A 55,746-nucleotide genomic window follows, 5' to 3' on the forward strand; every position below is an offset into this window, starting at 1 on the left:
ACCTGCGCGAAAATCCCGAGGGGGCGGAAAACCGCAATCCGCAGCACGATGAACCCGCCGACGGCAACGACAACGGCGAGGATCAGCAAGGCCTGCTGGCTGTTACTCTGCACATCCGCTGCTTGCTGGGTAAAGTCATCGATCCCGCGCGTCAGGGCCAAACCGGCCCAGGGGCGATTATTGCCGCCCATGAGGGTCGTGCGGGCGGTCGCAACATCACTCACCCCTTGGGGCAGACCTTCGCTCTTGAACACGCTCTGGTTTTTACCGTCAAAAATCTCGACCGTACCATCGAGCGACGGGCCGATGCCTTCCAGCAGGTGCAGCGGATCGGTCACCACTTCCATGATGCCAAGAACACGGAAACCGCCGACCGGTACAAAAATACTGTGCAGCGGGCGGCCTTCTGATGATTGCCAGAGAATTTCGAAGGCTTGGCGCTGGGCGCCGCGATCGCGAGCCTTCAATTGATCGAGAAGGGCTTGATCTTCCGTCGCGGTCGCCTTGCCGCCCTTGGTGGTGCGCGAGAGCAGAGCCATCTCCGGCGTGAAGATATTCACCGCAACCAGATTGATCTGCTGCTCGATCACCGGCGTCAGCGTGTAAAAAAGATCGGTCGTGAAGCCCAGCTTGGCCACGTCTTTCGCTTCGGTTGCCGGGGGCAGGTCGGTTGAGCGGCTCCATTCATTCGCGATAGGGGCGATACGTTCGCTATACACCCGCGTCATCTTATCGCGGACGAGATAGGTCAGGATTTTGCCAGTCGATGTGTTCAGCGTATCGGTGGCGAACGCCGTATAGGTCGTCAGCATATTGGCCTGTGTGTACCCGACGGCGGCGGCAACGATCAGGAATAATGTCACCAGCACGCGGCGGAGCGTCAGGCGCGGGGTCCAGACCGAAGGAATGCGATGCTCAGCCATGCCAGACCTTCCTTGCTAATACGACCGTATTCAAAAATGCATGCATGAAATGCGCCATCCGTCCTGAGACCAAGGGCCTGGGAGACGGCGGGAGGCATCTACCTATTCATCTAGAGACGCGCCATCGCATTGGAAGAGGCACCGGCCTGTGACGAACCGGCGCCAGCCTTGGGCGGGCAACTCCCAGGCGATGGCGCGTGCGGAAAGGGCTGGGGAACCCCATTCCTGGACGATGCGGGGGAGGGCGGCATCGCCTGAAATGGTTTTTAAACAAATCAGAAATTTTTGAGAAATATAATGGGATGCTGTGGCTATAACCGGACGTTATTGTGCGTTGCGGTAGGTTTTAGCGCAAGAAACTGTCCGTCCGGTCAGAACCGATCCTCTTATGGTGTTAGCGGACGAGGATTTCCGAAACCTCGCGCACTTGGGTTCGGGCGCGCAAGAGATAAAAGCCCTGCGTTGCCAGATGGTTGGCAACGAAGACCCCATCGGTCGCGCCGTTCATGACGATGAGCGGGTTGAGCAACGAGGCTTCGTGCAGGCTGGCCAGCATCTGGGTCCAGACATTAAAGGCCTCCCGTTCGCGTAGAAGCTGCTGATAATCGGTCCCGAGTTCGCGCAGGATCAGGTAATAGGCGTATAGCCGCCCTTTGACCCCATAGAAGACATTATCCGCCCGCCGGTCGATAAACTGGTCGCGGCCTTCCAGGATCTGTCGGTCGAGCACGGCGGAGGCCGAACCGAGGTCGGACATGATCCGGTCGAGCAGGGCGATGAGATTGTCGCCCCGGCGCTCGAACAGCGCCTGCCCTTGGCCGAGGCGCTGGTTATACGTCCGCAGCGCTTTGGCCGCAGCCCGGTATTTGGCGTCGGAGGAGGTGGTCGGCGCCCAGGAGGTGGAAAAATCGAACAGCCAGATATTCGGCGCCGACTTCAGCAAATCGACGGCTTTTGATAGGTCGGGATCGGCTTGGGAGGAACCCCGATTGCGGCCGATCTGATCCATCATCTCCGTAGAGAACCGCCCAATGGCCTCCATCATACCGGTCTGAAACTCCGGCATATTGTCGAGCCACCAGCCCGGTAGAAAAATCGGATCATTGGCCGTCCAGCGGTGGGTGATGGTTTCGCGTTCGATCAGCGTCGCCGCCATGGCCACCGCATGACTGCCGCCTTGGGGAAGCTCGGTCGGCGCCAGGGTTGTATCATCGTCGATGACATGAACCCACAGCATGCCGACCGGAATATACAGTGCGACGAGCAGCACGAGCGCCAAGGCCATCTTGCCAATGAGCCCCACGCCGATCCTTAGGCGCTTCGGCCAGAAGCGCGAAGCCAGCGACCGTTTTTCGAAGTCGAATTCCGTCACCCGATAAACTCCCTTCCCCCCGGACCCTGAACGGCTCCATTCCGCCACTCTAGGACGGCGCTACGGCATATATAAGGCCGAGAGCGTAAAATTTCAGAATGCCGGAAGGTTTTCCAGGGGGGTATGGCTCCATTAACCTAAAATACCCTGGAGAAGATCACAGGATTTTTCAGGAATCTGTCAGAGAATCGTCACGGAAGCGTCATTTCGGAACGGCATGGTTGCCCTGGCAAAACTGCGGGTGCGTGCCGACGCATTCCCCCGCACCCGTTTAGACCCTTGATCTGCGAGACACCGATGACCGACGCAAGCCTGGCGCCCGCCACGACCCATGACGCCGACGAGGTGACCAACCTTTCCGATAACCCGACCTTCGCTTCGGTGGTCGATGCCAGCCTCAGCCGCCGCTCGGTGCTGATGGGCACGGCGGCAACCGCGCTGTTCGGATCGCTCGGCGGTGTGTCCGCCCTGACCATCGCGGGTGATGCCCAGGCCGCCGATAAGGCGAAGAAGCTGCTGGGCTTCAAGCCGGTGGCAAAGAGCCTAGCCGATGCCGTTATCGTACCGGAAGGCTATGACGCGCAGATCATTTACGCCCTCGGCGATCCGCTGACCGCTAATACCCCGGATTATAAGAACGACGGCACCGATGCCGATTTTGAAAACCGGGCGGGTGATCATCACGATGGGATGGAGTGGTTCGGCCTGAGCGCGGACGGCAAGCCGTCCACCACCGCGACCAATCGTGGCATTCTCGGCGTCAATCACGAAGCCACCACCGACGAAAAACTCTCCTCTTTCTTTATCCATCCGACGGGCGGTACCGCCACGCTGCCCCGCCCGGCAGCCGAAGTAGATAAGGAATTGGCGATCCACGGCGTGTCCTTCGTCGAAGTTCGTAAGAATGCCGCCGGCAAGTGGGAATATGTGAAGGCGTCGGCCTTCAACCGTCGCTTCACCACCCTGACCGAAATGGAAATCAGCGGCCCCGCGCGGGGCAATGCGCTGCTGAAGACCAAATATTCCCCCGACGGCACCAAAACCCGCGGCACGTTGAACAACTGCGGCACCGGGAAAAGCCCCTGGGGTACGCTGATGACCGGTGAAGAGAATTGGAACGGCTACTTCTTCCGTGCCAAGGGCGATGACGAAGCGCGCGGTAACGATAAGTCGGTCACCGCACTGAAGCGCTATGGCCGCGCCGAAGGGGCTGCCTCGCGTCACGGTTGGGAATCGGCGGGTTCCGACGATAAGTACATGCGCTGGAACAATGTTAAGACCGGAACCTCGGCCGACGGCAGCGATGATTATCGCAACGAAATGAACGGTCAGGGCTACGTGGTCGAAATGGACCCGTACGATAAGACCAAGCTGGCGAAGAAGCGTACGGCCCTGGGCCGCTATGCGCATGAAAGCGCCGCTTTCAGCCTTCCGGTTAATGGCCAGCCGCTCGCCGTCTACATGGGCGACGATGCGCGCAACGAGTATATCTATAAATTCGTGTCGGAAGCCACTTGGTCGGCGTCGGATGCGACGGCAGCTGACCGTTTGGCTGTTGGCGATAAGTATCTCGACAAGGGGACGCTCTACGTCGCGAAGTTCAATGCCGATGGGACCGGCGAGTGGATCGAACTGTCGATCAACAATCCGAAGATCAAAGGCTACGACAAATATGCCTTCGCCGATCAGGCGGATGTTGCCGTCAATGCGCGCCTCGCGGGCGATGCGGTTGGCGCAACCAAGATGGATCGCCCGGAATGGTGTTCCGTCAATCCGGCTAATGGTGAAGTCTATTTCACCCTGACCAATAACGCTAACCGCACGTCGGAGCCCAAGGGTGGTTCGGCGCTGGAGCCGGATGCCGCGAATCCGCGGGCTTATTCCGACGTCAAGGGTACCTCGCGCGTGCAGACCGGTAATTCGCACGGTCACATCATCCGCGTGCGCGAAGCGGGTGGGGCCGGGGCGAAGGCCTTCTCGTGGGATATTTACCTCTTCGGGGCCGAAGCGTCCGCCGATCCGGCCAGCATCAATCTGTCGAAGCTGAACGCCAATCAGGATCTCTCCAGCCCGGATGGTCTGGCCTTCAGCAAAGCGACCGGCATCTGCTGGATCCAGACCGATGACGGCGCCTATACGGATGTGACCAACTGCATGATGCTGGCCGCCCTGCCGGGCAAGGTTGGCGATGGTCAGAAGGTCAATATCAACTACACGAAGGCCGATGGGGCGAAGTTGACCGTCACCACCCCGGTTGGTAAGGCCCCGACCGAAGGCGAACTGAAGCGCTTCCTGGTTGGTCCGAAGGGGTCGGAAATCACCGGTATTGCTGAAACGCCGGATGGCAAGGCGCTGTTCATCAACATTCAGCATCCGGGCGAAGCCACGAAGATGGCCGATGTCACCGACCCGGCGAAGTATGAAAGCCAGTGGCCGGCGAATGCCGGGTACGGCGCGGGCAAGCGTCCGCGCTCGGCGACCATTGTCATCACCAAAAAGGATGGTGGCGTGGTCGGCGCATAACGCGAGACCATATGCTGAAAAGAGCCACGCAGTCCTTCGGGGCTGCGTGGTTATTTTTTGGGCAGGTTTTTCGCAGGTTTATTCAGCAGCCCGCAGCATTCCGCTCCGTCTATTCAGGGCTGCTGTCGTTTCGCGTTCCACATCGACGAAGGTCTGGATGAATTGTCGGGCCAGCACCGACTGGGGGCGGTGCCGCGCCCAAATGGCCTGGACGCGATAGGTTAACGGGTCTTTCAGCGCGCGAATGTCGATCAGCTCCGGCTGGCCCGAGGCGGCGGTATAACCATCGACGATAGCGGCCCCAGCCCCTCGGCTGACCAGCGACAGGGCGATGCGGTTGGTTTTGACCTCGATTTCCGGGTTGAGGGCGACATCCGCCATGCTCATGGCATTGTGCAGCAGCCCGCCCAGCGGATCGCCCGCGCGCAGGCCGATAAAGGGCCAGCGCGTCATTTCCGTAAGCTCGATGGCGGCAGGCAGAGGCGCGGCCGCGCCTTTTTGGAAGATCGCCACCATCGCGCCTTCGGCCAAGTCTTCGATGCTTAACCCCGGATGCGGCGTTGCTTCGAAAGCAAAGCCAAGGTCGACGTCCTGGACCAGCAGCGCATCGACCAGATCCTTATAATGGTGGGTTTCCACCTCAAAATTGACGTCCGGGTGATCCTTGCGAAAGCGGCTAATCGCCTGGGGCATCATATCGATGCAAAGGGCGGGGGAGGCGGCAATCCGCAGCCGCCCCGACCGCCCGTCTTTAAGGTTGCGCGCTAGCTTTTTGAGGCTCTCAAGACCGGAATAAATCTTCTGCACTTCGGCGAAAAGGGCTAGACCTTCGGGCGTTGGGTGCAGGCGGCCTCGAATGCGCTCGAACAACGTCAGGCCGATTTGATCTTCGGCATGCTGCAGAATTTTCGTAACGGCGGGCTGCGAGACATTTAGCAGCCGTGCCGCCCCGCTGACCGTTCCGGTCACGATGATGGCGTGAAAAACCTCGATATGGCGCAGCCGCATTCTGCCTCGAACCCCCCGGCAAGGCATAGGATAGCGTTTACACTAGCGCAGTTTACGGCGGACGAAAGAGTTATATCGGGTAAAGTCCAGGTTATAGGCTGGAAAGCCGCTTTAGGGCTTGATCAAATAGCGGCGGCACGGCGGCAATGATCGGAAGATCGGCCAAATCCACGCGGCTCAGCCAACGGGCATCGCGCGCGTCGTCGCCTGCGGCAAGCTGGCCCTCAGGATTGCGCCCCAGCACGGGGATCAAAATATAGTGAAACCCATCGGAAACCGCTTCCAGCGGCGGCAGCAGCTCGAAAAACTCGGCTGTGATCCCGGTTTCCTCGTGCAATTCCCGCGCAGCGGCGGCGGTCAGGCTTTCGGCGAACTCCAGCTTGCCGCCGGGAAACCCCCACAGCCCTTGGTTCGGTGGGCGCCCGCGTTCGACCAGCAGCAGCCGATTGTCGCGGCACACCAGCGCCAGAACGCCGACCCGGGGATGCTGCGTCATGGCCTAGCCTTTGAAAGCAAGGAAAGATTTTAGGGAAAACCTCTCCTGGGGCGAGTGACCGGACTTGAACCGGCGACATCCAGAATCACAATCTGGCGCTCTAACCAACTGAGCTACACCCGCCATCAGGAGAGGCGCTTTCCCTAATGCAAGCGCCCGATCCTGTCAAGCGTCTGTCCGCAAATTTCCGATATGCACATATAATAGGCGATATGACGCAATATAGGGCAATAGCCTGACGGAAATCTGTGCAGCACGCCCGTTTTCCAGGCTATGCCGGAGTGGCATGGGTTATGCTACTCTCCGGGTCCAGGGGGCCAATCTGGCGAATGGGTCGCCAGCGGAGCAGAAGCGCAGAAACGAATGAAAAAAGTCGAAGCGATCATCAAGCCGTTCAAACTCGATGAGGTCAAAGAAGCCCTGCACGAGATCGGCATTCAAGGGCTGACCGTCACCGAAGCGAAAGGCTTTGGCCGTCAGAAGGGCCATACCGAACTTTACCGTGGCGCCGAATATGTCGTCGATTTTCTCCCCAAGGTGAAAATCGAGATCGTCATGGACGATGCGCTGGTCGAACGGGCGGTTGAAGCTATTCAGCAGGCAGCCCATACCGGCCGTATCGGCGACGGCAAAATTTTCGTCTTGCCGGTCGAAGATGCCATCCGCATCCGAACCGGTGAAAAAGGCGGGGACGCGATCTAACGCTTCCCTCTCCCATCTCCAACCCTTAATCTTTCGCCACTTATCCGCAAACGGGAAGAGAACACATGTCCGACGCGAAAACCGTGCTGTCGCTGATCCAGGAAAACGGCGTGAAGTATGTCGACTTCCGCTTTACCGATCCGCGCGGCAAATGGCACCACACGGCTCAGCATATCGTTACGGTGGACGAAGACCTGCTGAACGAAGGCATCATGTTCGACGGTTCGTCGATCGCCGGTTGGAAGGCCATCAACGAATCGGACATGCTGCTGAAGCCGGACCTGTCCACTGCCGTGATGGACCCGTTCTCGGCGCAGCCGCAGCTTATTCTGTTCTGCGACGTGCTGGAGCCGTCGACCGGTCAGGCCTATAGCCGCGATCCGCGCTCGATCGCCAAGCGCGCCGAAGCCTTCGTCAAAGCCTCGGGCATTGGCGATACCGTGTTCATGGGCCCGGAAGCCGAATTCTTCGTCTTCGACGATGTGCGCTTCAAGCAGGACCAGCACGAGGGCTACTACTACCTCGATAGCGAAGAACTGCCGCAGAACAGCGGTAAGGTCTACGAAAACGGCAACTCGGGCTATCGTCCGGGGCCGAAGGGTGGCTATTTCCCGGTGGCCCCGGTGGATAGCGGTTCGGACCTGCGCGCCGAAATGCTTGATGCCATCGCCGGTATGGGCGTTGAAGTCGAAAAGCATCACCATGAAGTCGCCCCGGCCCAGCACGAACTCGGGATTAAGTTCTCGACCCTGCTGAAGTGCGCCGACGGCATGCAGATCTATAAGTACTGCGTGCAGAACGTCGCCCACGCCTACGGCAAGACCGCGACCTTCATGCCGAAGCCGATCTTCAAGGACAATGGCTCGGGCATGCACGTTCACCAGTCGATCTGGAAGGACGGCAAGCCGCTGTTCGCCGGTAACGGCTATGCCGACCTGTCGGAAATGGCCCTCTACTACATCGGCGGGATCATTAAGCACGCGAAGGCGATCAACGCTTTCACCAACCCGACCACCAACAGCTACAAGCGTCTGGTGCCGGGCTATGAAGCCCCCGTGTTGCTGGCCTATTCGTCGCGCAACCGTTCGGCTTCGTGCCGTATTCCGTTCGCATCCAGCCCGAAGGCCAAGCGCGTTGAAGTGCGCTTCCCGGATCCGCTGGCGAACCCGTATTTCGCCTACTCGGCGATGCTGATGGCCGGGATCGACGGGATCATCAACAAGATCCATCCGGGTCAGGCGATGGACAAGAACCTCTACGATCTGCCGCCGGAAGAACTGAAGGAAGTGCCGACCGTTTGCGGGTCGCTGCGTGAAGCGCTGGAAAACCTGGATAAGGACCGCGACTTCCTGAAGCGTGGCGATGTCTTCACCGACGATCAGATCGATGCTTACATCGAGCTGAAGATGGAAGAAGTGATGCGTTTCGAAACCACCCCGCATCCGGTGGAATTCGAAATGTACTACAGCGCGTAATACCCGTTACGCAGGCTTGTGTCGTCCCCCGCTGCCGATCCGGCAGCGGGGGATTATTTTTATGGCACGCCAGGGGGGTATTCCGGTAAAATTCGCTGGCGTTCAACCCGCGTTCGTGATTCAGTCGAGGCGCGCTTTGCGTATGAGGGTGATTAAAACACCCCATCCAGATCAATAGGTTCCAAGGGATGGTTGACCCATGATGCGAGGAATGGCGGCGAAAGGCGGAAATGCCCCCCAGCCCAGCGGCGCTCACCGTGATAAGCGCTATACCATTCCCACGCTCTCGGTCGATCTGTTCGCCACCGTTTATGAAACCCTGCGCTGGTCCTTCTCCCATATGATTATGAAGGAGTATCAAGGGCCGCTGGAGGTTGGGGCGGTTTTCCACGGCGCCTTTACCTTTCCCAATCGCACCACGGTTGGGCTATTCGAAGGCAAGGTGGCGCGCGCCGATGCGGGCAAGCAACTGCTGGGGGTGGAATTTACCTGGATCAGCAAAGAAGGCTTTGCGCTGCTGGAATATATGCATTCGCTGCGGCCCGAGGATAACCCCGACAAGGGCGATCCGATGCGCGTGACCATTACGTATCCGACCATCAATTGGTCGCTCTCCGGCATGCTGCTGGGCGAATATGACCCGCCGGACGACGTGAAGCCGGATATGCAAATTCGCGGCATCATCCGTACTGAAAAATCCCAGGAAAGCGGGATTTTTACCGCGAAGGTGGTGCGGGCCAATGGGGTGCGCCGCACCCTGGCCCTGGCCTTCACCTCGCTGTCGTCGGAACTCTTCGATATGTTGGAAGCGGCGATCAAGAAGCATCCGCCGCTGCCAGATATGTAAGACCCCAGCCCTGGTTAAGGCCAGGGGCCATTACCGGGGGCCGATGGCCCCCGGCAGCGTATGGACCGGCGCGCTAGCGTCGATCTCTTCGGGAATCGCCAAAATCCCCCAGCGGTGGCATAAAGCCCCGAAGCGCGGGCTGGCGGTCAGCACGCACAGCGGAATGCTGAGAAGATAGGCGGTGAGCAGAGGCGCCGCCCACGGGAGCGCGCCCGGCGCGCCGATCCACAGACCGAGACCATACAGCCCGCCGAACAAGGTCGGCAGCCACAGGCCGTGCGCCGCCTGGCCCCAGCGCACCCGATAGCCTTGGCGCTGCTGGGCGTCCCAACCCACTGCCTTACCGAACAGCAACCCCAGCATGAAGCGGGTTTCGATCAGGGCGATCACGGGCGCGAGCAAGGTCATCAAGACCAGTTCGATCAAGGCGCCGCCAACCAGTCGCAGCGTGCCGCCATAGCGCTGGCGCTCCCGACGCTGGATCAGCAAATCGAGCACACCCAGCAGTTTCGGCGAGAGGCTGAGGGTCATGATCACCGCGAAGAGCGTAAGCCCCAGATCGGCGGGGTAAGGGGCGGGACCGGCAGGCAAAAAGGCCTGCGCAAGCCCGAACACCAAAAAGCCCATCCACGCCGGGGCGCCAACATACATCAGGATCGCCAGACCGATTTGAATGCGCGACGGTGCCTTTAACCCCGGTAGCCCCAGAAGCTGGAAATATTGCATGTTGCCTTGGCACCAGCGCAAATCGCGTTTTACGAAGTCGGGCAGGGCGGGCGGGTTTTCTTCCCAGCTTTCGCCTTCTTCCGGCACAACGCGTACCTCGAACCCCGCCCGGCGCAGCAAGGCCGCTTCCACCTGATCGTGCGATAGGATCAATCCGCCCAGCGGCGGCGTGCCCGGCAATACCGGCAGCTCGCAATGATCGCGGAACGGGGCGAGGCGGATCAGGGCGTTATGGCCCCAGAACGGCCCGCAATCGCCCTGCCACCAGGCGCTTCCCATCGTATAGGTCCGCATTCCTTGGCGCATGCCGAACTGAAAGGCGCGGGCAAAGAAACTGCCGGATGGCATGCCGACAACCAAGGTTTGCAACAGCCCGACCTGGGGAAAGGCTTGCAGGCTGCGCACCAACCGTAGGATCGACCGCGCCCCCATCAAACTATCGGCATCCAGCGGCAGGAAGAAATCATAAGGACAGCCGAAGCGCGTTAGGAAGTCCCGCACGTTCCCCGCCTTAAAGCCGGTGTTCTGCTCCCGGCGGCGGTAAATCAGCTCCTCCGGGTGTGCATCGGTCGCTTTCCAGGCGGCAAAGGCGGCTTCTTCGGCGGCTGCCGCCTCGGGACGGGCGCTATCCGACAGAAGATAGAAATGAAAGTGTCGGCCCCAGCCGCTCGCCTCCAGATCGGCGCGCATTAGGCGCAGCCGGGCGATCACCTGCGCCGGATCTTCGTGACGGATCGTCATGGTGATAGCCGTGCGCGTCGTGATCGGGCGGGCGTCGTCCTTCGGCACAAGACGCGGATTAACGGCGGCGACCGGATCAACACCAAGCCGCCCGGCGATATGCACGAGACAGAAGCCGATGCTGGCGTTCCAGAACCCCAATACCGTCCACGGTAGGGTCAGGATAAAGCAGATAAGCGCCCCCACCTCCGCCCAACTCCAGCCGTTCACCTCCAAAATCCTGACCATCAGGCTGGTGACGGCCAAGGCAAGCCCAAGGCAGAGAATCAGCATCAGCCCGCGCCTTAGCGCCAACGAGGGGGCATCGGCCGAGGTTTCCGGGGTAGCGGCAAGGTCGGTCATCAAAAGGCTCGCAAAGGTTGACGCGGGGGACTGGCAAACGCGGCACCGGGGACTATAGTTCGTGACTATGACGACTGATACCGCGCTTGCCCTTTGGTACGTTTCACCCGGCCTACTGGATGCCCGCCCGGCGGTATTGGGGACCGGGAATTTACGCCTTCGCACACTTTATTCGGGCGTCAGTCGCGGCACCGAGCGGTTGGTGCTAACCGGGCAGGTCCCGGCTTCGGAATCCGACCGGATGCGCGGTCCGGCGCAGGAGGGCGATTTCCCGTTTCCGGTCAAATACGGCTATTGCTGCGTGGCCGAGGTAACCGAGGGGCCGGATGATTGGCTGGGGCAGCGGGTGTTTACCCTGCATCCCCATCAGACCGTGTTCCGGGCCGATGCGACCGCCGTAACGCCTCTGCCCCCTGGGCTGCCCCCCGCCCGCGCGGTGTTGGCGGCCAATATGGAAACGGCGTTGAACGCCCTGTGGGACTCCGGCGCTGGACCGGCGGACCGTATTGCCGTGGTCGGCGGCGGCTCGGTAGGGCTGTTGGTCGCAGCCCTGGCCACCGGGCTGCCGGGGGCGCTGGTGAGCCTGATCGATCCCGACCCGGCGCGGCAGGCGCTGGCGGCGCGTTTTGGCGTTTCTCAGGCGGCGATACCGGACGCCGATGTCGTCTTCCACGCCTCTGGCTCCCCCGCCGGGCTGCAAACCGCGCTTGACTGTGCCGGGATGGAAGCCGCGATTATCGAGCTAAGCTGGTACGGCACAAAGCCGGTAACGGTAAGCCTGGGCGGGGCGTTTCATGCGAAGCGCCTGCGCCTGATCGGCTCGCAGGTCGGGCAGGTGGCGCCCAGTCGTCGCCCACGCTGGAGCTATGGGCGGCGGCTGGCGGCGGCGCTCGATTTATTGAAGGACGACCGCTTTGATGCGCTGCTGTCCGATCCAATTCCCTTCGCCGAGGCATCCAACCGCTTGCCTGCGCTGTTATCGGAAGGGGCGTCGGCGCTGATGCCCCTGATCGTCTATCCCACTTAAGGAAACTGCTTGCATGTATGCCCTTGAAGTTCGCGACCATATTATGATTGCCCATAGTTTGCCGCGCCCAGTTTTCGGCCCCGCGCAGGGGCTGCATGGTGCGACCTATATCGTCGATGTTGCCTTTTTCCGCGAGACCCTCGACCCCGATAATCTGGTGGTCGATATCGGCCTCGCGTCCGATGCGCTGAAGAAACTGCTGGCGCCGCTGAACTATCAGAACCTCGATACTGTTCCGGCGCTGGCGGGGCAGATCACCACGACCGAATTTCTCGCCCGGTTCATTTTCGATGGGATGGCCGCCGCAGTCAAAGCGGGGGATTTGGGGCCGCATGCGGCGGGTCTCGCGAAGCTGCGGGTGACGCTGGAAGAATCCCATGTCGCCCGGGCTTCTTTCGAAGGGGCGCTGGCGTGAGGGCTGTTTTCGTCTATCCCGGCGCGCTCGACCAGCCGACCGGCGGCTATCGTTACGATGCGGCGCTGTTGGCGGAATGGGCAGCGGCGGGGATCACGGTACAGGCAATCAGCCTACCGGGGGCCTATCCCCAGCCGACGCCGGACGATCTGGCGGTGGCGGAAGCGCTTTTGGCGCCCGTTCCGCCCAATGTGCCGATTCTTATTGATGGCTTGGCCTTCGCCGTTTTACCGGGCGAGTGGCTCGACCGATTGGGCAAGCGTTGGCAGGCGCTGGTGCATCACCCCCTTAGTCTGGAAACCGGGATCGATCCTGCGCTAGCTGCCACCTTCGAGGCCAGCGAAACCCAGGCCCTCCGCCGGGCCGAGCGGGTTGTGGTAACCAGCCGCGCTACCGGGGAGACGCTCACCGCCCGCTTTGGCGTTCCTGCCGAAAAACTCCTGCTGGCGCCGCCGGGTGTCCGCCGCTACGCGCGCGGCGTAGCGCAGGTGCCGCCGATGATCCTGACCGTTGGGGCGATCAGCCCGCGGAAGAATTTCGATGGGTTGGTGGCCGCCCTGGCGACGATCACCGATCTTGCTTGGATGGCGACCATCGTCGGCTCGGACCAACATTCGCCGGAAACCGGCGCGGCCTTGCGGCAGCAGATCGATGGGTTAGGGCTGGCGGGGCGCATTCGCCTGACGGGGGCCTTGACCGGCGCCGACCTCGATCAAGCCTATGCCGAGGCGAGCTTTTATGCCCATGCCGCCCATTACGAAGGCTTCGGCATGGCGCTAGCGGATGCCCTGGCCTCCGGTCTGCCCACGGTCGCCTCGGTCGGCGGGGCGGTGGGCGATTGGCTGCCGGACGGGGCGGCGATCAAAGTGCCGCCGACCGCCGAAGCCCTCGCGGAAGGGTTGCGTCGCCTGCTGACCGATCCCGAGGCGGCACAGCGTCTCTCGGCGCGCGCTGCCGGTATACCCTTTCCCACCTGGGCGGGCAGCGCCGCTGCGGTGGCGAGTCTCTGGTCATGAGCGGCTTTTCGGCGGAATGGCTTGCCCTGCGCGCCCCGGCCGATACGGCAGCGCGCGATGCGGGCCTGTTGCGGGCGGCGGCGGACCTCGCCCCAGCACGGGTCATGGACCTTGGGTGCGGCACCGGGGCGATGCTGGCCACGCTTCAGCCGCTGTTACCCCGCCCGGCGGCCTGGGTGCTGGTCGATGGTGATGTTGGGTTGCTCGATCAAGCGGCACAGCGCGCCGCCGCCCTTGGGGTAGTCGCCACGCCCCAGGCGTGCGACCTGCTCGCAACCCCGCTTCCGGCAGCGGCGGCGGATTTGGTGACGGCGACGGCACTCTTCGATCTTGTCTCGGCCGACTGGCTGGACCGGTTTCTCGACGCGCTCTCCGCCCGGCGGTTACCGCTCTATGCCGCGCTTTCCTACGATGGGGGAATGGCGTGGAGGCCCCCGCACCCGCTCGACGGGGCGGTAACGGCGGCCTTCAACCGCCATCAACGCGGACCGAAGGGCTTTGGTGGCCCGGCGCTGGGGCCAGAGGCACCGGCGGCGCTGGTTGCCGGGCTAGAGGCGCGCGGCTATCGCGTGACGGTCGCCGATAGCCCCTGGCAGGTCGGGGCCGATCAGCCCGCTTTTACAGCGGCTTTGCTCGACGGAATCGCGGCGGCAGTGGCGGAGCAAGGTTCCATGCCAACGATTGCGGACTGGTTAGCCGCCCGCCGCGCCGCGACCCATCATACCGAGGTTGGGCATCGTGATCTGTTGGCCGTTCCGCTTTAGAGCGGCCACATCCGCCGCATCAGCCCATCCTTTAGAAAAACCTGATGGTAGATCACCCCGGCCACATGGGCGCCGATCAAACCGATCAGGGTGAAACCGAGGAAGACGTGGACGGAGAATATCCCCTCGGCCAGCGGCTTATTCTCTGCCGCCAGGCTTGGCAGCGTTGTCAGCCCGAAGAAGATCACCGGGGCGCCATAGGCCGAACTGCCGACCCAGCCGAGCACGGGCAAGGCGACCAAGGCCGCATAAAACCCAAGATGGACGGCATGGACGACCCGGTGTTGCAGTGGGGTCATCCCGGGGGCTGGGGGCGGTAACGGACCGCGAAACCGCAGCCAGAGCCGCAAGATGATCAGCCCCAGCGCCAGCAGCCCGAACGACCGATGCAGGTCGAACAATTGGTTCATCAGCGATCCGGGCGGAACCCGGCTCATCGCCAGGCCGAGGAGAAGGGTGACGAGGATAAGCGCCGCCATCAGCCAATGGAGCAATCGAAGTGCGCGGGGGTAGCGGTCGGTCATTCCGGGTCTCCCTTCGGGAAGGCGCAATCGACGACGATATCGCCGCCGCAGAGCGGGTAACAGCGGGTCACCGGGCGCAGGGCGCCGTCGAGCCGATCAATCGGCGGTAAGGAGAGGCCCGGCAGGCCCGAACCGATAATCAAGGGCCCCATCAGCAGGTGCAAGCGGTCGAGCGCCCCGGCGGCAAGAAAATGCGAAATTGTCGTCGCCCCACCCTCGACCAACACACGGGTTAGTCCCGCAGCCCTTAGGGTTTCCAGCAGGATCGACGGCGGCAGCGCCTCGCCCGCAGCACCGGGGAGTGGGAGGATTTCCACCCCCGCTGGGCGGGGATGGTTGCCCCGTTGCAGCACGATCCGCCGCCCGGGCGTATGCCAGAGGCGGGCAGAATTGGGCACGCGGCCATTGGGGTCCAGCACAACCCGGGCGGGTTGCGGGCCGGGCACATGGCGAACCGTCAGCAAGGGATCGTCGGCAATCACCGTGCCCGCCCCGACCAGCACGGCATCGACCAGGGCGCGCAGGCAGTGGAGATGGGTCAGCGCCGCCGATCCATTGATGTAATGGGAGTGGCCGGTCCGGGTGGCGATACGCCCATCGAGCGACTGCCCCAACTGCCCGATCACCAGCGGCGCGGTGCCGAGCAGCGGGTCAAAAATCGCCGAGAAGGGGCAACCCGGCTCCGGTGCGAGCGCGCGGGTGCGGGCATGCCGGTCGAGCAGCGCGTGCCAGCGCTCCAGCGGAAACTCGATCTCGGCGGCGGCGGTAAGGGCGACCATGCAATGGACCTAGGGTTCCCGGAATAAAAGACCAGTGCGGCGGACCGGGCAGGGCGGTAAGGTCGCGCCATGCTCGGGCCGATTTCTTCCCCCATTATACTCGCTGCCGCGCTTTTAGATGCAGTGATTGGCGATCCGCCGATCGTTTGGCGCCGGGTGCCGCATCCGGTCGTTTGGGTCGGGCGGATGATCACCCTGACCGAAGCGCGTTTGAACCGGGGTGGCTCCGCCCGGCGGCGGGCGCTCGGGCTTCTAGCGCTGGCGCTATGGCTCTCGGTTGGCGTCGGGTCAAGCCTGGGGTTGTTGGCCATCGTGCCGGAAGGGGCGGCGGTTGCGCTTACTCTTCTCGGTGGGGCTGTGCTCTTGGCGCAAAAGAGCTTGGCGGATCATGTGCTTGCCGTTGCTAGGGGGCTGGAGGTGTCTCTCGCCGACGGTCGGCAGGCGGTTTCAATGATCGTCGGGCGCGATCCCGAGGTTTTGGACGCGGCGGCGGTGGCGCGGGCGGCGATCGAGTCGGCGGCAGAGAATTTTTCTGATGGGTTCGTTGCGCCGCTGTTCTGGTTCGCCCTGTTCGGGCTGCCGGGGATCGTTGGCTATAAGATCATCAATACCGCCGATAGTATGGTGGGGCATCGCACCGCCCGTTACGCTGCCTTTGGCTGGGCCTCCGCCCGGCTGGACGATCTCGTGAACCTGCTTCCAGCGCGGCTTGCGGGGGCGGCGATCGCGGGGGCGGCTTTTTTTCTAAGGCATGACGGGCGGCAGGCGCTGCGGGCGATGGCGCGCGATGCGGGGCATCACCGCTCCCCCAATGCCGGGTGGCCGGAAGCGGCGATGGCGGGCGCGCTTGGCTTGGCGCTGGCCGGGCCGCGCCGTTATGGGGCGGAGATCGTCGAGGATGGGTGGATGAACGATGGGGGGCGGGCAGCGGCAACGGCGGGCGATATTCGCGCTGCCGTGCGCCTGATGCGCGGTGCGGCGGTTTTGGCGGTGCTGCTGGCGGCAGGGCTTCGGGTGCTGGTTTAACCCGCCCGCGCCGCCCAGAGGGCTTGAATGAAGCGCCCGCGCACTTTCATTGACGGCGGCAGGCCGATGCGCAGCCAAGTCGGTTGCGCGGCGAAGGCGCGGACGAGAATGCCCTGCTGGCCCAGCCGGTCGGCGATGCGGTGCGCGTCCGGTGTTTCCACAAGACAGAAGAAATCCGTGCGCCCATGCAGCGGCAGGCCTGCGGTCGTCAGGCTTTCGGCCAGTTTGGCGCTTTCCCGGCGCAGACGGTTGCGGGTGATCGTGTGCCAAGTTTTATCCTGCAGTGCCTCGGTTCCCCAGTGTAGGGCCTGGGGGCCAAGGCTCCATGATCCCAGCATCGCTTCCAACGGATCGGTAAACGTGGGATCGCCCCAAACGAAGCCCAGGCGCAGGCCCGCGAGACCGAAGAATTTGCCGAACGACCGCAGCCCGACGACGCCGGGCCTTTGAACCAGCGGGGCCGGGGCGGTATCGGCATAGGCCTCATCGACGACGATCAGCCGGTAGCGCCCGGCTAGGTCATCAAGGTCAAGACCGGGATAGGTCTCCCCTGTCGGATTATTCGGGCGGCAGAAGACCAGTACATCCGCGGCGGTTGGTTCCGGGGCCTCGGTGACCCGATGGCCCGCCGCTTCCCATCCGGCGCGATGCCCGCCGTAGGTTGGACCGAGCAGGCAGACATGGCCCGGCGGCAGCAAGCGCGGCAACAAGTGAATGGCGGCCTCGCTGCCCGGAACGGCGGCGAGGCCCGCATCGGGCGGCAGGGCATAGGCGCGGCGGGCGGCGGTCAGCAGGTTTTGCCGCTCGGCGGGCGTGGGCAGACGGGCCAACATCTCCTTCGGCAGTTTCGGCACTCGCCAGGGCCAGGGGTTGATCCCTGTCGAAAGATCGAGCCACGGGCCTTTCCAATCGGGCCAGCGGGCGTGGGCGGCGGCAATATCGCCGCCGTGGTACAGAAGCGCGGGCGGTAGCATTAGGAGGCCGCCAAGGCGCGGGCGGCGTCGGCGAGGCTCGGCCCGGCACAAATCCACGCAGCGGTCGGCACACGGCGGCGTTCGGCTGCCAGGGCGGCCAGGGCCGGATGAACGACGAGCGCTTGGGCGCGCGATGTGGCTTGGTTCATGTGCTCGTCGAGCACCAGCACATCGGGTTTGGCGGCGAGAACCGCTTCGACGGAGAGCGTGCCGCTGCGCGAGACGCCCAAGTCGCCCGCGAGATTGCGGAAGCCGACCGCTGCCAGGATTTCGCCGCTGATCGATTGCGGGCCGGACGTATAGCCATTCGGGCGCCAAACCAAGGCTGTGCGACCCATTCCACCGGAAGCCTGAGCGTCGGCGAGTTGGCGGGTAAGATCGGCGATCATCGCGTCGCCCGCCTCCGGCACCTCTAACCGGGCGGCGAGGGCGCGGATCATGGCGTGGGTCGCGGCAAGACTATCGGGGGCGGGCAGGCGATGCACGGCGATCCCCTGGCGCGCGACGATTTCCGCCGCCTTGCGCTCCCGGAAACTGCCCGCCACCACCAGATCGGGGCGATGGCGGATCACGTCTTCGGCACTGGGCATGACCACCGGCAGGCCGCGCGCTGTGCTCGCCGCCGCCGATAGGCTTGGGTCGGCGGCGAGGGGGGAGACGGCGGCAATCCGGTCGCGCGGCAGCAGCCCCAACACCAGTTGATCGGCACAAAGATTGGTCGAAATCACCCGCTGCGGCGGGGCGGCTTGGGCGGTTCCGCTTAGAACCGCCGCCAGCAGCAGACTAAGAACGAACTTTGACATAGGAGCCGGGCGCGGCCTCCAGCACCGGATGTTTTGCCGACCCGAGCGCGCGGGCCGGAACATCCGGGCCGGATTTGTCGCGCAGCCACTCCCGCCACGTCGGCCACCAGGAACCAGGGCGCTGTTCGGCCCCCTCCAGCCAAGCGTCGGGCGTTGGCGGGCAGTCCGGGCGTGTCCAATGCATATATTTGTTCGCGGCGGGCGGATTGACGATCCCGGCAATATGGCCGGAGCCGCCAAGCAGGAATTGCACCGGCCCACCATAGACCTGCGTGCCGATATAGGTGCTTTTCCACGGGGCGATATGATCTTCCCGCGCCGAAACGATGATGGTCGGCACTTTCACTTTGCGCAGATCGATCTTCACGCCATCCAGCTCGATACCGCCCGGTTCTACCAGCAAATTCTGCTGATACATTTTGCGCAGGTAGAAGCTGTGCATGGCGGCGGGCATGCGGGTGGAATCGCCGTTCCAATACAGAAGATCGAAGGGGAAAGGGTCTTTGCCGAGCAAATAGTTATTGATGACGAAGGACCAGATCAAATCATTGGCCCGCAGCATATTAAAGCTGTTGGCCATCTCCTTGCCTTCCAGCACACCGTTTCGTGCCATGCGCGCTTCCAGCGACTGAAGCTGTTCTTCATCAATAAAGACCGATAGTTCGCCTGCCTCGGTAAAATCCACCATTGTGGTAAAATACGTAACGCTATTGACGGGCGCGCGGCGCTTCGCGGCAAGATAGGCGAGGGTGCTGGCGGTCAGGATGCCGCCCAGGCAATAGCCGATCATATTGGCTTTCGGCTCGCCGGTAATCTCCAGCACCGCGTCCAGCGCCGCCAGCGTGCCTTCTTTCATGTAATCGGCAAAAGTTTTACCGGAAAGGCTGGCGTCTGGGTTCACCCAGGAAACGCAAAAAACCGTAATCCCCTGATCGACAGCCCATTTGATGAAGGAATTTTGCGGTTTCAAATCCAGAATATAATATTTGTTAATCCACGGCGGAACAATCAGCAGCGGAATCTTCTGAACCGTCTCCGTACTAGGGGTATACTGAATCAACTCGATCAGATCATTACGAAATACGACCGCACCCGGAGTGGTCGCAACATTACGGCCAATCTCGAAGGCTTCGGTATCGGTCATCGAAATCTTGAGTTCGCCGTTACCCTTTTCCAAATCCTCGACGAGGTTCTGAAGCCCGTCGAGCAGATTTTTGCCGCCGGTTTCTAGTGTCTTGCGCAGCACTTCCGGATTGGTCAGCAGGAAGTTGGAGGGCGCCATCGCATCAACGAACTGGCGCGTATAGAAATCGACCTTACGGGCGGTGGCTGGGTCCAACCCTTCGACCTCGCGCACCTGGTTCTGCATCCAGCGTGCCGCCAGCAGGTAGGATTGCTTGATGTAATCGAACAGAACATTTTCGTTCCAGGCGGCATCTTTAAACCGCTTGTCGTCGCGGTTCGGGGTAACGATGGGGGCCGCTTCTTCCCCCATCCAGCGCCGCGCCGCGCTTTGCCAAAGGTTCAGATATTCGCCCCAAAGCTCTACCTGCGCTTGGATGAGTTTGGCGGGATCGGTCATCAACCGCGCGGTCATTTCCAAAAACGCAGAAGCAATCGAACTGGTTCGGCCAGGATCGGCCAGCAACGGGTTATCCCGATGCCGTTCGATGAAAGCGGCCAGCACAGAATGGCTGCGTTCGGCGATATCGCCCATCACGCGCGACCATTCCACCGGATCGGGCAGGCCGATGGTGGGTGTTTCAGGGGCGGCCTGATTGGGGGTTTGCTGCTTTTGGGTCATGTTTGTCCTCCCTCCCCTTGGTTTTGGCGCGGCCTTTCGCGGATGAACCGCCCCGCCGGGTACTGGTTTTGCTTGCCAGGACGGGGGTTTTTGCGTGTTCTGTCCGCGCGGTTCGCGCTTCCCCTGGATAGCATGGATGAAGCACGGTCGCAGCCGGAAAGCGTTGCATAGGGTTTGCGCAGGGGACGAGCATGGGTGATCGGGGCACAACGAAACACGGCGGGATGCGGATGGGCCGGTTGGTATCGGCATCGCTGCTGGCGGTTTTGCTGAGCGGCTGTAGCGATCTTGGCCTGTTCACCAATACAAAGACCGCCGATGACGGCACCTATCCCAATCTTGGCAGCGTGCCCGCGCGTCCGGCGCCCCGGTCGGATCCGGCCGAACGGCAAACCGCGCGCGACGGGTTGGCGGCGGACCGCGCCAATGCGCGCTATAGCGCTGATCCCATCCGGCGGCCCTATCCCGAAGGGGCGGCGGCGGCAGTACCGCCCGATGGCAATTTCCCCGTGCAATCGAATTTTCGTCCGACCGAAGCGCCGCCCGGATCGGCCCCGGCGCCGCAACCGGTGACAGTTCAGAAAATCGGCGAGGTGCAACCGTCCCGCCTGGGGATGCCCGCCGCGCCGCCGTCTGATCCCCGGCAACCGGCACCGGAAGCCCCGCCGCCCGCGCCGGTCGATCTGGTACCGCAGGCCGCGTCCGTCTCGGTTCCGCCCGCACCAGCGCCAATCAGCGCCGCCGTTCCGGTTCCGCCCCCGCCCCCGGCTGCGCCGCTGCCGCTGAAATCCGGCGCCGATATCGATGCGAAACTTCAGGCGATGGTCGCTGCCTCTGGCGCCGATCCGACCCCGACGACCTATATCGGCGCGCCGGGGCCAAGCGTTCCATCGCTGGCGACGCTCTATTTCCGCGATGGGTCTGCCCAGCTCGATGGGGCGGCGCTATCGGTGCTGAAACAGGTCGCGGCGATCCAAAAATCCCGAGGTCAGCGTCTGGTGCTGGTCGGCCATGCAAGCCGCCGGGCGGAGACGAATGACCTGCTAAAACGCGAAACTTTCAATCAAAAAATCAGCGCAGCGCGTGCGGAAAATACCCGCAAAGCCTTACAACGCTTAGGTGTTAAGGCGCTGATGGTCACCGTGCGCGCCGCGGGCGATCAGGCGGCGGTCTTCGACGAGGCCGCACCCGCCGGGGAAGCCGCCAACCGCAAGGTCGAGATTTATCTTGAAGACTAAGGCCGCCCGCGCCTAAACGAACAATCCGCCCCGGCGCGTGGGGACAGCCGGGACGGCCTTCATTCGTCCCCGTAGGATCGAGACATGGACAGCGACTTTCACAGCATTCGCCGCTTACCGCCTTACGTCTTTGCGGAAGTGAACAAGCTGAAAGCCGCCGCCCGAGCTAATGGCAGGGATGTCATCGACCTCGGCATGGGCAACCCCGATAGTCCGACGCCGAAACATATCGTCGATAAGCTGATCGAAGCCGTGCAGAACCCGCGCGCCCATCGCTACTCGATGAGCAAGGGCGTTCCCGGTCTGCGCAAGGCGATTGCGGGTTATTACGAGCGCCGGTTTAACGTGCCGCTCGACCCGGAAACCGAAGTGGTGGCGACGCTCGGCTCGAAGGAAGGGTTGGCGAACCTCGCCAATGCCATTACCAGCCCCGGCGATACCATTATGGTGCCGAACCCTTCCTATCCCATTCATGCCTTCGGCTTCATGATGGCGGGGGCGTCCATCCGCCATCTGCCGACGACTGAAGGCACCGACTTTATGCATATGCTAGAGCGGGCGGCGAAACATTCGGTTCCGGCCCCGACGGCGCTGATCGTCAATTACCCGTCGAACCCGACGGCGGAAGTGCGCGGGCTGGATTTCTACGCCGATGTCGTGGATTTCTGCCGCAAGCGCAATATCTGGATCCTGTCGGATCTCGCCTATTCGGAAATCTATTTCGATGACAACCCGCCGCCGTCGATCCTGCAGGTGCCGGGGGCGATGGATATTGCGGTGGAATTCGGCAGCCTATCGAAGACCTACTCGATGCCCGGCTGGCGCATGGGGTTTGCGGTCGGCAATAAGAAGCTGATCAACGCCCTGACCCGGATCAAATCTTACCTCGATTACGGCGCGTTTACGCCGATCCAGGTGGCGGCCACGGCGGCGCTGAATGGCCCGCAAGATTGCGTCGATGAAATCCGCGCCATGTATAAGCAGCGTCGCGACGTGATGATCCAATCCTTCGCGCAAGCCGGATGGGATATTCCGTCCCCGCCCGCGACCATGTTTGCCTGGGCGCCGATCCCGGACCGCTTTAAGCATCTCGGCAGCTTAGAATTTTCCAAGCGTCTGCTGCTGGAAGCCGATGTGGCGGTCGCCCCCGGTGTTGGTTTCGGTGAATATGGCGACGGTCACGTCCGTCTCGCGCTGGTGGAAAACCCGCAGCGCGTGCGCCAGGCCGCCCGGTCGATCAAGGCGTTCCTAAGCCGCGACGATGTGGCCGATGCCGCCTACAAACCCGTGCTGCAAGCGGCAGCGCAGTAAGCGTTTCGCCCCGACGACGATTTAAGAGTGAGAGAAGTGGTTATGGAAGATCGTAAACCGTTGCGCGTCGGCATTGCCGGTTTAGGGGTTGTCGGCGCGGGCGTCGTCGGGGTGTTGCAACGGAACGCCAAGGAAATCGCGGCGCGCGCCGGTCGTCCCATCGAAGTGGTGGCGGTGGCCGCGCGTGACCGCACCCGCGACCGTGGGGTCGATCTCTCGCAGGTCTCTTGGGCCGATAGCGCCGCCGATTTGACCGGGCGTAATGATATCGATGTGTTCGTTGAACTCATCGGCGGGTCGGAAGGCGTGGCGCGCGAGGCCGTGGAATCGGCCCTTGCGCGGAGCCTGCCGGTGGTGACGGCCAATAAGGCGCTGCTGGCCCATCACGGCGCCGCGCTGGCGCGGATGGCCGAAGCCAAGGGCGTAACACTGGCGTTTGAAGCGGCGGTGGCGGGCGGTATTCCGGTCATTAAAGTGCTGCGCGAAGGGCTGGCGGCCAACCGCTTCAGCCGCGTCTACGGTATCCTCAACGGCACCTGCAATTACATCCTGACTAAGATGCGCCAGGAAGGCCGCGATTTTACCGACGTGCTGACCGATGCGCAAAAACTCGGCTATGCTGAAGCCGACCCAACCTTCGACGTCGATGGTATCGACGCCGCGCATAAACTATCGATCCTGGCGGCGGTTGCCTTCGGGGCCGATGTGGCGTTCGACAAGGTGCATGTGGAAGGCATCCGCCACGTTTCGGCGGTGGATATCACCTTTGCGGAAGAGCTTGGCTATCGCATCAAACTGCTCGGCATTGCCGCGCGGACGGATGCGGGGCTGGAACAGCGGGTTCACCCCTGCATGGTGCCGGTCGATAGCGCGATTGCCTCGGTCGAGGATGTGTATAACGCCGTGGTGGCCGAAGGCGATGCGGTGGGCACCTCCATGCTCGTTGGCCGGGGCGCCGGGGCCGGGCCGACCGCGTCGGCGGTCGTCTCGGACCTCATCGACCTTGCGCGCGGCGTGACCGTACCGACCTTCGCCGTGCCGGTGGGGGATATGGAGCCGATCCCCAGCGTCTCTATCGATAAGCACCGGGGGGCCTATTACGTCCGCCTCATGGTCCTCGACCAGCCGGGGGTGATTGCCGATATCGCGGGCGCTTTGCGCGACGAAAAGGTTTCGATGGAAGCCATGATCCAGCGCGGTCGCAATCCGGGGGAAATCGTGCCGGTGGTCCTAACTACCCATGAGACGGATGAAGCCGCCATGCGCCGCGCGCTGGCCCGGATCGACGCCATTCCCGCTGTCACGGAACCGCCGCGCGTCATCCGCATCATGGAACAATTGTAAGCGCCCGCCTTTAGCGCTATCACCCTGCCCATTCTTGCCCCCGCGCCCGACGGGGGCTTTTTGGAGACATTTGCCCATGTCGATGGACCGTAACCTCGCCCTCGAGGCGATCCGCGTGACCGAAGCGGCGGCGCTCGCCGCCTCGCGCCTGATGGGGCGCGGTGATGAAAAAGCCGCCGATCAGGCCGCCGTCGATGCGATGCGCCGCGCGCTGAATGATCTCGATATCGATGGCACGGTGGTCATCGGCGAAGGCGAGCGCGACGAAGCCCCGATGCTGTACATCGGCGAAAAGGTCGGTACGGGCCAAGGCCCGCGCATTGATATCGCCCTCGATCCGCTGGAAGGCACGACCATCACCGCCAAGGGTGGCCAAAACGCCCTGGCCGTCATCGCGATGGCCGAAGCCGGTGGCTTCCTGAACGCGCCGGACGTTTATATGGATAAGATCGCCGTTGGCGGCGGTCTGCCGGAGGGCGTGGTCGATATCGATGCGGACCCGGCTGAAAATCTGAAGAATCTCGCGCAGGCCAAAAAGCTCGCCGTTGAAGATCTCGTCGTCTGCATTCTCGACCGGCCGCGCCATGCCGATCTGATCGCCAAAGTCCGCACGGCAGGCGCGCGTATCATGCTGATCTCGGATGGCGATGTGTCGGGCGTGATCGCGACCGCTCAGCCGAATTCGGGCGTCGATCTCTACCTCGGGTCGGGCGGTGCGCCAGAAGGTGTGCTGGCGGCGGCTGCCCTGCGCTGCATCGGCGGCCAGATGCAGGGCCGTCTGCTGTTCCGCAACGATGACGAACGCGGCCGGGCGACCCGTATGGGCATTACGGACTTCAACCGTAAGTACTCGATGCTCGATCTCGCTAAGGGCGACGTGATGTTCGCGGCGACCGGCGTGACCGATGGCGCGATGTTGCAGGGCGTGCGGCGCTTCCCCGGCGGCGCCTCCACCCATTCGCTGATCATGCGGTCGGCCACCGGCACGGTGCGCCATGTGACGGCTCAGCACAATACGGTGCTGAAGCCGATCGACCGCTAAGATGACGACCGGCGCCGCACCCGCCTTGCTGGGGGTAGACCGCTCGCTGGGCGGGCGGCGCTGGATTGATCGTGGGGGTGATGCCCGGTTGGGTCTCGCCCTCGCGCAGCGCCTCGGCCTGCCCGATCTCGTCGGGCGGCTGATGGCGGGGCGGGGGGTGACGCTGGAAACGGCGGACGATTTTCTGAGCCCCACGCTGCGGCGGGCGATGCCCGACCCATCGAGCTTCCTTGATATGGATAAAGCCGCCGAGGCTTTGGCCGACTGCGTTGCGCGCGGCGCAACGATTGGCCTGTTCGGCGATTATGATGTGGATGGCGCGACCTCTACGGCGTTGCTGTACCGCTTCTTTGCCGCGCTCGGCCCGGCGCCGTTGATCCATATTCCCGACCGCATGACCGAAGGCTATGGCCCGAACGCCCCGGCGCTGCTAGCGCTGAAGGAACGCGGGGCGGAGGTGGTCGTCACCGTCGATTGCGGTGCGACGGCGCACGAGCCGTTGCGCGCGGCGGCCGAGGCGGGGGTGAAGGTGATCGTCTGCGATCACCACGTCGGCGAACCGGCTTTGCCGCCCGCGCTGGCCGTGGTCAATCCCAACCGCTTCGATGAAACCACTGAACATCGCACGCTCGCCGCTGTTGGCGTTGCCTTTCTGCTGGCCGTCGCGGTCAACCGAACGCTGCGCCAGCGGGGGTTTTTCAAGGAAACCGGACGGGCGGAACCCGATTTGCTGGGGCTGCTCGATATCGTCGCCCTCGGCACGGTGGCTGATGTCGTGCCGCTCACCGGTCTGAACCGCGCGTTGGTGACCCAAGGCCTTGCTGTGCTGCGCCAGCGCCGGACGCTCGGCCTGCGGGCGCTCGCCGATAGTGCGGGGCTGGACGAGGCGCCGGAAGCCTATCACCTCGGCTTTGTTTTTGGTCCGCGCGTCAACGCTGGTGGACGGGTGGGGGAGGCTGCGTTGGGCGCGCGCCTGCTGACCACCGAAGACCCGTTGGAAGCGCAAACCATCGCCCGGCAGTTGCATCACTACAACGAAGAACGCCGTGCCATCGAAGCCCTGGTGCAGGAAGAGGCCATCGCCAAGATCGAAAGTGCCCCGCCCGCCAAGGACCAGCCGCTGATCTTAGTCGCGGGGGAAGGGTGGCACCCGGGGGTGATCGGTATCGTCGCCTCCCGCCTCAAGGAGCGCTATCACCGTCCGGCCTGCGTTGTGGCGCTGGAAAACGGCGTCGGTAAAGGCTCGGGCCGCTCGGTGCCCGGCGTCGCTTTGGGCGATGCGGTGATTGCGGCGCGGCAGGCGGGCCTATTGGTCGCGGGGGGCGGGCACGCGATGGCGGCAGGCTTCACTGTGCCACAGGATAAGCTGGCCGATCTCGAAGCCTTCCTGGCCCAGCGCATTACCGATGATCTGGCGGGGGCGCCGCTGGTGCCGCATTTGGCCATCGACGCGAGTCTCGACTGTCAGGGGGCAACGCCAGACCTGCTTACCCAGGTCGCGCGTCTCGGCCCCTTCGGCCAGGGCAATTCCGAACCGCGCTTCGTCGTCACCCCGGCGCGCTGCGTGAAGGCCGATCTGGTCGGCGGTGCCCACGTGCGTCTGATCCTAACCGGTCCCCAGGGCGGGCGACTGAAGGCGATTGCCTTTCGGGCGGCCGAAACCCCGCTGGGCGACGCCCTGCTGAACCATCGCGGCGCCTTTTTCCACATCGCCGGGCACCTGCGCCGCGATACTTGGCAGGGACAGGATGGCGTCCAGATGATTGTCGAAGATGCGGCGATTATGATCTAATCATCTGATATTCATAATGTTTTTCGGATGAAGTCATCTTTTTGTCACGAAACGCAGGTCACCGAAAAAACTCCCGCTTGACCCCTCCCCCTTAACCGCGCTATCAACCCCCCACGCCACGACGTCCCCATCGTCTAGAGGCCTAGGACACCAGCCTTTCACGTTGGTAACACGGGTTCGAATCCCGTTGGGGACGCCACCTCATCGAAGGAAGGCGATCGTCAAAAAAAGCTGCAACCAACTGGTTAGCAGCTTTTTTGTTTTTTGGATCGTCGCTCTGTACCGCTGTCGCAATGATGTTATCCGCCCCGGGTTTATTCTAATCTCGGGGATCAACCTGATCGGACCCGGAGGCGAGGATGGAGAAGGGCGGTTTTCCTGTTACCCGTAGCGATGCGGAGTGGCGGGCGCTTTTGACGCCGGAACAATATCGCATCATGCGAGCGCATGGCACCGAAGCGCCGGGAAGCTGTTCCCTGTTGCGGGAAGAGCGGCCCGGGCGTTTTTGCTGTGCGGGCTGCGATCAGCCTTTGTTTCAATCGGGCGAGAAGTTCGAGAGCGGCACCGGCTGGCCCAGCTTTAACGATCCGCTACCGGGGGCCTTAGGAACTCAGGTCGACCGCAAATTCGGGATGGTGCGCACGGAAGTTCATTGTGCCCGCTGCGGCAGCCATCTGGGCCATGTGTTCGAGGACGGCCCGCCGCCAACCTATCTGCGCTATTGCATCAACGGGGTGGCGCTGACGTTCGTTCCGGCGTAAGCCATCGGTAAGGGGCACGCTCGGTGTTGTTCGCCGGGCGGATGGCCATCCTGGCCGCTTTTAGCCAGCCGCAGAATCTTGATTCAAAAAGCCGCTATTCCGCTTCTCGGCGCGGGCGGGCGGGCCTATGCTGCGGCCTTTCGTGAGACTGTAGGAAAATTTCACATGCTGTCCGCCGCCGACCTCGAACTGCGTTATGCTGCTGCCCTGGGCCTGACCCGCGAAGCGGGGGATAAGGCCGCCGACTTCTTTCGCCGCCGTCACGAGTTGGTGATCGAGCATAAGGGCGTGCAGGATGTTGTGAGCATCGCCGACCGGGCCGCTGAGGAACATCTCGTCAGCGCCCTGCGCCGTCTGTTCCCCGAGGATCGCATCTTGGGCGAAGAGGGCGGTTTCCAGGGCGGCCAAGGCGCGGCTTGTTGGATCATCGACCCTATCGATGGCACCGCCAATTTCCTGCGCGGCATTCCCCATTGGTGCGTTTCCGTCGGCCTATTGGTTGGCGACCAGCTTGAAATTGGGCTGATCTACGATCCCATCGTCGGGGAAATGTTCACCGCCCGCCGGGGACACGGCGCTTTCGTCAACGGCCAGCCGATGCGCGTGACTGGCCAACAAGACCCGCAGAAGGCCCGCTTTGGCATCGGTTTTAGCTTCCGCCGTCCCCATAGCGAAACCCTTGGGGCGCTCGACCGTATCCTCGCAGGCAAAAGCGAGTTCGGGCGCATGGGCTCCGGCTCCCTCGGTGTCGCCTATGTTGCCGCCGGACGGTCGGACGGGTTTTGGGAACACCATATCAACGCCTGGGACGTTGCCGCGGGCCTGCTGCTCGTCACCGAAGCGGGCGGGCGCGTGAATGATTTCTTTGCAAACGATGGGCTGCATCAGGGCAATGAAATCATCGCCGCGACGCCGGAACTCTATGATCTGTTAGTGAAACTAACGCGGTAGGATGGGGCAGGGGCTTTGCCCCCTAGCCTCACCGCACCCGAACGATCTGCCCCGCCTCGGCAAAGCGAATCTGGCGGTTGCCGAGAGCGCGGAGTTTTTGGGCGAAGGTAGCGTCGGCGCGGGCTTCGGTATGATAAAGCCAGAGTTGGCCGAGCGATTGGCTGTCGAGCAGCGCCGTGACCGTCTCGAAATCCGCGTGGCCCTCGGTCGGGGTGTTGTCCGAGGGGGCCTGGGTTTCGTGGAAAGCGACGCGCGCGCCGGTCATCAGCGCGCGGCTGGCATTAGTCGGGCGACCGTCGCCGGAGTAAAAGAGGCTGGCGTCGCCCAAATCTAAGCGCAGGGCGTAATTCGTTGCGGCATGGTCGGTCTGGGCGGTGGCGAGGCGCAGCGGGCCGATGCTCTCCTGCCGGGTCGCGGGCAACAGTGGCACCGGGAAGGGCAGGGTGGCACTCGGCCAAGCGGCGAAGGCGAGGGCGCTTGCCACCCGGTCAAGCCCGTCGTCGGGTGCCAGGATCGGCAGCGGTTTCACCCGTCCGCGCGCCGCCATATGATCGACCAGCGCGGGCAAGCCGCCGCAATGATCGACGTGCAGATGGGTAAAATAGACCGCATCGATAAAGCCCGCATCGTCGGACCGCTGCCACACGGCTTGCGGCACGCCCTGGCCGCAGTCGATCAGCAGGCGGAAGCCTTCCGCCGTCACCAGCACGGCGGAATTGGCGCGGTCGGGGTCGAATGCCTCGCCGCAACCCAGAATATCAATCTCGATCATTATGTTCCGATTTTACCGGCCACATCGGCTTTCAAAAAACGCTCGACGATGACCATGAAGAGAAGCGAGGGGGCGAGCAGGAAGATCGAGGTGATCGAAGCGATCTGATAATTCCCCTGCATCGCGGCGGTATACAGCAGGATTGGCAGCGTCTGCACATCGGGCACGCCGACGAAGAAGGTGCCGGTAAATTCGTCGATGGACCCGAGAAAGACGAAAATCGCGCTGGCGATCAGCCCCGGTAGCGCCAGCGGTAACGTGACGGAGGTGAAGACTTTGAACGGCGCGGCCCCAAGGTCGCGCGCGGCGGCTTCCAAATCCCGGTCCACGGCGGCGAAGCTGGCGGAGGTGATCCAGACGGCGAATACCAGCCCTTGCAGCGTATGCACCAGCACGACGCCCGGAATCGTACCATTCAGGCCGATCTGGTAGAAAATCTGGCCGATGCTCTGATGGACCGCGACGGCGGGGATGGCTTGCGGCAGCAGGAACAGCAGCATCACCAGCGCCCGCAGCGGCATGCGGCGCCGGGCCAGGGCATAGCCCGCCGGAACGGCCAGCAACATCGACACGCCGACCGTTAGCAGCGCGATAACCACGCTGTTGATCATCGCGTCCATCGCCCCGGCGCGCGGGCGGAACACCCGTTCCCAGAACTTAAAGCCCCATTCGGTCGGCAGTTTGGCCGGGAAGAACCATTGCTCGGCGAAGGCCCAGATCAGGATATTCGAAATCGGCCCGAGGATGAGAAAGCCGACGAGGGCGAGCAGCAGTGCGCGGGGCAGCAGCTTAACCATAGGTCTGCCCCTTCTCCTTCGCGGCATGGCGCAGGTAGATCCAGGCGACGGAGGAGGCCATGAGCAGCGAAATCACCCCCAGCGCATTGGCAACGCCATAATCGCGGTAGGAATTCACCCGCCAAGCCATATCGACCGTGATCATCGTCGGCGACTCAGTGCCCAGTATTATGGGAACAGAGAGAACCGAGAGCATCATCACGTAAGACAGCACCAGCGTGACCATTACGGTCGTGCGCACCTGTGGCAGAATGATCTGCACCAGAATGCGCGGGCGGGAGGCGCCGAGGTCGCGCGCCGCCTCGATGGTCGATTTATCCAGCGCCGCCATCGCGCCGCCGATCACCAGCGCGGCAAAGGCCGCCTGCTTCCAAACGAAGGCGAAGACGATGCCGCGCCAGTCCAGCATGCCTTGGGCAGTTTCGGGCGTCAGCAGCCCGAGCGTCATCAGCAGATTGTTAAACAGGCCGAATTTCGCCAGAAACGTCCGCATCATCTGGGCGACGACGACGAAGGGAATGAACAAAGGCAGGCGGAACAGCCAGCGCAGCGCCGAAACCGTGCGCGGCCCCGTTGCCAGCACCAGATAACCGCCGACGCTGACCGCGATCAAACCGGTTAGCCCCGTTGCCAGCCCGACGATCAGCAGCGTGAATAGAATATCTTTGCCGTAGAGCGCGATCGCCTTGGCAAAATTCGCGAGCGATACCCCGCCCGTAGGATCGACAAACGCCTGCTGGACTGAAAGTCCCAGAGGCACCAGAAACAGCCCCAGCACGATCAGCAGGGCCGGGGCAATCATCAGCAGCGATGTCCAACGGCTTTCGGTCAAGATAGTCTCCTGGCGGGGGCGGTGCGCTAGGGGCTAATCCCCTAACGCACCGGGCGCCTTACTGCGTCACGTTCGCTTCGTAGCTTTCCTGAATTTCCTTCAGGTGGGCGGCGACCGGGAAGGTCTTGCCCTTGGCGGCGAGGTCCGCCGGCGTCACATCGGTGAACAGCTTGTCCCAGGTCTTCTGGTCCAGCGACTTCTGCACGTATTGGGCATCGATGCCAGGGTACCAGTTGAAGCGCTTGACGATACCTTCAGCCTGGATTTCCGGGCTGGCGGCGAAGTCGATGAACTTCAGGGCGATGTCCTTATGGGCGGCCTTGGCGGGCAGCGTATAGTACATCGGCTGGCCGGGCATCCCTGGACCGAGCAGCACCAGCTTGGTCTTCGGGCTGATCTTGCCGTCGGCCATCCAGCTATAGAACATATCGACCCACACCGGACCCATGGCGATTTCGCCACGACCGAGCATATCGAGCGTTCCGGCATTGCCCGGGGTGATGGTGGCGTTCTTATTGAACTCCTTCAGGCCCGCCAGCGCATCCTTCCAGCCCGCCTTGGCGTTGGCGTCGTAGGCGGTGGTGGTGGCGAGACCATTGGGGGCGAAAGCGTAAATCCAGCCGGTGACGAAGCCGACGCCGGACATGCCGCCTTTGATGCCATTATAGCCGAATTTCTTCGGGTTGGCCTTGGCCCAATCGGCGAGCGCCTGATAGGTCGTCGGCACGTCCTTGACCATATCCGGGTTATAGGCGATGGCGATCTGGCTGTTGAACATCGGCATCACATAGCCCTGCACATTGGCGCCGAGGGCGTTTTTGGCCGAATCGCGGGTAGCGAGCTTCCCGCTCTCGATCTTGCCAGTGTAATTCTCCAGCAGCTCTTCCTTCAGCATCGGCCCGGCGATGACCTGATGGACAACGGCGACATCGACGTCCCACTTATCCTGGCTTTTCTGCGCCTTCAGCTTTTCGAAGACGGCCTGCGAGCCGGCATCGCCCGGACCGGTGCCAATGGCGCGAACCTTCACGCCGGGGTTCTTGGCTTCGAACTTCGGGCCGAGGAAGTCGATGACGTAATCGACCATATTTTGGTCGCCCGCCGTTACGACGTTCAGCGTGACCTGGGCATTGGCCCCGGCGGAAAGGGCGAGCAGGCTAACGGCGGTCAGCGCCGCCACCCGGAAACCACGAAACGTCGTCATAGCGAAACTCCTTGAGAAGACTCAGGAAAGGGGAAAGGCGAGCAGGGCCGACGCCGGAAGGGTGACGCGCACGGCGGCCCCCTCCGGCAGCGGAACGGGGTGATCGACCAGCAGCGCGCCGTCGCCCAAGGCAATGGCGTAGCGATAGGTGCCGCCGGGGTAGGAGCGCTGCCGGATCGTGCCGGGCAGGCTAAGCGCTGCCGCGTCCGGGGCAGCATCGGGCGCGGTCAGGGTGACGGCGGCGGCGCGGAAATGCAGCGCGAGGCGCCCGTGTGGCGCTAGGTTTTCCGGCAGGCGCAAGGCATCGCGCGGCAGGCTCTGCGCGGCGCCGCCTGCCGGGGTCAGATGGATATCGGCGCCGTCCAACCGATACTCCGTCTCGATCTTATTATCGGCCCCGAAGAAATCGGCGACGAAGGCGGTGGCGGGCCGGGCGTAAATATCCTCCGGTGTGCCGATCTGCTCGATCCGCCCGCCGCGCATGACGACGATACGGTCGGCCATGATCATCGCTTCTTCTTGATCGTGGGTGACCAGCACGGCGGTAAGGCCGAGTTTGGCTTGCAGCGCCTTGATCTCGTGCCGCACCTGATGGCGGATGCGGGCGTCGAGGTTCGATAGCGGCTCGTCCAGCAATAAGAGGGCCGGGTTGACGACGATGGCGCGGGCGAGGGCGACGCGCTGGCGTTGCCCGCCGGAAAGCTGCGTCACCATCCGGTCGGCAAAACCATGCAACCCGACGCGGGTTAGGGCTTCCATCACCTTCGCGGCGATCTCGGCCTTCGGGCATTTGCGCAACACAAGCCCATAGCCGACGTTCTGCGCGACCGTCATATGCGGCCACAGGGCATAGGATTGGAAGACCAGGGCCGTATCGCGCTTTTCCGGTGGCAGGTTGGTCATATCCACGCCATTCAGCCGGACGTGCCCGCCCGATGCTGGATGAAAGCCCGATAGCACGCGCAGCAGTGTCGTCTTCCCGCAGCCGGACGCGCCGAGCAGGGCGATCAGCTCGCCTTTAGCGACGGTCAGGGAAATACCGTCGAGCACGGGCGTCGCGCCATAGGCGGCAGCAATCCGGTCGATCTCCAGAAACATCCATCGTCCTTTTTGGGTCGCGCGCAAATTTGAATGCGCATCCAATTTCCTGCGCCAGGGATACACGCGGCCCGTGACCGGGGGATTGCGCTTTGATGACAGAAATATGACGCGCTTGGAGGATGGGGGTTCCGTCGCTATACTGAGAGAAATTAAGGATTTTTCGAATGAATCGACGGGCTACGGCCGAAGATGTGGCCAAAGCGGCAGGGGTCTCCCAAGCCACGGTATCGCGGGTGTTTACCCCGGGTGGAAGCGTATCCAAAAAAGCGCGCGAAAAGGTGGAAAAAGCTGCCCAGGATCTGGGCTACCGCCCCAATGCGTTGGCCCGCGGGTTAACCCAGCGGCGCACCGGTCTGATCGGCGTTGTCACCGGCGATCTGTCGAGCCTATACGATTGTCAACTGCTCTCCCACCTCTGCGGCGCGTTGCGGGGTGAACAATGGCAACCGTTGCTGCTGCGTACCGCCCGGTCAGACGAAACCGGCGGCGCGCTGCTGGAAGCGATGGCCTATCAGGTCGATGCGATTATTCTGGCGGCGGGCAGCGTGCCGCCGTCGATCCTCGATGAAACCCAAACCTTTCACACGCCGATCCTCATGTTGGGCAAAGGCCCGACGCCAGGGGTGGATACGATTTGCTGCGACAATCCCGCCGGTGTGCGCCTTGTCGCCCGGCACCTGCTGGCGGCGGGCCATCGCCGCATCGCCTATATTGCGGGTAACCCGGCTGCCTTCAGCGAGCGGGAGCGGCAGGCGGGCTTTACCGAAGCCCTGGCGGCGGCGGGCGGCAGTCTCGTGGCAGTGGCCCCCGGTGACTATACCTACGAAGGCGGGCAGGCCGCGGCGCTAAGCCTGCTGACCAGCCCGACCCCACCCGATGCGATTTTCTGCGGTAACGATACGATGGCCTTGGGCGCGCTCGATGCTGCCCGGCATATCCTCGGGTTATCGGTGCCGCGCGATGTTGCCATCGTTGGGTTTGACGATATCACAATGGCCGCTTGGCCGGGGTACCGGCTGACCACCGTGCAACAGCCGATGGAGAAAACCGTGGCGGCGGCGGTGAGTTTGCTGCGTCAACGCCTTGATGGGGAAGACTTGCTGCCGCAATCCATCCGCATTCCCGTTAGCCTTGTCTTGCGGGCGTCCACCCGGCCTTTAGATGTTTAAAGGCATGGCGCGGCGTTAGCGTGCTGTTAATTCCCACGTGGTAATCGCAGAAACTGCCGCTACACTCGGCAGCTTCGCAATCCATCGGGAGTTTTATTCAGCATGGCCTTCCGACTAACGCCGCAGGATCAGGCGTTGCTGAACGGCGAGGCCGGGGCCGCCGTGGCCTCGGCGATGAGCGTTCTTAGCGCTTTCAGCGAAGCCCTAGGGGCGGAAGAACTGCTCGACATATCCCGCGCGCATATCGACGGCTGCTTATTTCACGGGCAGGTTAGCCTCGATTTCGTCGAACGGCTGGTGGCGGGGGACGGGCGCGTGCGCGTGCCGACGACGCTGAACGTCGGGTCGCTCGATCTTATTCACCCGGAACGGGTCCATCTGGTGCCCGCTGCCGAAGCCCCGGCGCGGCGGTTGATGGAAGCGCATGTCGCCCTTGGCTGCATTCCCTCCTTCACCTGCGCGCCCTATCAGACCCGCTTCCGGCCGAAGTTTGGCGAACAGATCGCCTGGGGCGAATCCAATGCGATTGTTTTTGCGAATTCGGTCATCGGCGCGCGCACCAACCGCTATGGCGATTTTATCGATCTCTGCTGCGCGTTGACAGGTCGCGCCCCGGCTTGGGGGCTGCATCTTGACGAAAATCGGCGCGGACAAATCCTGTTCCGCCTGACCGGCTTCCCCGCCTCTCAGGAAGCGACTGACGGGCTCTTTATCGCCGTAGGCCTCCTGATCGGCAGCCAGAGCGTCGAGAAGGTGCCCGTGATCGAAGGTTTGCCGGTTCCACGCGATGAGGATCAATTGAAGGCCCTGGGCGCCGCCGCCGCCTCGGCCGGGGCGGTCGGGCTGTTCCATGCCGTCGGTATCACGCCGGAAGCGCCAACCCTGGCCGATGCCCTCGGCGGTCAGGCACCCTTGGCGGTGATCACGATTACGCCCGCCGACGTGGAGGCGGCCCTCGCCCGCCTTTCGAGCGTGCCGGATGGGGCGCCGCTGGGGGCGGTCTGCCTTGGTACGCCGCATTTCTCGCTGACCGAATGGAAACGGCTGATCCCGCTAGTGCGCGAGATTGCGCCGCGCTGTGCGGTTCCGATCTATGTCAATACCGGGCGGGCGACGCTCATGGCGCTGGAAGAAACCGGCGCGCTGACCGGTCTTACCGATTTCGGTGTTATCCCGGTGGCCGATACCTGCACCTATATCACGGCGGTTTTAGAGCAAATCGACGGGGTGGTGATGACCAATTCCGGCAAATGGGCGCATTATGCCCCGGGGAATATCGGTGTGCAGGTGGCGTTCGGGTCGTTGGAAGAGTGTGTCGCCTCCGCCGCCGCCGGGCGCGTTGTGCGGGGGGCCGCATGATCCGCCCAGGTCGGGCCTATGCCGATGGGCAGGCGGAGGGCGCGGCGCTCGTGCTGACAGAAGCGCTGAGTTTCTGGGGCGGTATCGATTCGGCGACCGGCACGATCATCGACCGCTCGCACCCGCAGGTGGGGGAGAGTGTGGCCGGGAAAATCCTGGTGATGCCGGGGGCGCGCGGCTCGTCGTCGTCCTCCTCGGTTTTGGCGGAATGCTTGCGGCTCGGCACCGGCCCGCTCGGCATTCTCTTAGCGCGGCCGGATCCGATCTTGACCGTGGCGGCGCTCGTTGCCCGCTCGCTCTATGGGATTGCCTGTCCGATCCTGGTGGCGGAAATCGCGGGGATCGCGACCGGTGACCGTCTGCGCCTGCAGGCCAATCAGGGCGGCGGGCACGCAGAAATTTTGCCCGCGCATTGATCCGATTGCCGGGGGCGCGGCACCTGTGGAATGATTAAGCTTATGGATACGCGCCTTCCCGTGCAGCCCCTGGCTGCCGCTTCCGCCCCTGCCGTCGCAGCGCCCGATACACCGGCCCCCTCGGGCCGCCGGGGCCGCGCGCGGTCGGAGGCTGAAATTCTGGCCGTGGCAGAAGAAGTCTTTGCCACCTATGGGCTGCACGGCGCGACCACGGCGAAAATCGCTGACCGCGCGGGTATCCCGAAAGCCAATATCCATTATTATTTCAGCACGAAGGAAGCGCTCTACCTGCGGGTGCTGAAGGATATTCTGGAAGAATGGCTGTCGGCGGCGGCCTTTGATGTGGAGGATGCCGCCCGCCCGGCGCTGGAGCGCTATATTCGCGCTAAGCTGAACTATTCCCGCGAGCGCCCCCAGGCGTCCAAAGTCTGGGCGAATGAGATTTTGAACGGCGCGCCGCTGATCCGCGCGCATCTCGAAGACCGGTTGCTGGCCTGGGTCGATGCCAAGGCGGCGGTCATTCAGGGCTGGATCGACCGGGGGGAACTTGCGCCTGTCGATCCGCGCCACCTGCTGTTCAGCATTTGGGCGACGACGCAGCATTATTCTGACTTTGCCACGCAAATCACCATTCTGCTGCGAAAAGAGGCGCTGGAAGCCGATGATTTCGAGCAGGCGGCGCAGCTCTTGACCCAGATGGTGCTGGGCGGTCTCGCGACGGGGCGCTGATCGCGCTGTTTTTGTCCTCCTAAACAGATGCTCTTGACCGTTTGGTCAGAAGCTGGTCTGCTTTTTGCTCAACAGGACGGGCGGGTGAAGCCGGGGCGTTAGACCCCAGCGACCCCCCAAGGGTTTCGAGCGGGAGCGTGAACAACGGGGAATTTCCCCGAACGGGTATTATTGCCCGGTCCATCCTTCCGCAGTCTTGATCGGGTCAGGCAGTTCGGGGAGCAAGGATCGTGGCCAGCAGCAATACCAACGACCGGTCGAATATGGCGGTGAACGAGGCGCGTCTGTGGGACAGCCTGATGGAAATGGCCAAGATCGGCGCGACGGAAAAGGGCGGCGTGTGCCGCATCGCGCTGACCGACCTCGACCGCGAGGGGCGCGATCTATTTGTAAAATGGTGCAAGGACGCGGGCTGTACCATCTCCGTCGATCAAATGGGCAATATCTTCGCTCGCCGCCCCGGTAAGAATAATGATCTGCCGCCGGTGATGACTGGCAGCCACCTCGACAGCCAACCGACGGGCGGCAAATTCGACGGCGTGTATGGCGTGCTGGCGGGGCTTGAGGTGGTGCGGACGCTGAATGATTTCGGCATTGAAACCGACGCCCCGGTGGAAGTGGCCGTTTGGACGAATGAAGAAGGCAGCCGTTTCGCCCCGGCAATGGTCGCGTCCGGTGTGTTTGCCGGGGTTTTCGATCTCGACTACGGCCTGTCACGCGCCGATCTCGACGGCAAGACGATGGGCGAGGAGTTGAAGCGCATCGGCTATGCAGGCGACCTGCCGGTCGGCGGGCGCCCGATTGGCGCTTATTTTGAAGCGCATATCGAACAAGGGCCGATTCTGGAAGCCGAAACCAAGACCATCGGCGTCGTGACTCATGCCCAAGGCCAGCGCTGGTACGAGGTCAACGTCATCGGTCAGGATGCCCATGCCGGGCCGACGCCAATGGAGCGCCGCAAGGATGCCCTGGTCGGGGCGGCGCGCATGGTCGGCGAAGTCAACCGCATCGGTCTGGCCCATAAGCCGTTCGGGCGCGCGACGGTGGGGCTGCTGAACCCCATTCCCAATTCGCGCAACGTCATTCCCGGCAAGGTGTTTTTCACCATCGACTTCCGCAATCCGAATGAGGACGCTTTGACGGCGATGGATGCGGAAATGCGGGCCTCGTTGGCCAAAATCGCCGAAGAACAAGGGCTTGAGATCGAGATTACCCAGATTTGGCACTCGCCGGTCGTGACCTTCCACGAAAAATGCGTTGGCGCGGTGCGTAATGCCACCCAGCGTCTCGGGTTTTCCAATATGGAAATTGTCAGCGGTGCCGGGCACGACGCCTGCTACATCAATCGCGTCGCGCCGACCGGGATGATCTTCATCCCCTGCGAAGACGGCATCAGCCACAATGAAATCGAAAATGCCGCTCCGGCTGATTGTGCGGCGGGCTGTAATGTACTGCTGCACGCCATGGTCGAAGCAGCAACGGCTTAAACAGAAAATCCTGACCAATCGGTCAAGTTTTTACTTGACCGATTGGTCAGATCAAAACATCCTTCAGTCTAACAACAATAAACATCAACAGGGTTCGAAGTCATTCCGCACGCAGCGGACCGCCTGTATCGGGCGTGAGGACGGAGGGTTTCATGAAGGATTTAGTGGATATTACCGCCGGGCGTTTGCCCGGGGCGGTGCTGGCCGAAAATTTCGGCGACGCGCACCCGCCGCTGACGCCAGCACAGGCGCTGGTCGAAGCGGATCGCTGTCTGTTTTGCTACGATGCGCCGTGCCAGACGGCCTGCCCAACCGGGATTGATATTCCGAGTTTTATTCGGAAGATCGGCACCGGCAATCTCAAAGGCTCGGCCCAGGATATTCTGTCGGCGAATATTATGGGCGGCATGTGCGCCCGCGTTTGCCCGACCGAAATTCTGTGCGAACAGGCCTGCGTGCGGAACACTTACGAGGATAAAGCCGTGCAGATCGGCGCCTTGCAGCGGCGGGCAACCGATTGGCTGTTCGAACAGGACATCCAGCTCTTCACCCGCGCCGAACCCACGGGCAAGAAAGTTGCCGTCGTCGGCGGCGGTCCAGCGGGCCTCTCGGCGGCGCATAAGCTCGCGACGCTGGGCCATGACGTGACGGTCTACGAAGGCCGCGCCAAGCTGGGCGGCCTTAATGAATATGGGATCGCCGCCTATAAGACGCCGTTTAATTTCGCGCAGAAGGAAGTCGAATACATTCTGGCGGTTGGCGGCATTACGGTCGTGACCGACTGGAAGCTTGGGCGCGATGGATCGCTGGACGATCTCGTTAAAGGCTTCGATGCGGTTTTCCTGGGGCTTGGGCTCGCGGGCGTTAATGCGCTGAACGCGCCGGGCGAAGACTTGCCAGGGGTTGAAAACGCCGTCGATTTCATCGCGCGCCTGCGGCAATCGAGCGACCTGAGCCAGCTTCCCATCGGGCGGCGGGTGATCGTTATCGGCGGCGGCAATACCGCCATTGATGCGGCAACCCAGGCCAAGCGCCTCGGCGCCGAAGATGTGACCCTGGTGTACCGTCGCGGCGTCGAAACCATGACGGCCACCCCGGTCGAACAGGAATGGGCGCAGATCAACGGCGTGAAGATTAAGCATTGGGCCAAGCCGGTAAAGGTCGAGAACGCTGACGGCGCGGTCAGCGGTGTGACCTTCGAATATACGACGCTGCAGGGCGGGGCGGTGGTCGGCACGGGGGAAACTTTCACCCTGGCCGCCGATCAGGTCTTCAAGGCTATCGGCCAGACCTATGCGGAACCGGAGTTTCCGGGGCTGACGCTCGAAAAAGGCCGCATCAAGGTCGATGCCGACCGCAAAACCAGCTTAGCGAAAGTCTGGGCCGGGGGCGATTGCGTTGCGGGCGGACAAGACCTCACGGTCGCCTCGGTCGAGGACGGCAAGCGCGCCGCCCTCTCCATCCATGCAACCCTGATGGCTTAAGGAGAGGCGGCATCATGGCTGACTTGCGCACCAATTTTGCAGGTATCAAATCGCCGAACCCCTTCTGGCTGGCCTCTGCCCCGCCGACGGATAAGGCCTATAACGTCATCCGCGCGTTCAAGGCGGGCTGGGGCGGCGTTGTCTGGAAGACGCTGGGGGAAGACCCGCCCGTGGTCAACGTCACTTCCCGCTATGGCGCGTGGCACGATGGCGACCGCCGGGTGATGGGGCTGAATAATATCGAGCTGATCACCGATCGGCCGCTAGAAGTGAACCTGCGCGAAATCAAAGAAGTGAAGCGCGACTGGCCCGACCGGGCGCTGGTCGTCTCGCTGATGGTTCCGTGCGAGGAAGACAGCTGGAAGCGTATTCTGCCGCTGGTGGAAGACACCGGCGCAGACGGGATCGAGCTTAACTTCGGCTGCCCGCATGGCATGTCGGAACGCGGCATGGGGGCGGCGGTCGGGCAAGTCCCCGAATATGTCGAAATGGTCACGCGCTGGTGCAAGCAGTATAGCCGCATGCCAGTGATCGTGAAGCTAACGCCGAATATCACCAATATCCTCGGCCCGGCGCGGGCGGCGAAGGCGGGCGGGGCGGATGCGGTCTCGTTGATCAATACGATCAATTCGATCATGAGCGTCAATCTAGACGCGATGGCCCCCGAACCCGTGGTAGACGGCAAGGGCACCCACGGCGGCTATTGCGGCCCGGCGGTAAAGCCGATTGCTCTGAATATGGTGGCCGAAATCGCCCGCACGATGGATACGCGCGGTATTCCCATCTCCGGAATCGGCGGGATCACCACGTGGCGCGACGCGGCGGAGTTTATGGCGCTCGGGGCCGGGGCCGTACAGGTCTGTACCGCCGCGATGGTCTACGGCTTTAAGATCGTCGAAGACATGATCGACGGCTTGAACAATTGGATGGACGACAAGGGCTATAAGACGCTCGACGATTTCGTCGGCATGGCTGTCCCGAATGTCACCGATTGGCAGTATCTGAACCTCAATCACGACCTGAAAGCGCGGATCAATCAGGATCTCTGCATCTCCTGCGGGCGTTGCCATATCGCCTGCGAAGATACGTCCCATCAGGCGATCACCAAGGAAAAAGACGGCAAGCGCTACTTCGATGTGGTCGATTCGGAATGCGTGGGCTGTAACCTCTGCATGATCGCCTGCCCGGTGCCCCAGTGCATCACGATGGAGGCAGTCGATACCGATCGGCCTTATACCAATTGGACGACGCATCCGAATAATCCGATGCGCAAGGTCGCGGCGGAATAGGATGGGGAACGGGCGCAGGCTTTATCAGTCTGTGCCCGCTTTTCTTTTAGGCGCAGCTTGTTAGGGTGGGTGACGGCTGGAATGCGGAAGGTGATGCGGATGGACGAGACGAGCGCGGCGGCAAACGGTTCTGCCCGGGCAGAGGCGGCGCAGCCGGTGATCGAGATTGCCGATCTGTCGCTGGTCTATCAAACGGCGGATCACCCGGTAATGGCGCTGTCGCACGTTAATCTGACCATCAATAAGGGCGATTTTGTTTCCTTCATCGGCCCATCCGGCTGCGGGAAGACGACGCTGATGCGCGTGGTGGCCGATCTCGAACACCCAACCTCCGGCAAGGCACTTGTGAATGGTGGCACGCCGGAGCAAGCGCGGCTCGACCGCGCCTATGGCTATGTGTTTCAGGCGCCGACGCTCTATCCTTGGCGGTCGGTGGAGCGCAATGTCATGCTGCCGCTCGAAATTATGGGGTTGCCGAAGGCGGAACAAAAGGCCCGCGCTAAGGCGGCGCTGGAATTGGTCAGCCTGACCGGCTTCGAGCGCAAATTCCCGTGGCAGCTTTCGGGCGGGATGCAGCAGCGCGTGTCCATCGCCCGCGCCCTGAGCTTCGAGCCGCAACTGCTGCTGATGGACGAGCCGTTCGGCGCCTTGGATGAAATCACCCGCGACCGGCTGAACGACGAGTTGCTCAGCCTATGGAAGAAGACCGAGAAGACGGTGATTTTCGTCACCCATTCGATTTCGGAAGCCGTCTATCTCTCCACCAAGATTGTCATCATGAGCGCCCGGCCCGGCCGGATCATTGATGTGATCGATAGCCCGCTGCCGCGCGACCGTTCGGCAGCGACGCGCGATACGCAGGCTTTCCTAGAAGTTGCCCACCGGGTGCGCGAAGGGCTGCTGGCGGGGCATGGGCAGGATGAATAGGGTTTCGCACGCCCTCTCGCGCAGCCTGCCGCTGGTCTTTGTGCTGGCGGTTTTGGCGCTTGTCTGGCTCGCCGCATCCGTTTGGCTGAACGCGCCGCAGATCACCGACCTTTGGCAGCGCAACGGCAAGACCGCCTGGACGACCGCCGAACTGATCGATGCCGCCTGGAGCCAGGAACGCCCGCTGCTGCCCGCGCCGCAGCAGATTTACGCTGACCTCGCCAAGAGTTTTTCTGCCCGCCTCGATAGCCCGCGCAATTTGCTGTTCCATACCTGGGTGACCGGATCGGCCATGGCCTCCGGCTTTGGGCTGGGTGTGCTGCTCGGCATCATCTTGGCGCTTGGCATCGTTCACGTCCGCACGCTGGAAAAATCGCTGATGCCCTGGGTCATCGCGTCTCAGACCGTGCCGATCCTGGCGATTGCGCCGATGATCGTCGTCGTGCTCGGCAATCTCGGGCTGACGGGGCTGCTGCCGAAGGCGGTGATTGCGATGTATCTCTGCTTTTTCCCCATCACCATCGGGCTGGTGAAGGGGCTGCGCTCCCCCGATCCACTGCAGCTCGATCTGATGCGTACCTATTCGGCCAGTCCCAGCCAAACCTTCTGGAAACTGCGCTGGCCCGCCGCCATGCCGTTTCTATTCACCAGCCTGAAGGTGGCGATTTCGATTGCCTTGGTCGGCGCGATTGTCGGCGAACTGCCGACCGGCGCGCAGGCGGGCCTGGGGGCGCGGCTGCTGGCGGGGTCTTACTATGGTCAGACGATCCAGATTTGGTCGGCGCTGGTGGTATCTGCCATTCTTGGCATGGCGCTGGTCGCGTTGATCGGGCTGATCGAACGCTTCGCCCTCAGCTATCAAGCGGCGCCGAAAGCGGCGGGAGGGGCGAAATGACCCCGCTGATCCTGGCCGGTGCGACGGCAGCAGGGGCGATTGCCAGCCTTGCCGTCTTAAGCGCCAAGGGGGCCGGTCTGCTGCTCTGGCCTTTGGCGGTGGCGACGCTTGGCGCCGCGTGGCTGCTGATGACCCGCCTGTCGAACGATAGACAGGCTGATGCGCGCTTTGGCTGGTCCGTTCCGGCGATTTTTGGGCTGTCCTTGCTGTTCGCCTGGGAAGTCGTCACGCGCGGCTTCGATATTCCCCGCGTGCTGCTGCCCGCGCCCAGCCTGATCGGGGCGGCGCTTCTCGCGCAAGCCGCAATCTTATTTGCCGATTTTCAGCAGACGGTGCTGAAGTCGGTCATTGCGGGCTATCTGCTGGGCAATGGTTCGGCTTTCATTATCGCGCTGTTGGTGGATCGCTCGCCGTTCCTGCAACGCGGGTTGTTGCCGTTGGGGAACCTCGTCAGCGCCATTCCCATCGTCGGCATCGCGCCGATTATGGTGATGTGGTTCGGCTTCGATTGGCCCTCGAAGGCGGCGGTGATCGTCGTCATGACCTTTTTCCCGATGCTGATTTCGACGCTGGCGGGCTTGCAGGCGACCGACCGGATGCAGCGCGATCTGATGACATCCTATGGGGCCAGCTATGGGCAAACGCTGCTCGCCTTGCGTTTACCGGCAGCAGCCCCGATGATCTTTAATGCCTTGAAGCTGAACTCCACCCTGGCGCTGATCGGCGCCATCGTCGCCGAATTCTTCGGTACGCCGATTGTCGGCATGGGGTTCCGCATTTCGACCGAGGTAGCGCGGATGAACGTCGATGTCGTCTGGGCCACCATTGCCGTTGCCAGTGTGATCGGATCGGCCTTCTACGGCACGATCACGCTGATCGAGCGGCGCATGACGTTCTGGCACCCATCGTTCCGCAAGGCGCGGGGGTGAGAGGGATGCCCAAGACCTGGGGCGCATAATCCGGGCGGGGCACAGGGTAGGGGTTCCACGGTAACTGTTTATGGCAACGATTTGGGGGACTGAGATGATGTCGATGAAAAGCCTGCTGGTTTCATCCGCTCTGGTGCTGGCGGCGGGGATCGCTACGGGCGCTTCCGCCCAGGATAAGCTGACGCTGCAACTGAAGTGGGTCACCCAGGCCCAGTTCGCGGGCTATTATGTGGCCAAAGACAAGGGTTTCTATAAGGAAGCCGGTCTCGATGTGACCATTAAGGCCGGCGGGCCGGATATTAACCCCAGTCAGGTGATCGCCGGCGGCGGCGCCGATGTGATCGTCGATTGGATGCCGTCGGCGCTGGCGACGCGCGAAAAGGGCGTCGATCTCGTCAATATCGCCCAGGTCTTTCAGAAGTCGGGCATGATGCTGACCTGCCGCAAGGATAGCGGCGTGACCGCGCCGAAGGACTTCCCCGGCAAGACGCTGGGCGTCTGGTTCGGCGGCAACGAATATCCCTTCCTCGCCTGGATGGATAAGCTCGGCTATGCCACCACGGGCGGCAGCGGCGTGACGGTGCTTAAGCAGGGCTTTAACGTCGATCCGATCCTGCAAAAGCAGGCCGCCTGTATCTCCACTATGACCTACAATGAATATTGGCAGGTCATCGACGGCGGGCTGAAAGATAGCGATCTGCTGGTCTTTAAGTACGAAGACCAGGGCGTCGCGACGCTGGAAGATGGGCTTTATACCCTGGGTAAGCACGTGAAAGACCCGGCAATGGCTGCAAAGCTGGCGAAGTTCGTCAAAGCCTCGATGAAGGGCTGGGATTGGGCCGCCGCCAATAGCGATGCCGCCGCCGGGATCGTGTTGGATAATGACGCGTCCGGCGCCCAGACCGAAAAGCATCAGAAGCGTATGATGGGCGAAATTGCGAAGCTCATCGGGTCTAACCCCAAAGGCACGGGCTATCTCGATCCCGCCGCCTATGACCGCACGGTTGCCGTGTTGATGGGCGGCAAATCCGCCCCCGTCATCACCAAGAAGCCGGAAGGCGCCTGGACGCACGAGATTTTCGATAAGGCGAAGTAAGCCGCTGGGCGGGGCTGGGTCGGCCAGCCCCGCCGTTTCGATCACGAAAAGCGTTACCCAGAGGGGGAAGGATCATGGCTCTGCTCATTCGCGGCGGGACCGTCGTTACCGCCGAAACCACCGTTCGGGCCGATGTTCTGTGTGACGGTGATAAGATTATCGCCGTTGGACCCGATCTCGAAGCCCCGGCGGGCGCCGACATCATCGATGCGGGCGGGCAATATGTTATGCCGGGCGGGATTGATCCGCACACGCATATGGAACTGCCGTTCATGGGAACGGTGGCATCGGAAGATTTCTACACCGGCACCGCGGCAGGCGCGGCGGGCGGGACGACGATGATCATCGATTTCGTCATCCCCAGCCCGCAGCAGTCGCTGATGGAGGCCTATAAAACCTGGCGCGGTTGGGCAGAAAAAGCGGCGACTGATTATTCTTTCCATGTCGCCGTGACCTGGTGGGACGATAGCGTGGCGCGCGATATGGGCACCCTGGTGCAGGACCATGGGGTGAATAGTTTCAAGCACTTCATGGCCTATAAGAACGCCATCATGTGCGAAGACGAAGTGCTGGTGAACAGCTTCACGCGCGCGTGGGAACTGGGCGCACTCTGCACCGTGCATGCCGAAAACGGCGAGCTGGTCTATCACCTGCAAAAGAAGCTGATCGCCCAGGGCATCACCGGGCCGGAAGGCCATCCGCTGTCCCGCCCGCCAGAAGTGGAGGGGGAGGCGGCAAACCGCGCCATCCGCATCGCCCAGGTGCTCGGCGTGCCGCTCTACATTGTCCATGTCTCGTGCAAGGAAGCGCTGGAAGCCATCTCCCGCGCCCGCGCCGAAGGCCAGCGGGTCTATGGCGAAGTGCTGGCGGGGCATCTGGTCGTCGATGAAAGCGTCTATCGTTCCACCGATTTCGAGTTTGCGGCGGCCCATGTGATGAGCCCGCCGTTCCGCTCCAAAGAGCATCAATCGGCCCTGTGGCGCGGTTTGCAGTCGGGGAACCTTCAGACCACGGCGACCGATCATTGCTGCTTCTGCGCGCCGCAAAAGGCGGCGGGCCGCAATGATTTCACTAAGATTCCTAACGGCACCGGCGGCGTTGAAGACCGGATGATGGTGCTGTGGGACCAGGGGGTGAATACGGGCCGCCTGACGCCGAACGAGTTCGTGAAGGTTACCTCCGCCAATACCGCCCAAATCTTCAACCTCTACCCGCGCAAGGGGACGGTGGCGGTTGGGGCGGATGCGGATATCGTCGTGTGGGATCCGAAGGGTACCAAGACGATCAGCGCCAAGACCCATCACCAGAACGTCGATTTCAACATCTTCGAAGGCATGACGGTCACGGGCATTCCCAGCCATACGATTGCCGCTGGGAAGCTGGTCTATGCCAAGGGCGAGCTGCGCACAGTGCGCGGCGCGGGCCGCTATGTGAACCGCCCGGCCTTCCCCAGCTATTTCGAGGCCTTAAAGCTGGTGAAAGACATTAATACCCCGAAGCCCGTGACGCGCGCGGCGGCGGCGGAATAAGCGTTTTTGCAAGCAGGCGTGCAGCGGCGGGGTCGATAGCCCTGCCGTTTGCTTTTGGTCAGGCCCCAACGTCGGCTAGCGGATAAACTTGCGTGTTTTCGCGGTGAATCCGGTCCTTCAGGGCGGCGAATACCCCCTTTAGGGCGGTTTGGAAGGCGGGATATTCGGTCACCAGCTTACCCGAATGGACCCATTGGGCCAGAAAATCCTCATAAGTCTGCCGGATGCCGCCCATTTCGGTCTGATATTTCGCGGCCAGATCGCGGACTTTCGTATCCTCGTGCCGGGCGAGCCGGGGGTAGAGAACATCGTCTTCTAAGGCGAGATGTAGGCGAAGCTTGGCGGAGAGTTCGCTAAAGGCCTGGCGGATTTCCTGCGCGCGGGTATGGCCCGTCGGACTCATCAAGATCGCTTCGATCCGCCCGACGATGGCGCCGATTTCATCATGCTGGGTCCGAAAACGTTGCGTGGGCAGGATGCTCATCAAAAACCTCCAAATTCGATACAATTTTGTTATATCGAATCGATATTTTCAGAGTCCAGAAAAAAGACGCTTTCAAAATGCGTCTTTTTTAAACGCCCGGAAACCCGCCTACCAACCGACCGAATCGACCAGCGTGTAAACTTCGGTATTCTCGCGATGAATCCGGTCCTTCAAGGCCGCAAAAAGCCCCTGGGTTGCCGCGCTGAAACCCGCCGTATCGGTCACCAGCTTGCCGGAATGCACCCAAGTCGACAGATAGGCCTCATAGGCGTCGCGGATGCCGCCCATTTCAGTTTGATAGCGGGTTGCCATATCGCGCACTTTGCCGTCGTTGTGCCGGGCGAGGCGGGGATAGAGGACGTCATCTTCCAGCGCTAAATGGATCCGGAGTTTTGCCGAAAGTTCGCTGAACCCTTGCCGAATTTCCTGCGCGCGCGGGGCCCAGTTGGGCGACGCCAAAATCGCTTCTATCCGTTGCACGATGGTCGCGATTTCGCTGTGCTGGCTACGGAAACGATGCGTGGCAGTCGGCTGCGTCATGGGGAACCCTCGCGGAAGAAACAGAGCCTCCTCAATCTACTATAGACCGAGAATGCTGCAATCTTTCTACCGCAGAGGGCGCAAATTTCATACCGGCCTGTCAGGCAGCCTGATCGACCAACGGGTAAAGCTCGGCATCCTCCCGCCGCAACCTTGCTGTCAGCGGCCCAAAAACCGCCGCCACCGCCTGGGTAAAGCCTGAGCGATCTTGCGCGAAGCGGCCCGAGTGCAGCCAGTCGCGCAGGAAGGTTTCGTAGGTTTCGCGCAGGCCGCTCATCTCGGCTTGGAACTGCTGGGCGCGGTCGCGCAAGCGGGCGTCCGAGTGGCGGACCAGCCGAGGATAGAGCGCATCATCTTCCAACGCCAAATGCAGGCGGAGCTTGGCGGAAAGCTGATGAAAGGCTTCCCGCAGCGGGGCTGCCGGACTATCGGCGGTAAACCCCCGCAGCAGGGTCTGAATAGTTTCGATCAGCCCGTAGAGATCGGCATGTTGGCTGTGAAACCGCACCATCGTTGGCGATACGCTCATTCTCGTCGCTCCTCTGTCAGCCGAAGGTCGAGGGCAGAATGGGAAATAAAATAGGTATTTTAAATTCATATTTAAGCGCGGCAGCCATGCGCGGGCGATGTCACGGCAGGAAGGAAACGCCGCATGGCATTCTTTGGAAGGGTGATGCTACAATTTATTAAAATTGCGATTATATGCCGTCGTATCCGCAATCTGCTTGGGGATGGCAAAAAGGGGGAATAGGGTGCGTCTCGCTCGGATATTGGCCTTGGGTCTGGTGCTCGCCGCCATCGGGAAACCTGTGTGGGCGCAAGCTATCGTTGCCAAAATCCCCGGCATCGCCGACGTGGTAAGCTTCGCCGTCGGGCTACAGCATCCCTGGGGGCTGGCCTTCCTGCCCGATGGCCGCGCGCTGGTTACCGAGCGGCCCGGCCGCCTGCGGCTGATCGGGCGCGACGGGAAACTGTCGGACCCGCTGACGGGCGTTCCCGATGTTGTGGCGCGCGGGCAGGGCGGCTTACTTGATGTCGCCATCGATCCGAATTTTGCCGAGAACCGTTTCGTCTATCTCAGCTTTAGCGAAGGTGGGCCGGGTGGGGCGGGAACGGCGGTTTTTCGGGGGGCGCTCGGGCCGCGTGGGCTGGAAGAGGGCCGGGTAATTTTCCGGCAGGTGCCGAAAGTGAACGGCACCGGCCATTTTGGCTCCCGCTTGGTTTTTGGCCGCGACGGCACCCTCTTCGTCACCCTCGGCGACCGGTACGCCTACCGCGATAGCGCCCAAGATGTGACAACGCACCTAGGGAAGATCGTGCGCATTCGCCGCGACGGCACCCCGCCGAGCGATAACCCCTTCCTCACCCGGTCCGACGCGAAGCCGGAAATCTGGTCCTATGGGCATCGGAACGTCCAGGGCGCGGCTCTCCATCCGCTGACCGGCCAGCTTTGGACCGTCGAACATGGAGCGCAGGGGGGCGACGAGTTGAACCACTCGCAGCCGGGCAAAAACTACGGCTGGCCGGTCATCACCTATGGCGTCGATTATTCCGGCGCCAAGATCGGTATCGGCACAAAGGCGCCCGGCATGGAGCAACCGGTCCATTATTGGGTTCCCTCGATTGCCCCGTCCGGCCTCTTGTTCTACACCGGTTCGGCCTATCCGGGCTGGAAAGACGCCCTGTTCACCGGTTCGCTTAAGTTCGGCGCCTTGGTCCGCTTAACCCTAAACGGCGACGCCGTAACGCAGGAAGAACGGCTGCTGCAAGACCTGGGCGAGCGCATTCGTGACGTACGCCAAGGGCCGGACGGGCTGATTTATCTTCTTACCGATTCGCCCGAGGGCCGGGTGTTGCGGCTGAACCCGGTCAAAAAACCCTAATCAGCCAGGGCGTAATCCAGCACCTGAACCGTGCGCAGGATCGGGGCGATGGCCTCGTGGATCACGCGCTGGTGCTCGGGATGCGGAAGATAGGCATCGCGGGCGGCGGCATCGGCGAAGATCATGGTGAAGCCAAAATCGATCCCGCTTCCCGCCGGTTCCGGGCTCATTTGCGGGCCGCCGGAATAAGAGACTAGGCCGGGGATGCGGCCAACCAGCGCGGCCAAAGCATCGGCGCAGGTCTGTTGCTGCGCGTCGGTTGCCGCCGCCGTCCAGCCCAGCAAAACGATGTGAGCGATCTTCGCCATTTCGGTCTCCTTGTTAACGCCGTTACCATAGGGTGGTTTTCGCCGAATTGTCAGCACGGCAATTTCCTGGATTGCCGAAGCTGGCGGTTCCGGCGCACAGTCGCGGCACCGCTGGTGCTTTTTCGCGGGGGAGGAAGCACGCGCGGCCCTTTGTCGATTGAACAGGACCGATCATGCCGTTTCTTGCTTCCCGCCTCGACCGCATTAAACCCTCGCCGACCATTGCCGTCACCGATAAGGCCCGCGCCCTGAAGGCGGCGGGGCGCGACATCATTTCGATGAGCGTCGGCGAACCGGATTTCGACACGCCCGATCACGTGAAGGCCGCTGCGATCGACGCGATCCAGAAGGGCGATACCAAATATACCGCCGTCGATGGCACGGCGGCGCTGAAGGCGGCGATCTGTGCCAAATTCCTGCGCGAGAATAACCTGACCTATAAGCCGGAAAACATTACGGTCGGCACCGGCGGCAAGCAGATTCTCTATAACGCCCTGATGGCGACGCTCGACGAGGGCGACGAGGTGATCATCCCCGCGCCCTATTGGGTCTCCTACCCCGACATGGTCTTGCTGGCGGGCGGCGAACCGGTGATCGTGCCGTGCGGCGAAAACTCCCGCTTCAAACTGTCGCCGGAGGCGCTGGAAGCTGCCATCACTCCGCGCACCAAATGGGTCATTCTCAATAGCCCGTCGAACCCGACCGGTATGGGCTATACGCGGGACGAAATCCGCGCCCTGGCCGATGTGCTGTTGAAGCACCCGCACGTCTGGGTGATGACCGACGATATGTACGAACATCTCGCCTATGACGATTGGCAGTTCTGCACCTTGGCGGAAGTGGAACCGGCGCTGATCGACCGCACGTTGACGGTCAACGGCGTCTCCAAAGCCTATGCGATGACCGGTTGGCGTATAGGGTATGCGGGCGGGCCGAAGGCGTTGATTCAAGCGATGGCAACGATCCAATCGCAATCGACCTCTAACCCTTCCTCGATCAGCCAAGCGGCGGCGGCGGCGGCGCTGTCGGGCGATCTGTCGTTCCTGGGCGAACGCAACGCCATCTTCATCGAGCGCCGCGATCTATGCGTCGATCTGCTGAACGATGCGCCGGGTCTGACGTGCATCAAGCCGGACGGCGCCTTCTACGTCTATGTCTCCTGCGCTGGCGCCATCGGTAAGAAAACGCCGGGCGGGCAGGTGATCAAGAACGATAGCGACTTCGTAACCGCGTTGCTGGAAGCTGAAGGGGTTGCGGCAGTGCAGGGCGCGGCTTTTGGGCTGGAGCCCTATTTCCGCCTGTCCTACGCCACCTCGACCCAATTGGTTGAGGATGCCTGCCGCCGCATTCAGCGCTTCTGCCAGTCGCTGAGCTAGACAAAGACGCCTCCCCTTGCCTTAACGCGGCTTCCATTGGAAACTACGGGGGCAAGGGGAGGCTTCGATGAAACCATCCATCGCATTAACGTTGCATCGTTCGTCTATTCGCGCGGCGGCGGAGCGTTTCCGGCTGGATAATCCACGCGTCTTCGGGTCGGCGCTGCTCGGGAAAGATACCGAAACAAGTGACCTCGATATCCTGGTCGATCCCCGCCCTGGAACGACCCTCTTTGATATCGGTGGATACCAAGAAGAGTTGGAGCGTCTGCTGGGGGTCCGGGTTGATGTGTTGACGCCCGGCGGTTTACCCCCCAAGTGGCGCGACGTCATCGTGCGGGACGCAAAACCGATATGACGGCAAACCGTTTGCCAGATTATCTCGATCATATGCGCTTGGCCGCTTCGAAAGCTCTCGATTTTTTGGAAGGAAGTTCCTTCAACACGTTTGCCGAAGATCGGCGGACCCAGAAGGCCGTCTTCATGTCACTGATTATCATCGGTGAAGCAGCGGCGCGCATTCTCGAACGGTTCCCCGATTTTACCGCTGCTCATCCAGAGATTGCTTGGGTCGAAATGCGCTGAATGCGCAACCGCCTAACCCATGTCTATTTCGAGGTCGATTTGGCAATCATTTGGAATACGGTTCAGCAGGAATTGCCGAGGCTGCTGCGGTCGCTGGAACCCCTATAAAAGGAAAAAGGGCCATAGCCACGCTGCAGCCCTTCTGCCCACCTCCTCAGAACCGATCAATCACGCTAATTCCAATATCGCGCGACCCATCCATCGCCGTCAGGGCCGGGATAGCCTCGGCGAGCGCAATTTTGCGGCCGATCAGCTTTTGCGGCGCAATCTTACCCGTTTCGATCATCGCCATCATGGCGTCGTAACGCCAAGCCTGCATGCCGTGACTGCCGTAGATTTCCAGTTCGTGGCCGATGACCTGGGCCATCGGGATTTGCGGCGTCGCATGGTCCCCCAGCATCAGGCCGACCTGAACGTGGCGCCCGCGCCGCCGCAGGTTCTTGATCGAATTGAAACAGGTCGTCGGGCTGCCCAGCGCGTCGATGGAAACATGGGCGCCGCCCTTGGTGATCTCGCGCACCGCTTCGACCGTGTCGGCGACCGTGCGGGAATTGATCGTGGCGACGGCCCCGCATTCCCGCGCAAACGCCAGTTTATCGTCGAAAACATCGATGGCGATCACATTGGCGCCCATCGCGCTGGCGATCATGATGGCCGAAAGCCCGACGCCGCCACAGCCATGAACGGCGACCCATTCCCCGGGGGCGGTGCGGGCTTGATCGACAATCGCGCGGAAGGAGGTGGCGAACCGGCACCCTAGGCTGGCGGCGGTCGCATCGTCCACCGCCTCGGGCAGCGTCACCAGATTGGTTTCGGCGAAATCAATGGCGACATACTCGGCGAATGACCCCCAATGGGTAAAGCCGGGCTGGAACTGATCCGGGCAGACCTGTTGATTGCCCGAATGGCATTCCGGGCAATGGCCGCAGCCGGAGACGAAGGGCACCGTTACCCGGTCGCCAGCGTGAAAGCGCGATACACGCTTACCGGTGGCCACCACTTTCCCGGCGAACTCATGCCCCGGCACATGGGGCAGGCGAATATCGGGATCATGCCCCATCCAGCCGTGCCAGTCGCTGCGGCAGAGGCCGGTGACGGCCACGGCGATAACAACGCCATCCTCACTCGGGGTTGGGTCGGGCACCGTGGCGATGGTTGGGGGCGTTCCGAAAGTCTCAAACAGCATCGCCTTCATGGCACTCTCCCGAAGTCGTAAACCCGGGGGAATTGTCGCATTCTTTGGCGGAAAGGGGCTTTCTTTTTTCCGAGATATTGCGGGAATATCGGAAGAACTTACTCAGAAATCCCCATAAACAGAAAGACTCTGCCTCCGTGACCGACTTCGATAAAACAGACTTGCGATTGATGGCCCTGGTGCAGCAGGATGGCCGCCTGTCGAACGCTAAGCTGGCCGCCGCGTTATCGATCAGCGAAACGCCCTGCTGGCGCCGGTTGAAGCGGCTGGAGGAGGAGGGGGTGATCGAGGGGTATCAAGCGCTCCTCAGCCGCCGGAAGCTCGACCTTGGCGTGCTGGCCTTCGTGCATCTCTCCGTCACCCAGCACGGCGAGGCGGTGACGGCAGAGATTGAGCGGACGATCCTGGCAGCGGACAATGTGTTGTCCTGTCACAATGTCTCCGGCGATGCCGATTTCATGCTGACGGTCGTGGCAAAGGATTTAGACGCCTACAGCCGCTTCGTCGAAACCACGCTGCGGAAACTGCCGGGAGTCTCGGCGATCCGCTCAACGTTTTCCTTGCGGGAAATCAAGGCGTCCAACCGGCTACCGGTGGGGCCGTAGAAGCTCGCCCCTGCCGCCGTGCAGCAGGGGCGAGGCCGGGTTATTTCTTGGCCAATTGCGCCTTCAGCCAGTTGGTAAAGGCGGGGCTGGCGAGATCGTTTTGCTGGCGCGTCATCATCTCCGCGATGCGGACCCGGTCAGTATCCTCGGAGCAGGTACCGCTTCGCTGGCTGGATTCGCTCTTGCGTTCTGCTCGATAGGCCGCCTCGAACCAGCCCTGCGCCAAGGTCGGCAGCGGCGGCAGAAGGCCGTCGATATCGCTAATCAGCTTATCGAGATCCTTGGTCGGCAAGGAGCAGGTCACCCCGGCTTCGGCGATTTTGGCCGACGCGACGGCAAGGTCAGGAAGACCATCTAACCCGGCCAGCACCAAACCGTTTACCTGCACGATACCACCGCCACTCGTTGCGCTGGCGACGGTGGTTTTCGGCGTTTCCTGCGTCGTCTGGCAGGCGGCGAGCGCGAGGGCGGCGGGCAGGGCAAGGAAAAGGGGGCGAAAACGGGTCAAGATGCACTCCTGTTTCGACGCATGTTGGCGCCAAGCTATACGCGGGAACCCGGGTCACTGCAAAGGCCCGATGCGTGACGGGCGCTTGACGTTTCGGCGCAATGGTCTTTATTAAGGACTGAATTGGTCCGAATTGGGGCCAACCGTCGTAACCACGCTGTGACAAGCGGAGCCGGGCAATGATCATTGTCAGCAAATTGGCCGATTATGCCGTCGTTCTGGCGGTCCAGCTCGGCCACATGGGGCAGAACCTCGGCCCGTTGGCGGGCTTGACCCAGGCGAGCACCGCCGATCTGGCGGAGGCAACCAAGTTGCCCGGCGCGACCGTGGCGAAAGTGCTGAAAGCCCTCAACCGTGCGGGCATCGTTTCCGCCGCGCGCGGGGCGGGCGGCGGCTATCGGCTGGCACGATCCCCCGCCGATCTGACGGTAGCCGAAGTGATTGCCGCCATCGATGGGCCGCTCGGCATGACCGAATGCGCCGGGGATGCCGATCACGATAGCTGCACCCATATGTCATATTGCGCGACCAAGCCCCATTGGGCGCGCATCACGCTGGCCGTGCAGGCGGCGCTTGGGGCGGTAACGGTGGAAGATATGATGGCGCCGCCGTTCATGCCTGCCGTTTCCGCCAGCCGCCCGGCCCCTTCTCTTGCCCTGGGAGCAGACGCATCATGACCGCGCTCGACACGCCCACCGCCGTTGATGCCGCCGTCGCCGACCAACCCTATAAATACGGGTTCGTCACCGATATTGAGGCCGATGAGGCGCCGCTAGGGCTGAACGAGGATATCGTCCGCTTTATTTCGGCCAAGAAGAATGAGCCGGAGTGGCTGCTAGACTGGCGTCTGAAAGCCTTCCGCGTTTGGCAGGGTATGACCCCGCCGACCTGGGCCAAGCTGACTGTGCCGGAGATCGATTTCCAAGCGTTGCGCTATTATTCCGCGCCGAAAACGGCGGCGGGGCCGAAGTCGCTGGACGAGGTCGATCCCGAACTGCTGAAGACTTACGAGAAGCTCGGCATTCCGTTGAAGGAACAGGCGTGGCTGGCGGGCGTGCCGGGCGTCGCGGTCGATGCGGTGTTCGATAGCGTGTCGGTGGCGACCACCTTCAAGGATACGCTGAAGAAGGAAGGCATCATCTTCTGTTCCTTCGGCGAGGCCGTGCAGGAACATCCCGATCTGGTGCGCCAGTACCTCGGCTCGGTCGTGCCGGTGGCGGATAATTATTATTCGGCGCTGAATGCGGCGGTGTTTTCCGACGGTTCCTTCGTCTTCATCCCGAAAGGGGTGCGCTGCCCGATGGAGCTTTCGACCTATTTCCGCATCAACGCCAAGGGAACGGGCCAGTTCGAACGCACGCTGATCATCGCCGAAGACGATAGTTACGTCTCTTACCTCGAAGGCTGCACGGCACCGCAGCGCGACGAAAATCAGCTTCATGCAGCGGTGGTGGAACTGGTGGCGCTCGACCGGGCGGAGATTAAATATTCGACCGTGCAGAATTGGTATCCGGGCGATGC

At 62.3% G+C, this 55,746-nt stretch carries 55 protein-coding genes, 2 tRNA genes and 1 pseudogene (2 of these 58 only partly in view); 36 read left to right on the forward strand and 22 right to left on the reverse strand.

Annotation, left to right across the window (positions count from 1 at the left end):
• Both CHR90_RS03165 and CHR90_RS03170 read right to left on the reverse strand, forming a co-directional pair.
• Positions 1-923: the 5' portion of a methyl-accepting chemotaxis protein gene (locus tag CHR90_RS03165; protein ID WP_094407532.1), read on the reverse strand. It extends 1,273 nt beyond the left edge of the window; only the first 923 of its 2,196 coding nucleotides appear in the window; its start codon is at positions 921-923; its stop codon lies off the left edge, out of view.
• Positions 924-1,317: 394 nt separating this feature from the next.
• Positions 1,318-2,295 carry a DUF2333 family protein gene (locus tag CHR90_RS03170; protein ID WP_094407533.1) on the reverse strand — a complete coding sequence of 326 codons (978 nt, stop codon included), beginning with the start codon at positions 2,293-2,295 and terminating at the stop codon, positions 1,318-1,320.
• Positions 2,296-2,592: 297 nt separating this feature from the next.
• On the opposite strand from CHR90_RS03170, the gene CHR90_RS03175 reads away from it, so the two are divergent.
• Positions 2,593-4,818, forward strand: a complete 2,226-nt coding sequence (locus tag CHR90_RS03175; RefSeq protein ID WP_094407534.1) for a PhoX family protein — start codon at positions 2,593-2,595, stop codon at positions 4,816-4,818.
• Positions 4,819-4,896: 78 nt separating this feature from the next.
• Here the strand turns inward: CHR90_RS03175 and CHR90_RS03180 are convergent, their stop codons facing one another.
• The 3 genes from CHR90_RS03180 to CHR90_RS03190 form a co-directional block, all read right to left on the reverse strand.
• Positions 4,897-5,826: a LysR substrate-binding domain-containing protein gene (locus tag CHR90_RS03180; RefSeq protein ID WP_170941269.1), complete on the reverse strand. Its 930-nt coding sequence runs from the start codon at positions 5,824-5,826 to the stop codon at positions 4,897-4,899.
• Positions 5,827-5,917: 91 nt separating this feature from the next.
• Positions 5,918-6,322: an NUDIX hydrolase gene (locus CHR90_RS03185; RefSeq protein ID WP_094407536.1), complete on the reverse strand. Its 405-nt coding sequence runs from the start codon at positions 6,320-6,322 to the stop codon at positions 5,918-5,920.
• Between the two features lie 46 nt (positions 6,323-6,368).
• Positions 6,369-6,445, reverse strand: a tRNA-His gene (locus tag CHR90_RS03190).
• 240 nt (positions 6,446-6,685) lie between these two features.
• On the opposite strand from CHR90_RS03190, the gene CHR90_RS03195 reads away from it, so the two are divergent.
• The 3 genes from CHR90_RS03195 (at position 6,686) to CHR90_RS03205 (ending at position 9,346) form a co-directional block, all read left to right on the forward strand.
• Positions 6,686-7,024, forward strand: a complete 339-nt coding sequence (locus CHR90_RS03195; RefSeq protein WP_094407537.1) for a P-II family nitrogen regulator — start codon at positions 6,686-6,688, stop codon at positions 7,022-7,024.
• A gap of 65 nt (positions 7,025-7,089) precedes the next feature.
• On the forward strand, positions 7,090-8,499 hold the full coding sequence (gene glnA / locus CHR90_RS03200; protein WP_094407538.1) for a type I glutamate--ammonia ligase: 1,410 nt from the start codon (positions 7,090-7,092) through the stop codon (positions 8,497-8,499).
• Positions 8,500-8,710: 211 nt separating this feature from the next.
• A complete protein-coding gene (locus CHR90_RS03205) occupies positions 8,711-9,346 on the forward strand; it encodes a PilZ domain-containing protein (protein ID WP_094407539.1) in 636 nt (211 codons plus the stop codon).
• Between the two features lie 30 nt (positions 9,347-9,376).
• Here the strand turns inward: CHR90_RS03205 and mdoH are convergent, their stop codons facing one another.
• Positions 9,377-11,320 carry a glucans biosynthesis glucosyltransferase MdoH gene (mdoH, locus tag CHR90_RS03210; RefSeq protein WP_267890153.1) on the reverse strand — a complete coding sequence of 648 codons (1,944 nt, stop codon included), beginning with the start codon at positions 11,318-11,320 and terminating at the stop codon, positions 9,377-9,379.
• Here mdoH and CHR90_RS03215 point away from each other — a divergent pair.
• Genes CHR90_RS03215 through CHR90_RS03230 form a run of 4 tightly spaced genes read left to right on the forward strand, consistent with a single transcriptional unit; the run spans position 11,223 to position 14,377 of the window.
• Positions 11,223-12,182 (forward strand): zinc-dependent alcohol dehydrogenase, encoded by a 960-nt coding sequence (locus CHR90_RS03215; RefSeq protein ID WP_170941274.1) that lies wholly within the window; start codon positions 11,223-11,225, stop codon positions 12,180-12,182. The genes mdoH and CHR90_RS03215 overlap by 98 nt on opposite strands.
• A gap of 13 nt (positions 12,183-12,195) precedes the next feature.
• Complete coding sequence (locus tag CHR90_RS03220; RefSeq protein ID WP_094407542.1) at positions 12,196-12,597, forward strand: 6-pyruvoyl trahydropterin synthase family protein; 402 nt, start codon at positions 12,196-12,198, stop codon at positions 12,595-12,597.
• Positions 12,594-13,613 (forward strand): glycosyltransferase family 4 protein, encoded by a 1,020-nt coding sequence (locus tag CHR90_RS03225; protein ID WP_094407543.1) that lies wholly within the window; start codon positions 12,594-12,596, stop codon positions 13,611-13,613. The genes CHR90_RS03220 and CHR90_RS03225 overlap by 4 nt, the downstream gene beginning before the upstream one ends.
• Positions 13,610-14,377, forward strand: a complete 768-nt coding sequence (locus CHR90_RS03230) for a class I SAM-dependent methyltransferase (RefSeq protein ID WP_094407544.1) — start codon at positions 13,610-13,612, stop codon at positions 14,375-14,377. The genes CHR90_RS03225 and CHR90_RS03230 overlap by 4 nt, the downstream gene beginning before the upstream one ends.
• Here the strand turns inward: CHR90_RS03230 and CHR90_RS03235 are convergent.
• Positions 14,374-14,901: a cytochrome b gene (locus CHR90_RS03235; protein ID WP_094407545.1), complete on the reverse strand. Its 528-nt coding sequence runs from the start codon at positions 14,899-14,901 to the stop codon at positions 14,374-14,376. The two genes, CHR90_RS03230 and CHR90_RS03235, sit on opposite strands and share 4 nt — an antisense overlap.
• Complete coding sequence (locus tag CHR90_RS03240) at positions 14,898-15,680, reverse strand: RibD family protein (RefSeq protein WP_094407546.1); 783 nt, start codon at positions 15,678-15,680, stop codon at positions 14,898-14,900. Before CHR90_RS03240 ends, CHR90_RS03235 begins: the two co-directional genes overlap by 4 nt.
• Positions 15,681-15,749: 69 nt before the next feature.
• On the opposite strand from CHR90_RS03240, the gene cbiB reads away from it, so the two are divergent.
• A complete protein-coding gene (gene cbiB / locus CHR90_RS03245) occupies positions 15,750-16,706 on the forward strand; it encodes an adenosylcobinamide-phosphate synthase CbiB (protein WP_094407547.1) in 957 nt (318 codons plus the stop codon).
• On the opposite strand, the gene CHR90_RS03250 is transcribed toward cbiB, so the two are convergent.
• From CHR90_RS03250 to CHR90_RS03260, 3 genes are read right to left on the reverse strand one after another with little or no spacing between them, the layout of a single operon-like run.
• Positions 16,703-17,680 carry a threonine-phosphate decarboxylase gene (locus CHR90_RS03250; RefSeq protein ID WP_094407548.1) on the reverse strand — a complete coding sequence of 326 codons (978 nt, stop codon included), beginning with the start codon at positions 17,678-17,680 and terminating at the stop codon, positions 16,703-16,705. The two genes, cbiB and CHR90_RS03250, sit on opposite strands and share 4 nt — an antisense overlap.
• Positions 17,680-18,483 (reverse strand): ABC transporter substrate-binding protein, encoded by an 804-nt coding sequence (locus tag CHR90_RS03255; RefSeq protein ID WP_170941270.1) that lies wholly within the window; start codon positions 18,481-18,483, stop codon positions 17,680-17,682. The genes CHR90_RS03250 and CHR90_RS03255 overlap by 1 nt, the downstream gene beginning before the upstream one ends.
• Positions 18,464-20,287, reverse strand: a complete 1,824-nt coding sequence (locus CHR90_RS03260) for a PHA/PHB synthase family protein (protein ID WP_170941271.1) — start codon at positions 20,285-20,287, stop codon at positions 18,464-18,466. Before CHR90_RS03260 ends, CHR90_RS03255 begins: the two co-directional genes overlap by 20 nt.
• 191 nt (positions 20,288-20,478) lie before the next feature.
• Here CHR90_RS03260 and CHR90_RS03265 point away from each other — a divergent pair, with 191 nt between their 5' ends.
• The 8 genes from CHR90_RS03265 to CHR90_RS03300 all read left to right on the forward strand — a co-directional run bounded on the left by CHR90_RS03265 (position 20,479) and on the right by CHR90_RS03300 (position 28,726).
• A complete protein-coding gene (locus CHR90_RS03265; protein WP_094407550.1) occupies positions 20,479-21,525 on the forward strand; it encodes an OmpA family protein in 1,047 nt (348 codons plus the stop codon).
• 84 nt (positions 21,526-21,609) lie between these two features.
• Positions 21,610-22,836 carry an LL-diaminopimelate aminotransferase gene (locus CHR90_RS03270; protein ID WP_094407551.1) on the forward strand — a complete coding sequence of 409 codons (1,227 nt, stop codon included), beginning with the start codon at positions 21,610-21,612 and terminating at the stop codon, positions 22,834-22,836.
• A 42-nt stretch (positions 22,837-22,878) separates the two neighbouring features.
• On the forward strand, positions 22,879-24,180 hold the full coding sequence (locus CHR90_RS03275) for a homoserine dehydrogenase (RefSeq protein ID WP_094407552.1): 1,302 nt from the start codon (positions 22,879-22,881) through the stop codon (positions 24,178-24,180).
• Positions 24,181-24,262: 82 nt separating this feature from the next.
• Complete coding sequence (gene glpX / locus CHR90_RS03280; protein ID WP_094407599.1) at positions 24,263-25,222, forward strand: class II fructose-bisphosphatase; 960 nt, start codon at positions 24,263-24,265, stop codon at positions 25,220-25,222.
• Position 25,223: 1 nt separating this feature from the next.
• Positions 25,224-27,014, forward strand: coding sequence for a single-stranded-DNA-specific exonuclease RecJ (gene recJ / locus CHR90_RS03285; RefSeq protein ID WP_094407553.1), 1,791 nt, complete (start codon positions 25,224-25,226; stop codon positions 27,012-27,014).
• A 123-nt stretch (positions 27,015-27,137) separates the two neighbouring features.
• A tRNA-Glu gene (locus CHR90_RS03290) sits at positions 27,138-27,213 on the forward strand.
• 160 nt (positions 27,214-27,373) lie between these two features.
• Positions 27,374-27,775 carry a peptide-methionine (R)-S-oxide reductase MsrB gene (gene msrB, locus CHR90_RS03295; protein ID WP_094407554.1) on the forward strand — a complete coding sequence of 134 codons (402 nt, stop codon included), beginning with the start codon at positions 27,374-27,376 and terminating at the stop codon, positions 27,773-27,775.
• 165 nt (positions 27,776-27,940) lie between these two features.
• The gene (locus tag CHR90_RS03300) at positions 27,941-28,726 is read left to right on the forward strand and encodes an inositol monophosphatase family protein (RefSeq protein WP_094407555.1); all 786 of its coding nucleotides are present in this window, start codon (positions 27,941-27,943) and stop codon (positions 28,724-28,726) included.
• Between the two features lie 28 nt (positions 28,727-28,754).
• Here the strand turns inward: CHR90_RS03300 and CHR90_RS03305 are convergent, their stop codons facing one another.
• The 5 genes from CHR90_RS03305 to CHR90_RS03325 are packed head-to-tail and all read right to left on the reverse strand — an operon-like array spanning position 28,755 to position 33,429.
• Positions 28,755-29,498: an MBL fold metallo-hydrolase gene (locus tag CHR90_RS03305; protein WP_094407556.1), complete on the reverse strand. Its 744-nt coding sequence runs from the start codon at positions 29,496-29,498 to the stop codon at positions 28,755-28,757.
• Complete coding sequence (locus tag CHR90_RS03310; RefSeq protein WP_094407557.1) at positions 29,498-30,295, reverse strand: ABC transporter permease; 798 nt, start codon at positions 30,293-30,295, stop codon at positions 29,498-29,500. The genes CHR90_RS03305 and CHR90_RS03310 overlap by 1 nt, the downstream gene beginning before the upstream one ends.
• Positions 30,288-31,127: an ABC transporter permease gene (locus tag CHR90_RS03315; RefSeq protein WP_212668596.1), complete on the reverse strand. Its 840-nt coding sequence runs from the start codon at positions 31,125-31,127 to the stop codon at positions 30,288-30,290. The genes CHR90_RS03310 and CHR90_RS03315 overlap by 8 nt, the downstream gene beginning before the upstream one ends.
• A gap of 58 nt (positions 31,128-31,185) precedes the next feature.
• The gene (locus CHR90_RS03320) at positions 31,186-32,331 is read right to left on the reverse strand and encodes an extracellular solute-binding protein (protein ID WP_094407558.1); all 1,146 of its coding nucleotides are present in this window, start codon (positions 32,329-32,331) and stop codon (positions 31,186-31,188) included.
• Positions 32,332-32,352: 21 nt separating this feature from the next.
• On the reverse strand, positions 32,353-33,429 hold the full coding sequence (locus tag CHR90_RS03325) for an ABC transporter ATP-binding protein (protein WP_094407559.1): 1,077 nt from the start codon (positions 33,427-33,429) through the stop codon (positions 32,353-32,355).
• A gap of 167 nt (positions 33,430-33,596) precedes the next feature.
• Here CHR90_RS03325 and CHR90_RS03330 point away from each other — a divergent pair, with 167 nt between their 5' ends.
• The 12 genes from CHR90_RS03330 (at position 33,597) to hydA (ending at position 46,741) form a co-directional block, all read left to right on the forward strand.
• A complete protein-coding gene (locus CHR90_RS03330; RefSeq protein ID WP_094407560.1) occupies positions 33,597-34,601 on the forward strand; it encodes a LacI family DNA-binding transcriptional regulator in 1,005 nt (334 codons plus the stop codon).
• 102 nt (positions 34,602-34,703) lie between these two features.
• A complete protein-coding gene (locus CHR90_RS03335; RefSeq protein ID WP_094407561.1) occupies positions 34,704-35,960 on the forward strand; it encodes an aconitase X in 1,257 nt (418 codons plus the stop codon).
• Positions 35,957-36,376: an aconitase X swivel domain-containing protein gene (locus tag CHR90_RS03340; RefSeq protein WP_094407562.1), complete on the forward strand. Its 420-nt coding sequence runs from the start codon at positions 35,957-35,959 to the stop codon at positions 36,374-36,376. The genes CHR90_RS03335 and CHR90_RS03340 overlap by 4 nt, the downstream gene beginning before the upstream one ends.
• A gap of 42 nt (positions 36,377-36,418) precedes the next feature.
• Positions 36,419-37,105 carry a TetR/AcrR family transcriptional regulator gene (locus CHR90_RS03345; RefSeq protein ID WP_094407601.1) on the forward strand — a complete coding sequence of 229 codons (687 nt, stop codon included), beginning with the start codon at positions 36,419-36,421 and terminating at the stop codon, positions 37,103-37,105.
• A 263-nt stretch (positions 37,106-37,368) separates the two neighbouring features.
• Positions 37,369-38,592: a Zn-dependent hydrolase gene (locus CHR90_RS03350; RefSeq protein ID WP_094407602.1), complete on the forward strand. Its 1,224-nt coding sequence runs from the start codon at positions 37,369-37,371 to the stop codon at positions 38,590-38,592.
• Positions 38,593-38,744: 152 nt separating this feature from the next.
• The gene (locus CHR90_RS03355; RefSeq protein ID WP_094407563.1) at positions 38,745-40,076 is read left to right on the forward strand and encodes an NAD(P)-dependent oxidoreductase; all 1,332 of its coding nucleotides are present in this window, start codon (positions 38,745-38,747) and stop codon (positions 40,074-40,076) included.
• A gap of 14 nt (positions 40,077-40,090) precedes the next feature.
• Positions 40,091-41,365 (forward strand): NAD-dependent dihydropyrimidine dehydrogenase subunit PreA, encoded by a 1,275-nt coding sequence (gene preA, locus CHR90_RS03360; RefSeq protein ID WP_094407564.1) that lies wholly within the window; start codon positions 40,091-40,093, stop codon positions 41,363-41,365.
• 99 nt (positions 41,366-41,464) lie between these two features.
• Complete coding sequence (locus CHR90_RS03365; protein ID WP_094407603.1) at positions 41,465-42,292, forward strand: ABC transporter ATP-binding protein; 828 nt, start codon at positions 41,465-41,467, stop codon at positions 42,290-42,292.
• Positions 42,285-43,187 carry an ABC transporter permease gene (locus CHR90_RS03370; RefSeq protein ID WP_094407565.1) on the forward strand — a complete coding sequence of 301 codons (903 nt, stop codon included), beginning with the start codon at positions 42,285-42,287 and terminating at the stop codon, positions 43,185-43,187. The genes CHR90_RS03365 and CHR90_RS03370 overlap by 8 nt, the downstream gene beginning before the upstream one ends.
• Entirely contained in the window at positions 43,184-44,116 is a 933-nt protein-coding gene (locus CHR90_RS03375) for an ABC transporter permease (RefSeq protein ID WP_094407566.1), read from the forward strand. The genes CHR90_RS03370 and CHR90_RS03375 overlap by 4 nt, the downstream gene beginning before the upstream one ends.
• Positions 44,117-44,210: 94 nt before the next feature.
• Complete coding sequence (locus CHR90_RS03380) at positions 44,211-45,212, forward strand: ABC transporter substrate-binding protein (RefSeq protein WP_094407567.1); 1,002 nt, start codon at positions 44,211-44,213, stop codon at positions 45,210-45,212.
• 74 nt (positions 45,213-45,286) lie between these two features.
• Positions 45,287-46,741, forward strand: coding sequence for a dihydropyrimidinase (gene hydA, locus CHR90_RS03385; protein WP_094407568.1), 1,455 nt, complete (start codon positions 45,287-45,289; stop codon positions 46,739-46,741).
• Between the two features lie 58 nt (positions 46,742-46,799).
• On the opposite strand, the gene CHR90_RS03390 is transcribed toward hydA, so the two are convergent.
• From CHR90_RS03390 to CHR90_RS03400, 3 genes are all read right to left on the reverse strand, one after another.
• Entirely contained in the window at positions 46,800-47,225 is a 426-nt protein-coding gene (locus CHR90_RS03390) for a hemerythrin domain-containing protein (RefSeq protein ID WP_094407569.1), read from the reverse strand.
• A 108-nt stretch (positions 47,226-47,333) separates the two neighbouring features.
• The gene (locus CHR90_RS03395) at positions 47,334-47,765 is read right to left on the reverse strand and encodes a hemerythrin domain-containing protein (RefSeq protein ID WP_094407570.1); all 432 of its coding nucleotides are present in this window, start codon (positions 47,763-47,765) and stop codon (positions 47,334-47,336) included.
• 100 nt (positions 47,766-47,865) lie between these two features.
• Positions 47,866-48,294, reverse strand: coding sequence for a hemerythrin domain-containing protein (locus CHR90_RS03400; protein WP_170941272.1), 429 nt, complete (start codon positions 48,292-48,294; stop codon positions 47,866-47,868).
• Positions 48,295-48,517: 223 nt separating this feature from the next.
• On the opposite strand from CHR90_RS03400, the gene CHR90_RS03405 reads away from it, so the two are divergent.
• Entirely contained in the window at positions 48,518-49,648 is a 1,131-nt protein-coding gene (locus tag CHR90_RS03405) for a PQQ-dependent sugar dehydrogenase (protein WP_229671590.1), read from the forward strand.
• On the opposite strand, the gene CHR90_RS03410 is transcribed toward CHR90_RS03405, so the two are convergent.
• Complete coding sequence (locus tag CHR90_RS03410; protein ID WP_094407573.1) at positions 49,645-49,956, reverse strand: Dabb family protein; 312 nt, start codon at positions 49,954-49,956, stop codon at positions 49,645-49,647. The two genes, CHR90_RS03405 and CHR90_RS03410, sit on opposite strands and share 4 nt — an antisense overlap.
• Before the next feature lie 173 nt (positions 49,957-50,129).
• Between CHR90_RS03410 and CHR90_RS03415 the strand changes: the two genes are divergently transcribed.
• The 3 genes and pseudogenes from CHR90_RS03415 (at position 50,130) to CHR90_RS03425 (ending at position 52,025) form a co-directional block, all read left to right on the forward strand.
• Positions 50,130-51,332, forward strand: coding sequence for an aspartate transaminase (locus CHR90_RS03415; protein ID WP_094407574.1), 1,203 nt, complete (start codon positions 50,130-50,132; stop codon positions 51,330-51,332).
• A 67-nt stretch (positions 51,333-51,399) separates the two neighbouring features.
• The gene (locus CHR90_RS03420) at positions 51,400-51,690 is read left to right on the forward strand and encodes a nucleotidyltransferase family protein (protein ID WP_094407575.1); all 291 of its coding nucleotides are present in this window, start codon (positions 51,400-51,402) and stop codon (positions 51,688-51,690) included.
• Positions 51,691-51,722: 32 nt separating this feature from the next.
• Positions 51,723-52,025, forward strand: a pseudogene (locus CHR90_RS03425) (HepT-like ribonuclease domain-containing protein).
• A 46-nt stretch (positions 52,026-52,071) separates the two neighbouring features.
• Here the strand turns inward: CHR90_RS03425 and CHR90_RS03430 are convergent.
• Positions 52,072-53,112 (reverse strand): zinc-dependent alcohol dehydrogenase family protein, encoded by a 1,041-nt coding sequence (locus tag CHR90_RS03430; RefSeq protein WP_094407576.1) that lies wholly within the window; start codon positions 53,110-53,112, stop codon positions 52,072-52,074.
• Between the two features lie 137 nt (positions 53,113-53,249).
• Here CHR90_RS03430 and CHR90_RS03435 point away from each other — a divergent pair, with 137 nt between their 5' ends.
• Positions 53,250-53,717, forward strand: coding sequence for an Lrp/AsnC family transcriptional regulator (locus tag CHR90_RS03435; protein WP_094407577.1), 468 nt, complete (start codon positions 53,250-53,252; stop codon positions 53,715-53,717).
• A 40-nt stretch (positions 53,718-53,757) separates the two neighbouring features.
• Here the strand turns inward: CHR90_RS03435 and CHR90_RS03440 are convergent, their stop codons facing one another.
• Positions 53,758-54,225, reverse strand: coding sequence for a hypothetical protein (locus tag CHR90_RS03440; RefSeq protein ID WP_094407578.1), 468 nt, complete (start codon positions 54,223-54,225; stop codon positions 53,758-53,760).
• A 179-nt stretch (positions 54,226-54,404) separates the two neighbouring features.
• Here CHR90_RS03440 and CHR90_RS03445 point away from each other — a divergent pair, with 179 nt between their 5' ends.
• On the forward strand, positions 54,405-54,902 hold the full coding sequence (locus CHR90_RS03445; protein ID WP_094407579.1) for an SUF system Fe-S cluster assembly regulator: 498 nt from the start codon (positions 54,405-54,407) through the stop codon (positions 54,900-54,902).
• A protein-coding gene (gene sufB, locus CHR90_RS03450; protein ID WP_094407580.1) for a Fe-S cluster assembly protein SufB crosses the window boundary here: on the forward strand, positions 54,899-55,746 show its 5' portion. The gene runs 616 nt beyond the window's last position; only the first 848 of its 1,464 coding nucleotides appear in the window; its start codon is at positions 54,899-54,901; its stop codon lies off the right edge, out of view. Before CHR90_RS03445 ends, sufB begins: the two co-directional genes overlap by 4 nt.

Origin of the sequence: Elstera cyanobacteriorum, from assembly GCF_002251735.1 — a bacterium.
Taxonomy (GTDB): Bacteria; Pseudomonadota; Alphaproteobacteria; order Elsterales; family Elsteraceae; genus Elstera; species Elstera cyanobacteriorum.

Coding starts and splice junctions, on each gene's coding strand:
- CHR90_RS03175 (WP_094407534.1), top strand. CDS start 2,593: ATGACCGACGCAAGCCTGGCGCCCGCCACGACCCATGACGCCGACGAG.
- CHR90_RS03180 (WP_170941269.1), bottom strand. CDS start 5,826: ATGCGGCTGCGCCATATCGAGGTTTTTCACGCCATCATCGTGACCGGA.
- CHR90_RS03185 (WP_094407536.1), bottom strand. CDS start 6,322: ATGACGCAGCATCCCCGGGTCGGCGTTCTGGCGCTGGTGTGCCGCGAC.
- CHR90_RS03195 (WP_094407537.1), top strand. CDS start 6,686: ATGAAAAAAGTCGAAGCGATCATCAAGCCGTTCAAACTCGATGAGGTC.
- glnA (WP_094407538.1), top strand. CDS start 7,090: ATGTCCGACGCGAAAACCGTGCTGTCGCTGATCCAGGAAAACGGCGTG.
- CHR90_RS03205 (WP_094407539.1), top strand. CDS start 8,711: ATGGCGGCGAAAGGCGGAAATGCCCCCCAGCCCAGCGGCGCTCACCGT.
- CHR90_RS03215 (WP_170941274.1), top strand. CDS start 11,223: ATGACGACTGATACCGCGCTTGCCCTTTGGTACGTTTCACCCGGCCTA.
- CHR90_RS03220 (WP_094407542.1), top strand. CDS start 12,196: ATGTATGCCCTTGAAGTTCGCGACCATATTATGATTGCCCATAGTTTG.
- CHR90_RS03230 (WP_094407544.1), top strand. CDS start 13,610: ATGAGCGGCTTTTCGGCGGAATGGCTTGCCCTGCGCGCCCCGGCCGAT.
- CHR90_RS03235 (WP_094407545.1), bottom strand. CDS start 14,901: ATGACCGACCGCTACCCCCGCGCACTTCGATTGCTCCATTGGCTGATG.
- CHR90_RS03240 (WP_094407546.1), bottom strand. CDS start 15,680: ATGGTCGCCCTTACCGCCGCCGCCGAGATCGAGTTTCCGCTGGAGCGC.
- cbiB (WP_094407547.1), top strand. CDS start 15,750: ATGCTCGGGCCGATTTCTTCCCCCATTATACTCGCTGCCGCGCTTTTA.
- CHR90_RS03250 (WP_094407548.1), bottom strand. CDS start 17,680: ATGCTACCGCCCGCGCTTCTGTACCACGGCGGCGATATTGCCGCCGCC.
- CHR90_RS03255 (WP_170941270.1), bottom strand. CDS start 18,483: ATGTCAAAGTTCGTTCTTAGTCTGCTGCTGGCGGCGGTTCTAAGCGGA.
- CHR90_RS03260 (WP_170941271.1), bottom strand. CDS start 20,287: ATGACCCAAAAGCAGCAAACCCCCAATCAGGCCGCCCCTGAAACACCC.
- CHR90_RS03265 (WP_094407550.1), top strand. CDS start 20,479: ATGGGTGATCGGGGCACAACGAAACACGGCGGGATGCGGATGGGCCGG.
- CHR90_RS03270 (WP_094407551.1), top strand. CDS start 21,610: ATGGACAGCGACTTTCACAGCATTCGCCGCTTACCGCCTTACGTCTTT.
- CHR90_RS03275 (WP_094407552.1), top strand. CDS start 22,879: ATGGAAGATCGTAAACCGTTGCGCGTCGGCATTGCCGGTTTAGGGGTT.
- glpX (WP_094407599.1), top strand. CDS start 24,263: ATGGACCGTAACCTCGCCCTCGAGGCGATCCGCGTGACCGAAGCGGCG.
- recJ (WP_094407553.1), top strand. CDS start 25,224: ATGACGACCGGCGCCGCACCCGCCTTGCTGGGGGTAGACCGCTCGCTG.
- msrB (WP_094407554.1), top strand. CDS start 27,374: ATGGAGAAGGGCGGTTTTCCTGTTACCCGTAGCGATGCGGAGTGGCGG.
- CHR90_RS03300 (WP_094407555.1), top strand. CDS start 27,941: ATGCTGTCCGCCGCCGACCTCGAACTGCGTTATGCTGCTGCCCTGGGC.
- CHR90_RS03305 (WP_094407556.1), bottom strand. CDS start 29,498: ATGATCGAGATTGATATTCTGGGTTGCGGCGAGGCATTCGACCCCGAC.
- CHR90_RS03310 (WP_094407557.1), bottom strand. CDS start 30,295: ATGGTTAAGCTGCTGCCCCGCGCACTGCTGCTCGCCCTCGTCGGCTTT.
- CHR90_RS03320 (WP_094407558.1), bottom strand. CDS start 32,331: ATGACGACGTTTCGTGGTTTCCGGGTGGCGGCGCTGACCGCCGTTAGC.
- CHR90_RS03325 (WP_094407559.1), bottom strand. CDS start 33,429: ATGTTTCTGGAGATCGACCGGATTGCTGCCGCCTATGGCGCGACGCCC.
- CHR90_RS03330 (WP_094407560.1), top strand. CDS start 33,597: ATGAATCGACGGGCTACGGCCGAAGATGTGGCCAAAGCGGCAGGGGTC.
- CHR90_RS03335 (WP_094407561.1), top strand. CDS start 34,704: ATGGCCTTCCGACTAACGCCGCAGGATCAGGCGTTGCTGAACGGCGAG.
- CHR90_RS03340 (WP_094407562.1), top strand. CDS start 35,957: ATGATCCGCCCAGGTCGGGCCTATGCCGATGGGCAGGCGGAGGGCGCG.
- CHR90_RS03345 (WP_094407601.1), top strand. CDS start 36,419: ATGGATACGCGCCTTCCCGTGCAGCCCCTGGCTGCCGCTTCCGCCCCT.
- CHR90_RS03350 (WP_094407602.1), top strand. CDS start 37,369: ATGGCGGTGAACGAGGCGCGTCTGTGGGACAGCCTGATGGAAATGGCC.
- CHR90_RS03355 (WP_094407563.1), top strand. CDS start 38,745: ATGAAGGATTTAGTGGATATTACCGCCGGGCGTTTGCCCGGGGCGGTG.
- preA (WP_094407564.1), top strand. CDS start 40,091: ATGGCTGACTTGCGCACCAATTTTGCAGGTATCAAATCGCCGAACCCC.
- CHR90_RS03365 (WP_094407603.1), top strand. CDS start 41,465: ATGGACGAGACGAGCGCGGCGGCAAACGGTTCTGCCCGGGCAGAGGCG.
- CHR90_RS03370 (WP_094407565.1), top strand. CDS start 42,285: ATGAATAGGGTTTCGCACGCCCTCTCGCGCAGCCTGCCGCTGGTCTTT.
- CHR90_RS03375 (WP_094407566.1), top strand. CDS start 43,184: ATGACCCCGCTGATCCTGGCCGGTGCGACGGCAGCAGGGGCGATTGCC.
- CHR90_RS03380 (WP_094407567.1), top strand. CDS start 44,211: ATGATGTCGATGAAAAGCCTGCTGGTTTCATCCGCTCTGGTGCTGGCG.
- hydA (WP_094407568.1), top strand. CDS start 45,287: ATGGCTCTGCTCATTCGCGGCGGGACCGTCGTTACCGCCGAAACCACC.
- CHR90_RS03390 (WP_094407569.1), bottom strand. CDS start 47,225: ATGAGCATCCTGCCCACGCAACGTTTTCGGACCCAGCATGATGAAATC.
- CHR90_RS03395 (WP_094407570.1), bottom strand. CDS start 47,765: ATGACGCAGCCGACTGCCACGCATCGTTTCCGTAGCCAGCACAGCGAA.
- CHR90_RS03400 (WP_170941272.1), bottom strand. CDS start 48,294: ATGAGCGTATCGCCAACGATGGTGCGGTTTCACAGCCAACATGCCGAT.
- CHR90_RS03410 (WP_094407573.1), bottom strand. CDS start 49,956: ATGGCGAAGATCGCTCACATCGTTTTGCTGGGCTGGACGGCGGCGGCA.
- CHR90_RS03415 (WP_094407574.1), top strand. CDS start 50,130: ATGCCGTTTCTTGCTTCCCGCCTCGACCGCATTAAACCCTCGCCGACC.
- CHR90_RS03420 (WP_094407575.1), top strand. CDS start 51,400: ATGAAACCATCCATCGCATTAACGTTGCATCGTTCGTCTATTCGCGCG.
- CHR90_RS03430 (WP_094407576.1), bottom strand. CDS start 53,112: ATGAAGGCGATGCTGTTTGAGACTTTCGGAACGCCCCCAACCATCGCC.
- CHR90_RS03445 (WP_094407579.1), top strand. CDS start 54,405: ATGATCATTGTCAGCAAATTGGCCGATTATGCCGTCGTTCTGGCGGTC.